Source organism: Paenibacillus sp. JQZ6Y-1, from assembly GCF_040719145.1.
Taxonomy (GTDB): domain Bacteria; phylum Bacillota; class Bacilli; order Paenibacillales; family Paenibacillaceae; genus Saccharibacillus; species Saccharibacillus kandeliae.
Genome location: NZ_JBFDUZ010000009.1, coordinates 1 through 57,379 on the forward strand (window position 1 = coordinate 1; position 57,379 = coordinate 57,379).

Annotated in this window: 52 protein-coding genes, 1 rRNA gene and 1 riboswitch; of the genes, 50 read left to right on the forward strand and 3 right to left on the reverse strand. The window is 47.8% G+C overall.

Annotated features, from left to right (window positions below; all coding sequences use genetic code 11):
- Positions 1-8 precede the first annotated feature (8 nt).
- Positions 9-125 (forward strand): 5S ribosomal RNA (rrf, locus tag ABXR35_RS23130).
- 342 nt (positions 126-467) lie between these two features.
- Here the strand turns inward: rrf and ABXR35_RS23135 are convergent.
- Positions 468-992, reverse strand: a complete 525-nt coding sequence (locus ABXR35_RS23135; protein ID WP_367064424.1) for a hypothetical protein — start codon at positions 990-992, stop codon at positions 468-470.
- A gap of 435 nt (positions 993-1,427) precedes the next feature.
- On the opposite strand from ABXR35_RS23135, the gene ABXR35_RS23140 reads away from it, so the two are divergent.
- The 9 genes from ABXR35_RS23140 (at position 1,428) to rsmI (ending at position 9,977) form a co-directional block, all read left to right on the forward strand.
- Entirely contained in the window at positions 1,428-3,512 is a 2,085-nt protein-coding gene (locus ABXR35_RS23140; RefSeq protein WP_367064425.1) for an aminotransferase class I/II-fold pyridoxal phosphate-dependent enzyme, read from the forward strand.
- A gap of 248 nt (positions 3,513-3,760) precedes the next feature.
- Positions 3,761-4,423 (forward strand): dTMP kinase, encoded by a 663-nt coding sequence (gene tmk, locus ABXR35_RS23145; RefSeq protein ID WP_367064426.1) that lies wholly within the window; start codon positions 3,761-3,763, stop codon positions 4,421-4,423.
- 303 nt (positions 4,424-4,726) lie between these two features.
- Positions 4,727-5,056 carry a cyclic di-AMP receptor DarA gene (gene darA / locus ABXR35_RS23150; protein WP_367064427.1) on the forward strand — a complete coding sequence of 110 codons (330 nt, stop codon included), beginning with the start codon at positions 4,727-4,729 and terminating at the stop codon, positions 5,054-5,056.
- 326 nt (positions 5,057-5,382) lie between these two features.
- Positions 5,383-5,826, forward strand: a complete 444-nt coding sequence (locus ABXR35_RS23155) for a YaaR family protein (RefSeq protein WP_367064428.1) — start codon at positions 5,383-5,385, stop codon at positions 5,824-5,826.
- A gap of 39 nt (positions 5,827-5,865) precedes the next feature.
- Positions 5,866-6,840 (forward strand): DNA polymerase III subunit delta', encoded by a 975-nt coding sequence (gene holB, locus ABXR35_RS23160; protein ID WP_367064429.1) that lies wholly within the window; start codon positions 5,866-5,868, stop codon positions 6,838-6,840.
- A gap of 178 nt (positions 6,841-7,018) precedes the next feature.
- Positions 7,019-7,819 (forward strand): PSP1 domain-containing protein, encoded by an 801-nt coding sequence (locus tag ABXR35_RS23165; protein WP_367064430.1) that lies wholly within the window; start codon positions 7,019-7,021, stop codon positions 7,817-7,819.
- 30 nt (positions 7,820-7,849) lie between these two features.
- A complete protein-coding gene (yabA, locus tag ABXR35_RS23170; RefSeq protein WP_367064431.1) occupies positions 7,850-8,233 on the forward strand; it encodes a DNA replication initiation control protein YabA in 384 nt (127 codons plus the stop codon).
- Between the two features lie 122 nt (positions 8,234-8,355).
- Positions 8,356-9,075: a tRNA1(Val) (adenine(37)-N6)-methyltransferase gene (locus ABXR35_RS23175; protein ID WP_367064475.1), complete on the forward strand. Its 720-nt coding sequence runs from the start codon at positions 8,356-8,358 to the stop codon at positions 9,073-9,075.
- A complete protein-coding gene (gene rsmI, locus ABXR35_RS23180) occupies positions 9,072-9,977 on the forward strand; it encodes a 16S rRNA (cytidine(1402)-2'-O)-methyltransferase (protein ID WP_367064432.1) in 906 nt (301 codons plus the stop codon). Before ABXR35_RS23175 ends, rsmI begins: the two co-directional genes overlap by 4 nt.
- A 372-nt stretch (positions 9,978-10,349) precedes the next feature.
- On the opposite strand, the gene ABXR35_RS23185 is transcribed toward rsmI, so the two are convergent.
- On the reverse strand, positions 10,350-10,604 hold the full coding sequence (locus tag ABXR35_RS23185) for an AbrB/MazE/SpoVT family DNA-binding domain-containing protein (RefSeq protein ID WP_017815545.1): 255 nt from the start codon (positions 10,602-10,604) through the stop codon (positions 10,350-10,352).
- A gap of 466 nt (positions 10,605-11,070) precedes the next feature.
- Between ABXR35_RS23185 and ABXR35_RS23190 the strand changes: the two genes are divergently transcribed.
- From ABXR35_RS23190 to ABXR35_RS23240, 11 genes are all read left to right on the forward strand, one after another.
- On the forward strand, positions 11,071-12,393 hold the full coding sequence (locus ABXR35_RS23190; RefSeq protein ID WP_367064433.1) for an HD domain-containing protein: 1,323 nt from the start codon (positions 11,071-11,073) through the stop codon (positions 12,391-12,393).
- Between the two features lie 137 nt (positions 12,394-12,530).
- Positions 12,531-13,298: a TatD family hydrolase gene (locus tag ABXR35_RS23195; protein ID WP_367064434.1), complete on the forward strand. Its 768-nt coding sequence runs from the start codon at positions 12,531-12,533 to the stop codon at positions 13,296-13,298.
- Positions 13,299-13,493: 195 nt separating this feature from the next.
- A riboswitch (cyclic di-AMP (ydaO/yuaA leader) is annotated at positions 13,494-13,728 on the forward strand.
- A gap of 314 nt (positions 13,729-14,042) precedes the next feature.
- Entirely contained in the window at positions 14,043-15,137 is a 1,095-nt protein-coding gene (locus tag ABXR35_RS23200) for a resuscitation-promoting factor (protein WP_367064435.1), read from the forward strand.
- A gap of 221 nt (positions 15,138-15,358) precedes the next feature.
- Positions 15,359-15,916, forward strand: a complete 558-nt coding sequence (rnmV, locus tag ABXR35_RS23205) for a ribonuclease M5 (protein ID WP_367064436.1) — start codon at positions 15,359-15,361, stop codon at positions 15,914-15,916.
- Positions 15,909-16,787, forward strand: a complete 879-nt coding sequence (rsmA, locus tag ABXR35_RS23210; protein ID WP_367064437.1) for a 16S rRNA (adenine(1518)-N(6)/adenine(1519)-N(6))-dimethyltransferase RsmA — start codon at positions 15,909-15,911, stop codon at positions 16,785-16,787. Before rnmV ends, rsmA begins: the two co-directional genes overlap by 8 nt.
- 106 nt (positions 16,788-16,893) lie before the next feature.
- The gene (gene veg, locus ABXR35_RS23215) at positions 16,894-17,169 is read left to right on the forward strand and encodes a biofilm formation stimulator Veg (protein WP_367064438.1); all 276 of its coding nucleotides are present in this window, start codon (positions 16,894-16,896) and stop codon (positions 17,167-17,169) included.
- A 221-nt stretch (positions 17,170-17,390) separates the two neighbouring features.
- Positions 17,391-18,245: a 4-(cytidine 5'-diphospho)-2-C-methyl-D-erythritol kinase gene (gene ispE / locus ABXR35_RS23220; RefSeq protein ID WP_367064439.1), complete on the forward strand. Its 855-nt coding sequence runs from the start codon at positions 17,391-17,393 to the stop codon at positions 18,243-18,245.
- A gap of 175 nt (positions 18,246-18,420) precedes the next feature.
- Positions 18,421-19,257, forward strand: coding sequence for a pur operon repressor (gene purR / locus ABXR35_RS23225; RefSeq protein WP_367064440.1), 837 nt, complete (start codon positions 18,421-18,423; stop codon positions 19,255-19,257).
- Positions 19,258-19,451: 194 nt separating this feature from the next.
- The gene (spoVG, locus tag ABXR35_RS23230; RefSeq protein ID WP_188778136.1) at positions 19,452-19,736 is read left to right on the forward strand and encodes a septation regulator SpoVG; all 285 of its coding nucleotides are present in this window, start codon (positions 19,452-19,454) and stop codon (positions 19,734-19,736) included.
- 197 nt (positions 19,737-19,933) lie between these two features.
- Positions 19,934-21,328 (forward strand): bifunctional UDP-N-acetylglucosamine diphosphorylase/glucosamine-1-phosphate N-acetyltransferase GlmU, encoded by a 1,395-nt coding sequence (glmU, locus tag ABXR35_RS23235; RefSeq protein WP_367064441.1) that lies wholly within the window; start codon positions 19,934-19,936, stop codon positions 21,326-21,328.
- Positions 21,329-21,505: 177 nt separating this feature from the next.
- Positions 21,506-22,459: a ribose-phosphate diphosphokinase gene (locus ABXR35_RS23240; protein ID WP_188778134.1), complete on the forward strand. Its 954-nt coding sequence runs from the start codon at positions 21,506-21,508 to the stop codon at positions 22,457-22,459.
- Positions 22,460-22,567: 108 nt separating this feature from the next.
- Here the strand turns inward: ABXR35_RS23240 and ABXR35_RS23245 are convergent, their stop codons facing one another.
- A complete protein-coding gene (locus ABXR35_RS23245) occupies positions 22,568-22,768 on the reverse strand; it encodes a hypothetical protein (protein ID WP_367064442.1) in 201 nt (66 codons plus the stop codon).
- 213 nt (positions 22,769-22,981) lie between these two features.
- Here ABXR35_RS23245 and pth point away from each other — a divergent pair, with 213 nt between their 5' ends.
- From pth to lysS, 29 genes are all read left to right on the forward strand, one after another.
- The gene (pth, locus tag ABXR35_RS23250; protein ID WP_367064443.1) at positions 22,982-23,542 is read left to right on the forward strand and encodes an aminoacyl-tRNA hydrolase; all 561 of its coding nucleotides are present in this window, start codon (positions 22,982-22,984) and stop codon (positions 23,540-23,542) included.
- 244 nt (positions 23,543-23,786) lie between these two features.
- Entirely contained in the window at positions 23,787-27,311 is a 3,525-nt protein-coding gene (gene mfd, locus ABXR35_RS23255; protein WP_367064444.1) for a transcription-repair coupling factor, read from the forward strand.
- Positions 27,298-28,440: a peptidylprolyl isomerase gene (locus ABXR35_RS23260; RefSeq protein WP_367064445.1), complete on the forward strand. Its 1,143-nt coding sequence runs from the start codon at positions 27,298-27,300 to the stop codon at positions 28,438-28,440. The genes mfd and ABXR35_RS23260 overlap by 14 nt, the downstream gene beginning before the upstream one ends.
- Before the next feature lie 115 nt (positions 28,441-28,555).
- A complete protein-coding gene (locus ABXR35_RS23265) occupies positions 28,556-30,202 on the forward strand; it encodes a putative polysaccharide biosynthesis protein (RefSeq protein ID WP_367064446.1) in 1,647 nt (548 codons plus the stop codon).
- An 85-nt stretch (positions 30,203-30,287) separates the two neighbouring features.
- Positions 30,288-31,766 carry a bifunctional methyltransferase/pyrophosphohydrolase YabN gene (yabN, locus tag ABXR35_RS23270; RefSeq protein ID WP_367064448.1) on the forward strand — a complete coding sequence of 493 codons (1,479 nt, stop codon included), beginning with the start codon at positions 30,288-30,290 and terminating at the stop codon, positions 31,764-31,766.
- 136 nt (positions 31,767-31,902) lie between these two features.
- Entirely contained in the window at positions 31,903-32,175 is a 273-nt protein-coding gene (locus ABXR35_RS23275) for an HU family DNA-binding protein (RefSeq protein WP_367064449.1), read from the forward strand.
- The gene (locus ABXR35_RS23280; RefSeq protein WP_367064450.1) at positions 32,175-32,450 is read left to right on the forward strand and encodes an RNA-binding S4 domain-containing protein; all 276 of its coding nucleotides are present in this window, start codon (positions 32,175-32,177) and stop codon (positions 32,448-32,450) included. The genes ABXR35_RS23275 and ABXR35_RS23280 overlap by 1 nt, the downstream gene beginning before the upstream one ends.
- 248 nt (positions 32,451-32,698) lie before the next feature.
- Positions 32,699-33,070: an FtsB family cell division protein gene (locus ABXR35_RS23285; protein ID WP_367064451.1), complete on the forward strand. Its 372-nt coding sequence runs from the start codon at positions 32,699-32,701 to the stop codon at positions 33,068-33,070.
- 136 nt (positions 33,071-33,206) lie between these two features.
- Positions 33,207-33,719, forward strand: coding sequence for a S1 domain-containing RNA-binding protein (locus tag ABXR35_RS23290; RefSeq protein ID WP_367064452.1), 513 nt, complete (start codon positions 33,207-33,209; stop codon positions 33,717-33,719).
- Between the two features lie 150 nt (positions 33,720-33,869).
- Entirely contained in the window at positions 33,870-34,811 is a 942-nt protein-coding gene (locus ABXR35_RS23295) for a protein kinase domain-containing protein (RefSeq protein ID WP_367064453.1), read from the forward strand.
- Between the two features lie 49 nt (positions 34,812-34,860).
- The gene (tilS, locus tag ABXR35_RS23300; protein ID WP_367064454.1) at positions 34,861-36,291 is read left to right on the forward strand and encodes a tRNA lysidine(34) synthetase TilS; all 1,431 of its coding nucleotides are present in this window, start codon (positions 34,861-34,863) and stop codon (positions 36,289-36,291) included.
- Between the two features lie 55 nt (positions 36,292-36,346).
- Positions 36,347-36,886 (forward strand): hypoxanthine phosphoribosyltransferase, encoded by a 540-nt coding sequence (gene hpt / locus ABXR35_RS23305; RefSeq protein WP_367064455.1) that lies wholly within the window; start codon positions 36,347-36,349, stop codon positions 36,884-36,886.
- A 167-nt stretch (positions 36,887-37,053) separates the two neighbouring features.
- Entirely contained in the window at positions 37,054-39,102 is a 2,049-nt protein-coding gene (gene ftsH, locus ABXR35_RS23310) for an ATP-dependent zinc metalloprotease FtsH (protein WP_367064456.1), read from the forward strand.
- Between the two features lie 474 nt (positions 39,103-39,576).
- Entirely contained in the window at positions 39,577-40,521 is a 945-nt protein-coding gene (gene nadA / locus ABXR35_RS23315; RefSeq protein ID WP_367064476.1) for a quinolinate synthase NadA, read from the forward strand.
- Positions 40,522-40,646: 125 nt separating this feature from the next.
- The gene (gene nadB, locus ABXR35_RS23320; RefSeq protein WP_367064457.1) at positions 40,647-42,449 is read left to right on the forward strand and encodes an L-aspartate oxidase; all 1,803 of its coding nucleotides are present in this window, start codon (positions 40,647-40,649) and stop codon (positions 42,447-42,449) included.
- Positions 42,442-43,305, forward strand: a complete 864-nt coding sequence (nadC, locus tag ABXR35_RS23325; protein ID WP_367064458.1) for a carboxylating nicotinate-nucleotide diphosphorylase — start codon at positions 42,442-42,444, stop codon at positions 43,303-43,305. Before nadB ends, nadC begins: the two co-directional genes overlap by 8 nt.
- Before the next feature lie 6 nt (positions 43,306-43,311).
- Complete coding sequence (locus ABXR35_RS23330; RefSeq protein WP_367064459.1) at positions 43,312-44,121, forward strand: type III pantothenate kinase; 810 nt, start codon at positions 43,312-43,314, stop codon at positions 44,119-44,121.
- Between the two features lie 210 nt (positions 44,122-44,331).
- Entirely contained in the window at positions 44,332-45,222 is an 891-nt protein-coding gene (gene hslO, locus ABXR35_RS23335) for an Hsp33 family molecular chaperone HslO (RefSeq protein ID WP_367064461.1), read from the forward strand.
- A gap of 15 nt (positions 45,223-45,237) precedes the next feature.
- Positions 45,238-46,161 carry a peptidylprolyl isomerase gene (locus ABXR35_RS23340; RefSeq protein ID WP_367064462.1) on the forward strand — a complete coding sequence of 308 codons (924 nt, stop codon included), beginning with the start codon at positions 45,238-45,240 and terminating at the stop codon, positions 46,159-46,161.
- 144 nt (positions 46,162-46,305) lie between these two features.
- Positions 46,306-47,244, forward strand: coding sequence for a cysteine synthase A (gene cysK, locus ABXR35_RS23345; protein WP_367064463.1), 939 nt, complete (start codon positions 46,306-46,308; stop codon positions 47,242-47,244).
- A 302-nt stretch (positions 47,245-47,546) separates the two neighbouring features.
- Positions 47,547-49,187: an anthranilate synthase component I family protein gene (locus tag ABXR35_RS23350; protein WP_436669410.1), complete on the forward strand. Its 1,641-nt coding sequence runs from the start codon at positions 47,547-47,549 to the stop codon at positions 49,185-49,187.
- Complete coding sequence (gene pabA / locus ABXR35_RS23355; RefSeq protein WP_367064466.1) at positions 49,184-49,771, forward strand: aminodeoxychorismate/anthranilate synthase component II; 588 nt, start codon at positions 49,184-49,186, stop codon at positions 49,769-49,771. The genes ABXR35_RS23350 and pabA overlap by 4 nt, the downstream gene beginning before the upstream one ends.
- Entirely contained in the window at positions 49,768-50,664 is an 897-nt protein-coding gene (pabC, locus tag ABXR35_RS23360; RefSeq protein ID WP_367064467.1) for an aminodeoxychorismate lyase, read from the forward strand. Before pabA ends, pabC begins: the two co-directional genes overlap by 4 nt.
- Entirely contained in the window at positions 50,661-51,500 is an 840-nt protein-coding gene (gene folP, locus ABXR35_RS23365) for a dihydropteroate synthase (protein WP_367064469.1), read from the forward strand. The genes pabC and folP overlap by 4 nt, the downstream gene beginning before the upstream one ends.
- Before the next feature lie 32 nt (positions 51,501-51,532).
- Complete coding sequence (folB, locus tag ABXR35_RS23370) at positions 51,533-51,895, forward strand: dihydroneopterin aldolase (protein WP_367064470.1); 363 nt, start codon at positions 51,533-51,535, stop codon at positions 51,893-51,895.
- A 10-nt stretch (positions 51,896-51,905) separates the two neighbouring features.
- Positions 51,906-52,439, forward strand: a complete 534-nt coding sequence (gene folK, locus ABXR35_RS23375; RefSeq protein WP_367064471.1) for a 2-amino-4-hydroxy-6-hydroxymethyldihydropteridine diphosphokinase — start codon at positions 51,906-51,908, stop codon at positions 52,437-52,439.
- Between the two features lie 122 nt (positions 52,440-52,561).
- Positions 52,562-53,608 carry a tRNA dihydrouridine synthase DusB gene (gene dusB, locus ABXR35_RS23380; protein WP_367064472.1) on the forward strand — a complete coding sequence of 349 codons (1,047 nt, stop codon included), beginning with the start codon at positions 52,562-52,564 and terminating at the stop codon, positions 53,606-53,608.
- Positions 53,609-53,901: 293 nt separating this feature from the next.
- Entirely contained in the window at positions 53,902-54,378 is a 477-nt protein-coding gene (greA, locus tag ABXR35_RS23385; RefSeq protein WP_367064473.1) for a transcription elongation factor GreA, read from the forward strand.
- Between the two features lie 240 nt (positions 54,379-54,618).
- Positions 54,619-56,157 carry a lysine--tRNA ligase gene (gene lysS / locus ABXR35_RS23390; protein ID WP_367064474.1) on the forward strand — a complete coding sequence of 513 codons (1,539 nt, stop codon included), beginning with the start codon at positions 54,619-54,621 and terminating at the stop codon, positions 56,155-56,157.
- Positions 56,158-57,379: the final 1,222 nt, after the last annotated feature.

Genomic DNA, 57,379 nt, shown 5'->3' on the forward strand with positions numbered 1-57,379 from the left:
CCTGCACGTTTGGTGATGATGGCGGAGGGGTTCCACACGTACCCATCCCGAACACGACCGTTAAGCCCTCCAGCGCCGATGGTACTTGGACCGCAGGGTCCTGGGAGAGTAGGACGTTGCCAAGCGAAACGTAAGACCAGAAAAGAGACGTTACCCACGAGGTAGCGTCTCTTTTTGTATGTTCTAGTCTCTTATGCTTATGTATATGCTCTAATATGTTTTGTTATACTGTGAATGTTTTCGTTGGTATATTTTTGCTTGTACTGTATTTTGTTTAGTGATGGTTTTTATAACATATATTTGGAGCTTTATTTTATATAAGAGTTCTAAAAAAACCAATTCAATACATGATATAGTCACTTTGGACTCGCTATGGTTGTTCATTTTCTCCCATAGCGTGGTAGTGGTTATATCCATGATTGAATTGGTTTCATTGAATTGTTTTTCATAGGTTCAGCTAATTAGGTTTAGCTAATATAGTATGAGACATCTTCACGGCTTAGTTTGAGCATACCGTCTTTACGTTGGCGCATTAAGCGCATCAGAATCAGCATACGTGGCAGGCATAGCCATAGGTGCCATACAACCAGTGAGATGGAGAAGGATACCGGCAGCCACATAAATAAGACAGCGGTAAAGCAAAATCCGATCCAAGTTGTATGTAGAAGTACACGACGGAAAGTAGAATAGCTCATATACTGATCTGGCAAATAACCGATCCACGGATATTGCAGCTGAAAGCGCCACTTTTTGCGTAGATGATTGACGGTCATGATCAGGACGGAGCGTGAAATAACAAATTGAATCCACAACACGAGTGGGAATGCTAGAAGCCAGAAACCGATACTTTCCCAAGAGAAATAAAAGACTTCCGCGATCAAAGCTAGGATGGGCAACAGTAGATAGGTCCAAAACCAAGTTTTGGTGATTGGCCATTTTTTGATGAGTTTGTATTGGTAAAAGGTTGCCTTTTCTTGTTGCTCTACTACCATATAGTTGCAATCCACCTTTCGATTCATATACATACAGTTAGGAATATGGTTTGTAGCGCACATGTAGACATATAAGGTAAAGGAACGGCTAGTTTAAAGGTAACTCATAGGGATGATGTATGATTTACGATTATGGATCGATAAGAAAACAGTATGCCTTATGTATATCGGTTAAAATAGAATAGGGTTAGAGAGCACTTTGGAACCAATTTACAAGCAGCTTAGCAGGCAAAAAGATATAGTAATATTTGCATAATTCTGCAAAAAGGATATATCAGTTGAGCAACTTGTAAAGAAGCAGATTGGATGCTTCTGTTATAATTATAATAAGGATAACTGGAAGTCTACAATAAATTTATGTGAATGATGGTAGAAATAAATATAAATATGGAAATGACAGGATGTTGGATGGAGGAAGAAGTGGAGGATGCAAGGGTGAAGGAACGATCAGAATCTAACAAGGATAGCTATATCGAGGATATGCAGAAGGATACTGGAGTGCGTGAAGATGTGAAGATAGAGGACCATTCCAATCCACATGTATCTAGGATCCGTGCGCCTTTGTATGAGCGTTTGGTGCAATATGCACAGTCTGGGCAGCGTAGTTATCATGTACCGGGACATAAAAATGGTGGTGCTTATTTTGCAGAGTCATTCGATCCCCAAAAGAAAGCAGTATCTGATTTGGGACATGATATACCTTTGAAGGCTGAATCTGGTTTTGAATGGGATACGGAGTTGTATTTGAATACAGAAACAAACGTGAATGTGGACGTGCATTTGAATACGACGTTGGATAATGATGCGGAATGGAATATGGAGTATTTGCGCAATGTATTTCAGATCGATGTGACGGAGATTGAAGGTACGGACGATCTGCATCATCCAGAAGGAGTCATTCGAGAAGGGCAGGAGCTGGCAGCGCGTTGTTTTGGAGCGGAAGAGACGCATTGGCTAGTTGGTGGAAGTACAGTCGGCAATTTGGCGATGTTATTGACGGTATGCACACATCCAGGTGAATTGGTGCTTGTGCAGCGTAATGTACACAAATCGGTTATTCATGGAATGATGATGGCGGGAGCCCAAGCGGTATTTTTGACACCGGAACTGGATATGCAAAGTGGACTGGCTGTTATTCCTTCGACCGAGAGTATTGAGCAGGCGCTACAGACATATCCGCAGGCGCGAGCTGTTTTGCTGACGTCGCCTAATTATTATGGTATGGGTAGGGATTTGACGGACATCGCTAAGCTTTGCCATGAATATCATATGCCTTTATTGATAGATGAGGCGCATGGTGCACATTACGGTCATCATCCGCGTTTTCCGCAAAGTGCGCTATCAGCTGGAGCAGATGCGGTGGTGCAGTCTACGCACAAAATGCTATCTGCAATGACGATGGGTGCGATGCTACATGTGCAAGGCAATCTGCTGAATCGGAATCTACTTAAACAACGTTTGACGATGCTTCAAAGTTCAAGCCCTTCGTATCCACTAATGGCTTCGCTGGATTTGAGTCGTTATGTGCTGGAAACGAAGGGTGCGGCTTTGTTTGAAAAAGGTTTGGCAGCGCGCGATGCACTGGTTGTTGGCGTGCAGCAGATTCATTTTGTGGTGCAGAATGAGGATGAGGCTTCTTTTACAATGGCTACTGTTGGAGAACATAGTCGTGTACAAGGTTCGGACGATGCAATGGATAGTGTACCTTCTGTGCAAGCGGCTGGAACGTCTGGAGAGACAAAGGATATTGATGCGCGTTTGGCTCGTTTTGGTGTATTGTATGAGACAAATAAGCGACGTATAAGCGAGGCAGTCCCTACAGTTGAGAAAGGTATGCAACAGCGTATGGATGTGAGCGGATGCGATTGGCAGATTGATCCGTTTAAAGTAGTGCTTTATGATCGCACAGGAATGTGGTCGGGCAGCGAATTGCAGGAGCGTTTACAGCAATATGGCTGTATACCGGAGATGAGCGATGAGCGGTATGTAGTGCTGGTATTTAGTTTGGGATCGCGAATGAAGGATGCAGATGTACTGCTAGACGCTCTAAGGGATCTGGCTGTGAATAATTCGGTCAATTTGACGGCTGCTTGGACTGCATATAATGAGGATGAAGTGGATTCGCAGGATCCTGTATCTGGTAGAACACAGCTTGTACAGGATAGAACAGAAGTGGAAAAGAATAAGATAACATCTACTGAAGAATCACATTTGCCGATGGTTTCTTTGAAGCATACAGGTCTACATGGAACAATTGATATTGAGCTGATTTCTGAGCCAGTTGCTTTTCATATGATTCCGGTGATGCCAGAGGATGTGGAGTCTATTGTACTGGAAGCAGCAGCGGGGCGAATATGTGCGGAGATGATTATTCCGTATCCACCGGGGATTCCGATTTTGTATCCGGGTGAACGTATTGGCGAATCTATGCACACTCGTCTGCTTGGGCTGCGTGATCATAATATCAAGATTCAGGGAGCGGAGGATGCTTCGCTTCGGTATATCAAGGTATATTGTTAATGGACGTGCACTATGGAAATTACACAAATGTTCCTCTTGTATAAGATCGAACAGTATGGACAATTATGACGGAACACGGAACACGGAACACGGAACACGGAACACGGAACACGGAACACGGAACACGGAACACGGAACACGGAACACGGAACACGGAACACGGAACACGGAACACGGAACACGGAACACGGAACACGCCGTGGTGTTACAATATAGATGAACATGTTAGGGAAAGCAGGAATCTAAATATGACAGCAAAAGGTTTATTTATCGCAATTGAAGGTATGGATGGAAGTGGCAAAACAAGTCAGCTGGAGCGGATCAAAGCGTATCTGTTGAGCCGAAATGTACCCTTTCTATCTACACGTGAACCGGGTGGAATACCAGTATCGGAGCAAATCCGCAATGTGATTTTGAATGTAGATAATACGATGAGTGGGCTGACGGAATGCTTGTTATATGCTAGCGCTCGTCGTGAGCATCTGATGCAAAAGGTGATTCCCGCGCTGGAAGCAGGTCAGCTCGTTATTTGCGACCGATATGTGATGTCATCACTAGCGTATCAGGGACATGGTCGTCAACTAGGAAAAGCGGTGCTCGATATTAATCGTATGGCGATTGCAGTGGATGGCAAGGAATATTGGGCAGATACGAATCTGTATATCAATGTACGTCCAGAGGTAGGCTTGCAGCGCATTATGGCGAAGACAACTGATCGCGAGATTAATCGGTTGGATCTAGAAGCGATTGATTTTCATCATCGGGTATATGAGGGCTACAAGCAGTTGGTGGAGGAGCACGCCGATCGGTTTACGCTTATTGATGGCGAACAGGACGAAGAATCGGTATTCTATGATATTCGTGAAGTGCTGGATCGCTTGATTGCAGAGCGCTTGCCAACATCCAATTGATCTAGATCCACATGTGTATCCTACTCGCAGTGAGTTAGCTGGCTAAAATAGGGTAATAGAGTATACTATTACTTTTCCAGTTCCCATGCGCGGGTTGCTGATACAAAGGCAATTGGTCGTCTTATACAGCATGACTCCCAGCATGATTCCATAGGTACAGACTAGAATGGAACGGGAAACAGGCAAAATAAAGGATATTGTCTACCTTATGTCAAATAAAGTATAGAGGCACAATCGAGAGTGATGTTTGGCATCAGCGTAACAGCTTGTTTAGTGAATTTTGCTTAAAAGGAGGCTATAACGATGAAACTGATTATAGCGATCGTGCAGGATAAGGATAGCAACCGTTTGTCCGGAGAATTGGTTAAAGCCAACTTCCGTGCAACCAAACTCGCCAGTACGGGCGGATTTTTGCGTGCGGGTAACACGACTTTTATGATCGGGGTGGATGACAGCCAGATCGAAGCAGTCATGGACGTGATCCGCAACAGTTGTAAAATTCGTGAGCAGCTGGTTACACCAGTTACGCCGATGAGTGGTACAACGGATTCGTATCTGCCATTGCCGGTAGAAGTTCAAGTAGGTGGCGCGACGGTATTCGTACTGCCAGTTGAGCGATTTGAGCATTTCTAAACACAATTGTCTAAAAAATTGCACATTCTTGCAATTTGATGCATCACAGCACACGTTTAATAGTATAATAGGTAAGAAGACTAGGATCGGTGACCATTAGTGGAGCCGGTCCGTCTTTATTATAGAAGCAAGATCGCTTATCGACGCAAAATGTATATTTTATGATCAACTGGATTGATTTTTTTCATTTTCCTATTCGCAAAACCTTCATTTTGAACGATACTGATTATATAGGCTTTTTTTATAAACGAATGGACGCGGACACAGTAATCATGTCTGATTCACTATAGATTCAATGTATTCGGCACACAGAAAGGAAGATTATAATGAAAATCAATCCGGGGTATCCTCCTTTAAAAAGCAATCCAGTTATTACGGAAACGCCAAATAAGGTTGTTCAGCAAAAGAACTTCTCTGATGTATTGCAAAATCACGGTACTCAGGCGACCAATGATGAGATTCAACGCCAGTTCAAAGCGATTCAGCTGCAAGGGGATCGTCTTGCCAAATCCATGACGCTGCGCGAATTGAAGGCTTATCAAATGCTGGTGAAGCGCTTTTTGGAAGATACGGTACGTCGCGGTGTGAAGATGAAGGAAACGCAAAGCTTTGATCGCCGCGGACGGAGTCGTAAATATAAGCTGCTGGATGAAGTGGATTCGGCATTACTTAGTATGGCTGAGGAGCTGCTGAGCAGCGAGGAAGGTCGTATTGAACTATTGCAACGCATGGGCGAGATTCGCGGCATGCTGGTCAATCTGCTGTACTGATCAACGGAAGAACAGTACAGATCGGAGTAAGGAGGCATTATGTCTTTTCAGGAAATTATCGGGCAGGACATGGCAAAACGGGTATTGCAAAATGGACTGCGACAGCAGAAGATTTCGCATGCGTATCTGTTTAACGGTCCAGCAGGCAGTGGTCAGCTCAAAATGGCACACAGCTTTGCCAGAGCGCTCGTATGTATACATCGAGGCGAGGAAGCTTGCGGAGAGTGCATTGAATGCCGCAAAATGGAACACGGCAATCATCCAGACTTTCTGCTGGTGGAGCCGGACGGCAATTCCATCAAGATCGATCAAATCCGCGAATTGCAGCGGATTTTTTCATACCGCTCGGAAGCGGGCAATCGCAAAATTTACATTATTCGAGATGCCGAAAAAATGACGGTACAGGCGGCAAACAGCCTGCTCAAATTTCTCGAGGAACCGCCTGCCCCAGCGGTAGCGATTCTGCTAACGGAGAATATTCAGTCCATTTTGCCGACGATTCGTTCACGTACACAGCCGGTGATGTTCACTGCGGTGGATTATCATCAGATGACTCAGATTCTGGCAGATGAAAATTATCCGCTGCCGCTTGTTCGCTGTGCAGTTCATCTGGCTTCGGACCCAGATGAATGCCGGGAAATGTTGAATGAGAATTGGTTTGCAGAAATTAGAAACGTAGTGTTACAATTAGGGAAGGAATCCGCCGGTAGAGGCAGTATGAGCCTGATTACCGCACAGCAAAAGCTGTTCAAGGGCGGACTTGGCGATCATCTGGAACAGGTATTTGATCTTTTCCATCTGTGGTTCAAGGATATGATCCATATACAGATCGGCAGAAATGAAAGTATCGTTTTTATAGATCAGTTAGAGTCTCTCTCCAAGGTGGCTCACACCCGCAGCATGCAGCATTGGATTTCCTGTATGGCGCTTGCTGCCGAATGCAAGAAAATGCTCCGCTCGAACGTTAATGGGCAGCTTTGCATGGAGCAGTTTCTCATAGGGGTAAGCAGCTAAGGTACAGAGGAACACTTCTTACAGGTAACGGACCGTGTATACATCATGCGGAAGCAACATCGGATGAAAGAGCAATGACTTTTTCGAAATACGCCATGTCCGTGATTAGCTAGAAGGGATTCTTCTTATCGTTTTTGCATCAGTAGGAACGGTATTGGCAAATGAGGAGGCTTATCTTTTGTATAACGTAGTAGGTGTCCGCTTCAAAAAGGCGGGTAAAATATATTATTTTGATCCGCTCGAATTTGCGATTAGCAATGAAGAGCATGTTATTGTTGAGACGGCAAGAGGGATTGAATACGGCAAGGTCGTTATTGGTCGCAAGCAGGTGCAGGAGGACGATGTTGTGCTTCCGCTCAAAAAGGTTATCCGAATCGCTGGGCAGGATGATGCTCAGGTCGTCGAGGAAAATCGGATTGCTGCCAAAAACGCATTTGCTACTTGTTTGAAAAAGATCAAGGAACATCAGCTCAAGATGAAACTGGTTGATGTGGAATATACATTTGATCGCAACAAGATCATTTTCTATTTTACTGCGGAAGGTCGTGTTGACTTCCGTGAACTGGTCAAGGATCTGGCAAGCATTTTCCGTACGCGGATTGAGCTGCGCCAAATTGGTGTGCGCGATGAAGCCAAGATGCTGGGCGGTATCGGTCCATGTGGACGCATTTTATGCTGTTCATCCTGGCTGGGCGATTTTGAGCCGGTATCAATCAAAATGGCTAAGGATCAGAGCCTGTCGCTGAATCCGACCAAAATCTCGGGTCTGTGCGGACGTCTGATGTGTTGTCTCAAGTTTGAGCATGATAATTATGAAAGTATGAAAGAAGAACTTCCGGCTGTCGGTAAATTTGTCGTAACCTCGCTCGGAGACGGTAAAGTGGTGGGCATTAATGCTAATTCCCGGACCGTGCACGTTCAGATCTTTGAAATTAGCAAGGTCAAGGAACTGCCGTTTGATGAGGTCGTTGTGAAGTAAACCGTCAAAGGCTGCTTTTGAGGTGGAAACTTGGAAAAGAAAAATCTTTTTGAGTATATTCATGAACTGGAGACACAAATGAACCATATGCACGGAGATATGGGCAGGCTCAAGCTGGCAGTGAAAGAACTGCTGGAAGAAAATCAGCGCCTGACGCTAGAGAACGAACAGCTGCGCCGTGTATTGAAAAAAGAGGTGCCGGTGGAGATCGAAGCAGCCGAACCTCAGATCGTCGAAGTGCTGGCAGATAGCAATCCTCATAATCATCCGCATCCCGAAGTGGTCGGTGAGGGGTACGATAATCTTGCCCGTCTGTATCATGAAGGATTCCATATCTGCAATGTATACTATGGCCATCTGCGTACCGAGGGCGACTGTCTGTTCTGTCTGTCCTTTTTGAACAAATCCGAATAATCCGAAACAAAGCCGCAGATGCACCTGGTCTGCGGCTTTATCGATGTGGAGAGGAAACCGGGAAAGTGGAACAAAACAACAAGCATGAGCAGCATCTGGAGCTGCTACAGCTGGGCGAGCGGATGGACGATCTGTTGACCCACAAGCTGCATATTATTCAAAGCCCTGATGTCTTTAGCTTCTCGATGGATGCGGTACTACTGGCACGCTTTGTAGCCGTTCCGCCGCGTGGCAAAGTGATGGACCTGTGTACTGGCAATGGCGTTATTCCCATCCTGCTCAGTACGCGCACCTCAGCGTCCATTGAAGGCGTAGAAATTCAGGAGCGACTAGCGCATATGGCAGAGCGCAGTGTACGGATCAACGAATTGCAGTCACAGATTACGATCCGCAATCAGGATCTGAAGGAACTGCCGCTACAGGGCGAGCATGGGACGTATGATGCCGTAACGGTGAATCCGCCGTATATGCCAATGAACGGCAACGAGGTGAAGCTGAATGTGCATCATGCCATGGCACGGCACGAGATCGGCTGTACGCTCGAGGACGTCGTACGCACCGCAGCTGGTCTACTCAAAAATGGTGGTAAGCTAGCGATGGTACATCGTCCTCATCGTCTGGTCGACATTGTGCTTATGATGCGTCAATATGGTGTGGAGCCGAAACGGATTCGATTTGTACATCCACGTCGGCATATGGAAGCCAATATGGTGCTGATCGAGGGAATGCGCGGTGGTAAGCCGGAGGCGCGTGTACTACCGCCATTGATCGTTTACAATGACCAGAATGAATATGTTCCAGAAATTATGGATATTTATTACGGGCAAAAGGAGTCCTTATGAGCATACAGGTACAAAAAAGCTTTGCTGCTGCATCGGAGCCGTCGCATGGAACAACGCCGGGTACTCTGTATCTGGTCGCAACCCCGATTGGCAATCTAGAGGATATGACGTACCGTGCAGTACGCACGTTGCAAGAATGCGATATAATCGCCGCTGAGGATACACGGCAAAGTCGCAAGCTGTTGAACCATTTTGAGATTACACCGCGCAAGCTGGTCAGTTATCATGAGCATAACAAGCATAATAGCGGACCAGAGCTGATTCGCTTGATCGCGGAAGGGCAAAATCTGGCGCTGATTAGCGATGCGGGCTTGCCTGCCATTTCCGATCCCGGTCAGGAACTGGTACAGCTGGCTGTGGAACAGGGGATTGCGATTGTGCCGATCCCCGGAGCGAATGCTGCGCTGTCTGCTCTGATCGCATCCGGGCTATCGACGAATCGATTTACCTTTATCGGCTTTCTGCCGCGTGACCATCGTGGACAAGCAGATATACTGCAAGGGGCGCGTGCGTCGGAAGGCACGCTGTTATTGTATGAATCTCCGCATCGGATTACCAAAACGCTGCAAGCGATTCTGGATCATGTTGGCAACCGCCGCATCGTACTAGCGCGCGAATTGACCAAACGGCATGAGGAATGGTTACGTGGTTCAGTAGAAGAAGCGTTGGAATGGCTGGAGGAGCATCCACCATTGGGCGAATACTGTATTGTGCTAGAAGGACAGCCGCAGGAGGAAGCGATTGCCGAGGCGAATGAGTGGTGGCAAGCATTGTCGATTGCGGAGCATGTTGCCCATTATGAGCAGACCGAGCAATTGTCACGTAAAGATGCAATGAAGCGTACAGCGAAGGATCGTCAATTGTCCAAACGCGATATTTATCAGGTGTTGCTGGACGAATAGAGAAAGGATCGTAGTCGCTAACAAGCTCTGTCCATGCACTGATTCATTGCGATTCGTAACATAGAATATACCAAAGATTGTTATCGCAAAGCGACCTATATATTATATAGAAGAAACTCGATGAAATATCTCCATTTCAAAAGCAAATGTGTAATTAAAAAGGAACCTGACCGGTGGTCAAGGTTCCTTTTTCCCATACAGTTGGAACTACTTATGGAAATGGGTATAATGTCAGTTAGAGGGTATCAAAAAGAAAGCAAAAAAAATACCTTTACCCGACAGATTATGCTATCGGATAAAGGTCCAAGGAGATATATAAAGGTTAGAATTAATAAAATATAATGAATCTGGCTTTATTATAACCTATTCTATTTATTTTGTCACAGGGACAGGAATTTCGGAGATACATTCGTTACAAACGATTTTGCCTTTGAAGTATGTTACGTTCTCAGCATTACCACAGAAGATACAAGCTGGCTCGTATTTTTTCAGCATGATGCGTTCGCCGTCAACATAAATTTCCAAAGCATCTTTCTCGCCAATACCCAGTGTGCGGCGCAGTTCGATTGGAATAACAACGCGTCCCAGTTCGTCTACTTTTCTTACAATACCTGTTGATTTCATCATGATCATTCAATCCTCTCAAATGTGTTTTAGTTTTTTATAAAATTCGTTAAATTCGCTTGTCGAATAGGCTTCGTATGGCTGTTCCCGTTAAACTAATGGAAGAAAAGAAAAGCGGTGATGCCTTTAGTTCATCGTGTTGATTATCGCCAGAGTTGTAATTATTGAACAAGCATTCATGTTTTAAAGTGTCATGTTTCGACAAATTTCTTTCTTTTATGATATTCATAATACCAACGTTTCCCAAATCAGTCAACATAGAAATTATAAAAAAAGCCTTTTTTAGCGTAAAATCGCAAATTTTTTTTAAAATAGTGCCGTTTTTTGCGATAATATAGACATATACAGCTTTTGTCGATTTGGAAATACATTCTGATCATATAACGACACTGTTCGACATTAGTGACATGATTCTATTTTATACGATTCAAAATACTGGAATCAAGTTTGGCTCAAGGAGGATTTTGGCATGAAAGCGATGGAGCCTTTGGAGGAAGAAAAGGTATTCAAAGACCCGGTACACAATTATATTCACGTTCAAGATCGGCTGATCTGGACATTGATCAATACACCTGAATTTCAGCGACTTCGTCGTATTCGACAACTCGGTACCTCATACCTAACGTTCCACGGTGCAGAGCATAGTCGTTTTTCTCATTCGCTCGGTGTGTACGAAATTACGCGCCGGATTATTTCGCAGTTTGAACGAAGTGGGTATGAGGATTGGCCGCGTGAGGAGAGAATGGTCGCTTTATGTGCAGCGCTACTGCATGATCTAGGGCATGGACCGTTTTCCCATTCTATAGAAGAAGCGTTTGAAATGAACCATGAGGAATGGACGTGTCGCATTCTATTAGAAGATACAGAAATTCATCGTGTGCTTGAAGATGCCGAGCCGGGCTTTTCGGAAAAGGTGGCTGCGGTCATTCGCAAGGATTACGAGAAAGCGGTCGTAGTGAATCTAGTATCCAGTCCGCTGGATGCCGACCGCATGGATTATTTGTTGCGGGATGCGTATTTTACTGGCGTAAATTATGGCACGATTGATATGGATCGGATCATTCGCGTATTGCGTCCCCATCAAGGACGGGTAGTGGTCAAGGAATCCGGTATGCACGCGATTGAAGATTATTTGATGTCACGTTATCAAATGTACTGGCAGGTATATTTCCATCCGGTTACACGCAGTTCCGATATTGTGCTGCGTCATATTTTCCATCGTGCCAAAGAATTGTTCCATGATGGATACGACTTCGCATTCTTACCGCATCCGCTGCCTTCCTTGTTTAGAGGAACACTCAATGTAAAGGAATACCTGCTGCTGGATGAGGCGCTTGTGCAGACGACCTTTATGCAATGGACGCTTGAAAAGGACGAAATTCTGGCGGATGTGTGTGCACGCTTTATGGATCGTCGGTTATATAAGTATGTAGAGACAGAATTGATTGATATGGACATCATTGATCAGATTCGTAATGAATTTGCTGAAGCGGGGCTGCATCCACAATACGATCTAGAGATCGATTTTCCGACAGATCTACCGTATGATGTATTCCGTCCGGGCGATCCGAAAAAGGAAAAGCAGATTTTGCTGCTGAATCGCCAAAATAAAGTACAGGAAATTTCCGAGGTGTCGGACATTGTGCGCTCGATTAGCGGTATTCATCGTGGACGATATCATCTGTATTTCCCACAGGAGAAGTTGGAAAGGGTAAAACACAAATTGTCCAAGCCGGTAGCGGATATTTTCGAGGATAAGCTCGGTCCGGCGCAAATGGAGTTTGAAATCTAAACAAGCAAATCATTAGAATAAACGATGCAGACAGGTGGTAAATCTGCTCTGCATCTGACTTTTCACAAGATGTCTAACTCATTTCTATTCTATAGAAGAAAAATAACGGAATTACGGCAGTAAAGGAGCGAATATGAATGTTATTTGATACTCATACCCATTTGGATTCAAAAGATTTTGATGAGGATCGCAAAGAAGTGATTCAAAACGCGTACGATTCCGGTGTGACACGAATGGTAAATGTTGGTTTTGACCGAGAGACGATCCCGACGACGATGAAGCTAGTAGAAGAGTATGATTTTATCTATGCAGCGGTAGGCTGGCATCCGGTAGAAGCGATCACGATGCAGCCGGGTGATCTGGAGTGGATTGCATCTTTATGCAGTCATGAAAAGGTCGTTGCCATTGGTGAAATTGGTCTGGATTATCATTGGGATAAATCACCCAAAGATGTGCAACACCGCGTCCTACGTGAACAAATTGGTCTTGCACGCGAGATTAACATGCCGATTGTGATCCATAACCGAGATGCGCATGAAGACATTGTTCGTATTCTGCGTGAGGAAAAAGCATCCGAAGTTGGCGGCATTATGCACTCCTTCTCTGGCAGCTGGGAAACCGCCAAAATGTGTCTCGATATGGGCTTCCATTTGTCATTTGGTGGACCAATTACTTTCAAAAATGCCAAGCAGCCAAAAGAGGTGCTAAAGCAGGTTCCAATGGACCGATTATTACTAGAAACAGACTCCCCTTATTTGACTCCACATCCATATCGTGGTAAAAGAAATAACTCAGGATATGTCACATTGGTAGCAGAGGCAGCTGCCGAGCTAAAAGGTGTTTCTCTGGAAGAAATTAGTGAAATTACAACGAAAAATGCACTGGCATTATTTGGTATACGATGAAATAGGGAGAAAAACCACCGAAAAACCGAGCTAGAACGATATATGAATGAATTTTAACCACTAAATGCTCAAATGTTACAAGTTTTTAACCACTTTTTCTGAAAAACGGAGTTGAGGTTTGCTTTACAGTGGGGTTGAGTTCGGGATATTATTTCATCAGTGATTTAATCTTGTTGTTTATGAACGAGATTCCATGATTCGGTCTCGCTGAGTTTCCTACATAGGAGAACGGGGGAACCAACAGCTGTCTTCATTCACTTGAAACCGGCAATACCGGAAGACAGATTGTATGATTCCTGATACAGGGTCTTTGGGGTGAATTGAAATTTACTTGCGCCATGAGCGGAGGACGTTTCACAGGGCAATCTATACAGGCAGTATGAATGTCCGAACCCGACAGCTAACCTCGTAAGCGATGCAGAGGCAACCTCTCATTTTCTAAAAGTTTCCAAGATGGTACAGTCGTCGGAAGCCCAGGAAGAGTTGCTCTTGCACTTTTCCCAAGGCTTTTTTGTTTTGTGCAAAAGGAAAAGGTAAGATGAGAAAACCCGGATTTTCACTGTTCGGGAACGGAAGCCGCTTGGACTGACCATGGCGCAGGCACATTGCACAACACGAAACGATTACCGAAATGCGCCGGTATTCGTAAACACGATAAACGCCTGTGGAAATTCTGATATAGTCGCGTCTTAACTCATTTAAGATACAGCAAGACGGCGAGACTATGTAAGGAGGACGGAAGAAGTGGGAATTGCTCCTTTCAAAGAAACCCATGGTTCACGCTCATCCAGCATGTCTTACGCGCTGCGTTGGAAGCAAAAAAATCTACGCTTTGCCTTATTCACTTCGCTGGCAGTTGTTATGGTAATCGCCATGGCACTCTGGCTTCTGTATATGCAGGCAGGCAAAAATATTTATGTGATCGTTGATGGCAAAGCTCAGAGCGTCGAAACACGCAAACTGAATCTTTCCGATCTGCTGGCGGAACAGAACATTACGGTTGCGCCGCAAGACAAAGTTTCCATGCCCATGAACGGAGCGATCCAAGATGGGGACAAAGTGTATGTGAACCACGCGGTCGCCGTGAATATTACGGCTGATGGCAAAACGAAACAAGTGTACACTACTGCCAAAACAGTAGGCAGTACACTCGACCAAGCTGGCGTTGACCTCGGCGAAGAGGACAAGTTGACACCAACGGTCGAAACAGCAGTACAACACGATATGGATATTAAACTGGTTAGAACGACTTCCTTTGTAGCCAAGCAGGTTGTCGAACTGCCTTATCAGGTTGTTAAAAAACAGGACAGCACATTGCTGGAAGGCAAAACGAAGCTAGTCCAAAGCGGACAAAAAGGCAAGGTTGTCCAATATGTTGAAAAAACATACGAAGATGGAGAATTTGTCTCCAAGCGCATGATCGATAAGAAAACGACTGCTGAGGTGCAAGATAAGGTTGTCGCTGTCGGAACGAAAAAGCAGCAACCAAAACTGCTCGCTGCCAGTTCGTCATCTCATTCGGATAAAGATTTCTCTTATGCCAAAGTATTGAACAATGTAACGCTGACTGCGTACTCCTCTCAGGAGCCAGGGCTTGGTACAACGACTGCTTCTGGAACACGAGTAACAGAAGGACGTACCATCGCTGTAGATACGAGTGTCATCCCGATGGGATGGTGGGTATACATCGAAGGTGTCGGCTATCGTCGTGCAGAAGATACAGGCAGCGCCATTAATGGCAATAAGATTGACGTATATATTGACAGCCTGAGTCAAGCAAGAGCATTCGGTCGCAAATCCGGTTATACCGTATATGTGATCGGTCCGGTAAAACCGTAAGACAGGTAGCGGAAGATGCACTTGCTGCGCTGATAGCGCTGAATTGTGATATAATAGTTATTAACCATGAGCGTGAATAGAACCAACAGAAGAAGGGGAATCTTCCCCTTCTTTTTGTTTGTTATTTTGTTATACTGAGGACAATATGCACAAGGCCGATCATACGGATGAGCAGGGCAGCATCCTGCCCCATACGGCCCAGAAGGGAAGCGTCAGATCAAGTGATCAAAGAGGTAATTGTTGTAGAAGGACGGGATGACACGGTAGCGATCAAGCGTGCAGTAGATGCGGACACGATTGAAACGGGCGGCTCTGCCATCGGTTCGCAGGTGATCCAACGCGTTAGACTGGCACAGGAGCGTCGTGGCGTTATTATTTTGACGGACCCTGATCATGCAGGGGAACGCATTCGTAAAATTGTCTCCCGCGAAGTACCGGGCTGCAAGCATGCGTTCATACCCGAAAGCGAAGCAACACGCAAAGGCGACATCGGTGTAGAAAATGCCTCACCGCAAGCGATTCGCGAAGCGCTGTCCCGTCTGCACAGCGAGATGCCGGAAGCGGAGACGCTGATCGACTGGGATGATCTGATCATGACTGGGCTGGTGATGCATCCCAAGGCGGCGGCACGTCGTATGATCATGGGCAATCTGCTCGGCATCGGTTACGGCAACGGCAAGCAGTTTCATAAACGGCTGCGCATATTTGGCATCAGCCGCGAAGAATTCGCGGCAGCACTTTCACAACTTGAAGCGGAGGAACAGCAATCCCATGACTGATAGACACGATATCGCCACGCCCGGACGGACGAAGGAGATTATTCATAAACACGGATTTTCGTTTAAAAAGAGCCTGGGTCAGAACTTTCTGATCGACGCCAACATTCTGAACAAGATTGTCGATGCAGCTGATCTGACACCAGAGCGCGGTGCGCTGGAGATCGGTCCTGGTATCGGCGCGCTGACCGAGCGTCTGGCACGTCAGGCAAGCCGTGTAACGGCGGTAGAGATCGACCAGCGTTTGATCCCTATTTTGCAGGATTCATTGCAGGAGTATAGCAATGTGCATGTACGTCACGGTGATGTGCTCAAGGTCGATCTACAGCAATTGTTCCGTGAGGACTTTGCCGAGGTGGACAAGGTGAGCGTGGTGGCAAATTTGCCGTATTACGTGACAACACCGATTCTGATGAAGCTGCTGGAGGAGAAGCTGCCACTGGATAACATTGTCGTGATGATCCAGAAGGAAGTGGCACAGCGCATGGCGGCGTCACCGGGCGGTAAGGATTACGGTAGCTTGAGTATTGCGGTTCAGTATTACTGTATTCCAGAAGTAGTCTGCATCGTACCGAAAACGGTCTTTATCCCGCAACCGAATGTAGAGTCTGCGGTTATCCGCTTGAAGCTGAGAGAGCAGCCAGCGGTACAGGTAGAGGACGAGCAGCATTTCTTCGATCTGGTACAGTCTAGCTTTGTCCAGCGTCGTAAAACCATTTCCAATAACCTGAAGACACGTTTTGGCGGTGATCGTGAGCAATTGGACGGTTTGCTGCATGAAGCGGGCATTGATCCGGCACGTCGTGGGGAAACGCTAAGCCTTGAAGAATACGCGCGGTTAAGCCATGTATTTTTACAAGCAGGTATTCGCTAAAAAAATCATTGACAAAATAAATTTTGTGTTGCATAATTTATTATTTGATTGACATTTCTTTTCCTTTTTGTTACAATAGGGAGTAGGAAAAGAGGTGGTTGTAGGCATGGCTAACAACGCGCTTACCGAAATCAAACGCAATCTTGATGCTCATGTAGGGCACAAAATCACATTGCGCGCTCACGGTGGTCGTAAGAAGACCATTGAACGTACAGGAATTTTGGAAGAAACCTACCCTTCTGTTTTTACCGTAAAGCTTGATGATGATCATCAAACTTTTGAACGAGTGTCTTACAGCTATGCAGACGTCCTCACGGATTCCGTAGAGATTATGGTCTGCGAGGATGATTCCCAAACAGACGTACAATATGTTGGGAATTAAATAACTGTTTTATGATAAGGCAGTCTTTATCTCCTGCGGGGGTAGAGACTGTTTTGCTTTGTGAATAGACTTTGCAATTCATTTTTTCTATAATTGGATTATTCATGGCTGTATACAGCCTTTAGGTCATCGCGCGGTTCCGAGCGGAGTTTGATGCCGATTACGGACGCGGGATGCGATAGAACATAGAACGGACGGAATGTTGAAGGTGGAGGAACCTCATGAAGCTATATGAAAAAGCGCCGGCAAAAATCAATCTGATGCTGGATGTACTGCATAAACGCCCGGACGGTTACCACGAGGTGGAGATGATCATGACGATGGTCGATCTTGCCGACCGGCTTACGATAACCGATATCCCCGGTGACGTGATCAAAATATCCAGTCAGGCTGGTTATATCCCCCTGGATGATAAAAACCTTGCGTATCAGGCAGCTAGCCGGATTAAGGAGCGCTACGGTATTCGCCAGGGCGTGCATATTCATATCGACAAAAAGATTCCGGTAGCGGCCGGTCTAGCAGGTGGCAGCAGCGATGCAGCGGCTACGCTGCGCGGGCTAGATCGACTCTGGAATCTGAATATCCCTCATGAGGAGATGATGGAGCTGGGCGCAGCGATCGGTTCGGATGTGCCTTTCTGTATCACGGGTGGTACAGCGCTGGCAACCGGACGTGGTGAGATTCTGACGCCGCTGGCAAGTCCACCGGATTGTTGGGTCATTCTGGCGAAGCCGCCGATCAATGTATCGACAGCAGGCATCTACGGACGTCTGAAGGCGGATAAGATTGAGAAGCATCCTTCGGCTTTCGCGATGCAGCAGGCGATTGAGCAGCAGTCGTTTGACGATATCTGCCGCGGGTTGGGTAATGTGCTGGAGGATGTGACGCTGTCGCATCACCCGGAGGTACAACAGCTCAAGCAGGCGATGATTCAGCTGGGCGCTGATGGCGTGCTCATGTCCGGTAGCGGTCCGACCGTATTCGGACTTGTCTCCAAAGAATCCAAAGTGGCACGCATTTATAACGGGTTACGCGGATTTTGCCATGAAGTGTATGCAGTGCGTATGTTAACCTGAGCAATCCAGGTCGCAATCTTTTTCAAAAAGCTCCGGCATGTTGTTGGGCTTCTTGAAAAAGATTGCGATTTTCTTTTACAAACACGTACAAAAATGTTATATTCACTTTAATTATTCGGGTTTGGGATGTTTAAAGGATATAAATGTAAATTTTCGTAGATGGTGAGGAGTTCAAGTGAAAAAACTAAAACGGAGCGCGCGTCTGGTCGAGCTGACCCAGTATCTGACTTCACGACCGCATACGCTCATTCCACTGACGACCTTTGCTGACCGTTACGGAGCGGCCAAATCATCGATCAGCGAAGATCTGACCATTATTAAAGAGGTATTCGAGGAAGAGGGCATCGGCGAATTGCAAACGCTGGCTGGTGCGGCTGGCGGTGTGAAATATATTCCGCGTCTTTCTTATGAAAAGGCATTATCGTTTATGGAGAATTTGTGTGCGCAGCTGGAGCAACCAGATCGTCTGCTACCGGGCAATTACATCTACATGTCGGATTTGCTGGGACAACCGGCGATCTTGAATGAGGTGGGCAAAATTTTTGCTTCCGTGTTCGCAGATACGCCGATTGATGTGATCATGACTGTAGAGACCAAAGGGATTCCACTCGCGCACGCGACAGGCACCCAGCTTAATCTGCCGGTCGTTCTCGTTCGCCGAGATCATCAGATGACGGAAGGCTCTGCGGTCAGCATCAACTATGTATCCGGCTCGCATAAGAGTCTGCATACGATGACACTGTCTCGCCGGGCACTCAAAGAGAAATCGCGCGTGCTGATTATTGATGATTTTATGAAGGCAGGCGGAACGATTCAGGGGATGGTCGATCTGCTGGATGAGTTCAATGCCACCGTTGCCGGTGTAGGCGTACTGCTGGAATCGGGTGCAGTGGATGTAGAGGACCGGTTATGGGCGGATTATGTATCGCTCGCCAAGTTGACCGATGTGGATGCTAAAAGTAAGAAAATCATGGTACAGCCGGGCAATTACTTTGAAAATGCAAAGAAATAACGGGTGTCACCTATAATTTAAATTTGTTGATTGAGAATCTCTATCAATGAGATTGCGTGCAATCGGCTGAAAACGGTAAAAAACGGCAATCCGTTAAAAAAATACACAATTAATTTTCAGAAAAAAGAAGGTATTTTGCTTCCATGTGTGGAAATACACAACCAAGTCTTTATGGAAAAAGGTGGTGAACACACATGGAAATAACGGATGTAAGACTCCGCCGGGTGAATTCCGAAGGCCGTATGAAAGCCATCGCATCCATCACAATCGACAGCGAATTTGTCGTTCACGACATTCGCGTGATTGACGGCAATAACGGAATGTTCGTTGCAATGCCGAGCAAACGGACACCGGATGGCGAGTTCCGCGATATCGCGCATCCTATTTCTTCAAGCACACGCGAGAAGATTCAGTCGGCCGTACTGGCTGAATACGAACGTGCCGGTCTGGAAGAAGAAGTTATCGAAGAAGGCGCATAAGCAAGTCCTTTATACTTATTGGGGTTTGAAAGAAAAGGGAGTCACGGGAGCTACAATCGTGGCTCCCTTTTCTTTTTGCCCGGAATAAGATATATTCAGTATGGAGTTTTTTTGCGGAAGTTAAAAAATGGTTAAATATGGTATAAGCTTCGGCTTACACCTATCATTCATAGATCCAATTTCGAGGGGGCATTATTTTGAAAAGGTTGGCAGTGGTACTGGCGGCAGGTAAAGGCAAGCGCATGAAATCGAAACTGTACAAGGTGCTTCATCCGGTATGCGGCAAGCCGATGGTTGGTCATGTGGTGGATACAGTAAAACAGATCAACTGCGAGCGCAGCGTCGTGATCGTTGGACATGGTGCGGAAACAGTTAAAGCTTACTTGGGCGAGCGTGCAGAATATGCGCTGCAAAGTGAGCAGCTGGGTACTGGGCATGCAGTTAGCCAAGCAGAGCCGCTGATCGGCAGCGAACAAGGCATCACTATCGTGATCTGCGGCGATACACCGCTCGTGACTCCAGAAACGCTGGAAAACCTGATTGCCCATCATGAAGCGGAAGGCGCAGCTGTGAGCATTTTGACTGCTTCCATGCCTGATCCAACCGGTTATGGACGCATCATTCGCGGCGAAGATGGCGGCGTACGGAAAATCGTGGAGCAAAAGGACGGCAACGCGGAAGAGTTGGCGGTACACGAGATCAACACAGGTACGTACTGCTTTGACAATGAGCTGCTGTTTGCTGCGCTCAAACATGTCGACAACAACAATGCACAGGGTGAATTTTACCTGACGGATTGCATTCCGATTTTGCGTGAGCAAGGCAAACGCATTGCCGCTTACGAAACGATGGATATTGCAGAATCCATCGGTGTAAACGATCGGGTAGCTCTGTCGGATGCTGAGCAATTCATGCGCGAACGTCTGGCGAAAAAGCATATGCTGAACGGCGTCACGATTATCGACAAGGCATCCACCTATATCGGTGCAGATGTAGAGATTGGCTCCGATACAATTCTATATCCGGGTACGATTCTCAAAGGCAATACCGTCATTGGCGAAGATTGCATCATCGGTCCGAATACAGAGATCGAGAATTCGTCGGTAGGTAGTGGTACAACCATCCGTCAATCGGTTGCCTCGGAAGTAAAAGTGGGCGACCGCGTTAATGTGGGTCCATTTGCATACTTGCGTCCGGGTACCGAGCTGGCTGACGAAGTGAAGGTTGGCGACTTTGTTGAATTGAAAAATGCTAAGATCGGTCATGGCTCCAAAGTGCCTCATCTGAGTTATGTAGGTGACGCAGAAGTCGGTTCCGGCGTTAATATTGGCTGCGGCGCGATTACTGCTAACTATGATGGCTATAACAAATTCAAAACGATCATCGAAGACGATGTGTTTATCGGCAGTAACTCCAACCTGATCGCACCGGTACGTGTAGGCAAAGGTGCTTATGTGGTCGCTGGTTCCACAATCACAAGCGATGTGGGCGAAAGCGATCTGGCAATTGCGCGTGCGCGTCAGGAAAATAAAGCCGGATATGCCGACAAAATCCGCGCCAAAGCGAAAGCAATCAAAGAACAAAACAAATAATTGCCCTTTTGCTAACAAAATGCCACTATTTCTTGTCGAATTATTATATACTATATAGTGCACAATGCTTGTTGAGTAAGATCCACGATATTTATATGAACTAGCGATTGCTGATATAGAGACAGAAGCTGAGCTGATGAGCATTCCAATGAACCACCACGGAGGGTTTTAACCATTATGACTTATTGTGATTCCAAATTAAAGATTTTCACTTGTAACTCTAATCCGAAGCTGGCGGGACAAATTGCCGATTATATCGGTATTCCGATGGGGGAATCCCATACAACTAGCTTTAGCGATGGCGAGATTCAAGTGAAGCTATCCGAGAGCGTGCGGGGCTGTCATGTATATGTAATTCAATCCACCTGTGCGCCGGTCAACGACAATCTGATGGAGCTGCTCGTTATGGTCGATGCACTGAAACGTGCATCTGCGAAAAGCATCAATGTCGTGATTCCATATTACGGTTATGCCCGTCAGGACCGTAAAGCGCGTTCCCGTGATCCAATCACGGCGAAGCTGGTGGCGAATCTGATCGAAAAAGCAGGGGCTCATCGCGTCATCGCTATGGACCTTCATGCTATGCAGATTCAAGGTTTCTTCGATATTCCAGTCGATCATCTGCTCGGCGTGCCTATTCTGGCACAGTATTTCCGTTCCAAGCAAATTGAGAATCCGGTTGTTGTCTCTCCAGACCACGGTGGTGTGGTTCGTGCGCGTAAACTGGCTGATCTGCTTAGCGCTCCGCTGGCAATCATCGACAAGCGCCGTCCAGAGCCGAACGTGAGTGAGGTCATGAACATCATCGGTAACATCGAAGGCAAAACGGCTATTTTGGTCGATGATATTATCGATACTGCCGGTACAATTGTTCTTGGTGCGAACGCTTTGATTGAAGGTGGCGTGAAGGAAGTATATGCGTGCTGTACGCACCCAGTACTGTCCGGCCCAGCCATGGACCGTCTGGAAAACTCTCCACTGAAGGAAGTCATCGTGACCGATACGATTCCGATTACACATCCGAACCCGACCAGCAAGCTAAAAGTGCTGTCGGTTGCTCCTCTGATGGGTGAAGCGATTATCCGCGTTCACGAAGAACTGTCCATCAGCAAGCTGTTTGAAATTGAATAAAAGATTCGCCGATAGATTCGCTATACGACCAACAACAGAAAAGGGTTACTTCCTCCATCGGAGGCAAGTAACCCTTATCGGCATATCTGCCATATTTTCACCTGTCCGTCAGTAGCCGGGTCTGGAAATAAACGTATGGCGCTGGCGGTGATACAGCACACGGTTGATCTCGATAAACTGGTGATCGTAGGCAGTGATCAGCCCAATGTCGACAGGAATGCCATGCCGGTACACCTGTACAGGCATCTCCTGCCGGAAATGATCGTAGAAATGACGATTTTTCAGCAGCTGCTGCCCGAAGGTATACATGCTGATGTCCTCCTTGTGCTGGAATACAGACCGGGATAGGCCGTTTATCGCCCGCGGCATATCTGCTTGCTTGAATGTAACCCAATTTTAGCAAAAAATAAACGCCACTGCACATGCAAATGACGTTGCATGGGTATGGCACGCATAGACAGTCAGAATTGTGGCTTGTCGCCGAAGTCCTGTATTATATGTGGAAATGAGGAACAGAACATCATGAAATGGATTGTTGGGCTAGGAAATCCGGGCTCTGAATACGCCAAAACGCGTCACAATGTCGGCTTTATGGCAGTGGATCGATTAGCGGAACGGCACGGAATCTCCATTAGCCAAAGTAAAAGCAAGTCGCTGATCGGCGAAGGTCATATTGGCGGCGTAAAAGTAATCTTGATGAAACCGATGACGTTTATGAATCTATCGGGTGAAGCGATTCGCGCCCACATGGATTATTATAAAATTCCGCTGGAGGATCTGATCGTCGTTTATGATGACATGGATACCGAAATCGGCAAAATTCGCTTGCGCTACAAAGGCAGTGCTGGCGGTCATAACGGTATCAAGTCGATTATCCAGCATACCGGCACGCAGGAGTTTGACCGTATCCGTATGGGCATCTCGCGCCCGGAGCCGGGTCTTGCAATTGTCGATTATGTATTGGCGAATTTCCCTAAAAAGGAAAAGGAACTGCTGGATCAAATGATCGAATCTACCTGTGATGCGATCGAATTTAGCACCAAACATACATTTGAACAGACAATGGCTAAGTTTAATGGGTAATGATATACTAAGAAGCAATACGGGCGCATAACGACGCCCTTTATAACTCCATAGGTACCGCCTTCCAAACCGATTGATCACAGGTAAAGAAGGCGGTTGTTTGTAGGCAAACCGGTCTTGTTCACGGTTTGTCGTTTTACCGTTGTGTCGTTTGTACAGAAAATTGTCAATCATTATGGTTGCTACGGTTTAAGTAGATTGAGCATAGAGATGATTTTGACCTGAGGATAAGTGAGGTGCCGCTTTGTTACACAATCTGATTGAAGCAATTGCCAAGGATCAAGACTTTGGCTCTGTAAAAGATGGTATTTTGTCGGGAATGAAGGAACAGCTGATTTCCGGTTTGTCGGGTTCCGCGCGGCATTTGCTGATTGCGGGTCTGTATCATGAAACAGAGCGACCGATGCTGGTCGTTACGCATAATATGTTCCATGCCCATAAGGTGGCTGAGGACTTGCAGGAAGCGCTTTCGCCTGAGCAGGTGCTGCTGTATCCAGCGAACGAGCTGGTAGCGGCAGAGAGTGCTATTTCTAGCCCGGAGACGCTGGCACAGCGCATTGATGTGCTTACACAGTGCGCAGCCGGTTTCCGTGGTGTTATTGTCGTGCCTTTTTCTGGGGTACGGCGTTACCTGCCTGCACGCGATGTGATGGCAAATGCCAAGATCGTGCTGGAAGATGGCGGCACGCTGGAGCTGGAATCATTTCTGAAGCGTATGATCGAGCTGGGCTACGAACGTGTAGAGCGCGTGGAATCGCGCGGTGAGATGAGTGTGCGCGGGGGGATTATCGACTTTTATCCGGTAACGACCAGTTTGGCGTATCGCGTGGAATTGTTCGATGAAGAGATTGATTCGATCCGTACCTTTGACCCGGATGATCAGCGTTCGATTGATAAAGTGAAGTCTGTCACGATCACGCCATGTCGCGAGATTATTGCCGATGGCGAACGGATGCGTCAGGCTGCCGATCAAGTGGCTGCACGTTTGGATATGCAGCTGGAGAAGATGAGCGATCGTCAGGCAAAAGCACGTCTGCGTGAAGAGATTGGGCGCGAGATTGAACTGTTGCGTCAGCATGTATATTTCCCAGAAATGTACAAATATATTGCCCTGCTGTATCCAGAGCAGATTACGCTATACGATTATCTAGCTGAAGATACGGTTGTGATTATGGAAGAACCAGCACGTCTCTTGGAAACGGCAAGACAGCTGGAGCGCGATGAGAGCGAATGGGATATGCATTTGCTGCAAAATGGCAAGAGTCTGCCGAATCTAGAGCTGGCACGCCATACAGACGATGTGATGTACCGCAGTGGCTTCCAGCATGTCTGGATGTCGGTATTCCTGCGTCAGGTTCCGCATGTGCAGCCTGGGAATATCGTCAATTTTGTTAGCCGTACGATGCAGGATTTCCACGGTCAAATGAATGTGCTCAAATCCGAAATGGAACGCTGGAAAAAGACAGGTATCCATGTCGTTATGGTGGCAAGCGGCGAAGAGCGGATGGAACGCGTACGCCGTGTGCTAGATGACTATGATATTGAGACGCCGATTATGGTGGACGGCAATCTGCAATCTGGTTTTGAACTGCCATCGATTCATTTGGCAGTCATCACCGAAGGCGAGATGTTCTCCAAAAAGCAGCGTAAAGTGCGCAAGGTTAGCAAAAATGTCGATAATGCCGAACGGATTCGTAGCTATACCGAGCTGAAGGTAGGCGACTATGTCGTACATCAGAATCACGGGATCGGTAAATATATGGGTATCGGTACACTGGAAGTTGCCGGTATTCACAAGGATTACATGCACATCATGTATGCCGGCGGTGACAAGCTGTCCGTGCCAATTGAGCAGATTGATCTGATCCAGAAGTATGTCGGCTCTGAGGAAAAGGAACCGAAAGTGTACAAGCTGGGCGGCAACGAATGGACACGCGTGAAGAGCAAGGTTCGTTCGTCTGTACAGGATATTGCGGATGATCTGATTAAGCTGTATGCAGAGCGTCAGGCGGCGACTGGATATGCGTTTGAACGCGATACAAATGAACAGAATGAATTTGAAAATATGTTCCCTTACGACGAGACACGCGACCAATTGCGCGCCATCGACGAGATCAAAGGCGATATGGAGAAAAACCGTCCGATGGATCGTCTGCTGTGTGGTGATGTCGGTTACGGCAAAACCGAGGTGGCGATTCGTGCCGCCTTCAAAGCAGCGATCGAAGGCAAGCAGGTAGCGATTCTGGTGCCGACTACGATTCTGGCACAGCAGCATTACGAGACCTTCCGCGAGCGCTTTGGCGAGTATCCGTTTAATATTGGCGTGCTGAGTCGTTTCCGTACACGTAAGGAGCAGAACGAGACGATCAAAGGGCTGAAGCAGGGTACGATTGATGTTGTCATCGGTACGCACCGTTTGTTGTCGCAGGATTTGATTTTCAAAGACCTCGGTTTGCTGATTGTCGATGAGGAGCAGCGCTTCGGTGTTTCCCATAAAGAAAAGCTCAAGCGTCTGAAAACGAATGTAGACGTGCTGACGCTGACAGCAACGCCGATTCCACGTACACTGCATATGTCGATGCTGGGAGTACGCGATCTGTCGGTTATCGAGACACCACCGGAAAATCGTTTCCCTGTCCAGACGTATGTGGTGGAGCATAGCCCAACTCTTGTGCGCGAAGCGGTGGAGCGCGAGCTGAATCGTGGCGGTCAGGTGTACTATCTGTACAACAAGGTACAGGGCATTCACGAAATGGCAGCTCATATCTCTGAACTGGTACCAGAAGCGCGTGTAGCAGTTGGTCACGGGCAGATGTCCGAGCAAGAGCTAGAGAAGACCATTCTCGACTTCTTGGATGGCGAGTTCGATGTATTGGTCAGCACAAGCATTATCGAGACCGGCGTCGATATTCCGAACGTGAATACGCTGATCGTGCATGATGCAGACAAAATGGGTCTATCCCAGCTGTATCAGCTGCGTGGACGGGTAGGACGCTCCAACCGGATCGCTTACGCCTACTTTACGTATCAGCGCGACAAAGTGCTGACTGAGGTAGCGGAGAAGCGTCTGCAATCGATCAAGGAATTTACCGAGCTGGGTTCCGGCTTTAAGATCGCGATGCGTGACTTGTCGATCCGTGGTGCAGGTAATCTGCTAGGTGCAGAGCAGTCCGGTTTTATCGCTTCGGTCGGATTTGATCTGTACTCGCAAATGCTGGCGGAAGAGATTCAGAAACGTAAAGTGACCATGCTGGGCGAGCAGGATCTCAAGGCGAACGACTGGAATACCAGCATCAATCTGTCGGTTGACGCGTATTTGCCTTCGGATTACATTTATGATAGTATCCAAAAAATAGAAATTTATAAAAAGGTAGCAGCGGTTTCTTCCTTCGATGATATTGCCGAATTGGAAGACGAATTGCTGGATCGCTTCGGGGAACTGCCGGAGGCGGTCATCCAGCTGATGCAGGTAGCGCGCCTGAAACTGTATGGCAAGCGTTACGGTATTGAGCAGATTGTCCGTCAAGGGGATAACGTGCAGCTGAAATTCCACGAGGGTCAGGAAAAGGCGTTCGAAATGCCGAAATTGTCCGATATTGGCAATCAGTTTGAAAGGCGTGTACAATTTAATCAGGGTTCCGCCATGGTCATCCAGGTCAAAGGCAAAGGCCTGACCGATCACGAGCTGCTGGAATTGCTGTGCAATTTCCTCGAAGCCATGATGGAATCATACAAATTAAAGGGGGAACTACAGAATGTGGCCAATTAAAAAAGCTGCTCGTAAAACAGCGGTATTCACAGCAGGAGCTGTACTGAGCATCAGTCTGTTAGCAGCTTGCAGCAACAACACAACGGCAACTACGGATAAAACAGAACAACAAAAGGATAACAGCCCGGTTGTTGCGCAATACGATGGCGGTACAATCACCGAGAACGAATTCAACAAAGAAGTTAGCATGATGAAATTTTTGACCCCACAATATGCACAAATGTTCGATCAAGACCAGTATAGAGACCTTCTGCTTCAGCAGGAAGTTGCTTATAAATCGTTGGCTGCTGGCGCAAGCCAGACTGCGCAACAAGCAGGTGCCAAGCAAGCAGATGAGCAATTGGCTCAACTGAAATCCAGCGTGGATGCAGAGCAACTGCAACAAATGCTGACAACTTCTAACCTGACAGAGCAGGATGTCAAAGATTATATGACGCGTGCACTGACAGCTTCAGAAGTAATGAAGGAAAAAGTAACAGATGCCGATGTACAAAAGTACTTTGACGAGCACAAAGAAGAATACACGACAGCGAATGTACGCCACGTGCTGATCGGTCTGCAAAGTGCAGACGGCAAAACAACACGTACCGATGCACAAGCGCTGAAACTGGCAAAAGAAGTGAAAGCGAAACTGGATGCTGGTGCAGACTTTGCCGAAATCGCTAAGAAATATTCCGATGATCCAGGTTCCAAAGACAAAGGTGGTCTGTATGAAGGCCAACCAGTCAGCAACTGGGTAGAGCAATTTAAAGAAGCAACATTGACTCAAAAAATCGGCGTGATCGGTGATCCAGTGAAAACTGACTATGGCTACCACATTATCAAAGTGGAATCCCGTACCGAAAAAGCATTTGCTGATCTGACAGACGAAGAGAAGGACACCATCAAGTCCCAGCTCGCTTCGCAAAACTTCAGCAAATATATGACCGATGATATTCCAAAAATGATTAAGAGCAAAAACCTGCCAAAAGTTGAAGGCGCAGCTGAAGGTACAGAAGCTGTACCGGGCGCTACCAGCGGAACAGGTGCTGACGCAACAGGCACACCGGGTACTGCTGGCGATGCCTCTACAGGCAGCAGCACAACTGACAATGGCGCAAATGCAACTGAAGGCACCAGCAGCAAGTAATACGCTGGGCGTAAGAGCAATATCACAAAATAGCGCGGGCTTCCGCGCTATTTTTGTGCAATAAGCAACTGGCAATCATGGAGAAGGATCTGCCGCCGGAGGAGGACCGATTTTTATGAAAGAAACAGCATCCCCATCATCTCGCCTGCTGCGCGGGGCATTCATTCTTGTACTTGCAGCCATTTTGTCCAAGCTGATTGGTACAATTCAAAAGATTCCGCTGCAAAATATTGGCGGCGATGGGGTATTTGGCATTTACAATGCGGTCTATCCTTTCTATACACTGGTGCTGCTGGTGGCGACAGCTGGTTTCCCGGCGGCAGTATCCAAATTTGTGGCAGAGGAAATGGCATCTGGGAGCGAAGCAGGAGCAAGGCGCGTGCTGCGTATCTCCTCACTGATGCTGATTGTGCTTGGTCTGCTGTTTGGCATATTAATGTATGTGGCGGCACCGCTGTTGGCGGCGTGGATCGACAATATGCACACCGAAGCGGCATTACGCAGTGCTGCGCTGGCGTTACCGTTCGTGCCGATTATGGCGGGATTACGCGGTTATTTTCAAGGGATGCACGATATGATGCCAACAGCGGTATCGCAGGTGGCAGAGCAAACGGTACGTGTCGCCGCAATGGTGGCGCTGCTGCTTTGGCTGCATCAATTGGGTGCTGCGGATGATTGGATTGCTGCTGGAGCGACCTTTGGCTCGGCTGCTGGCGGAGCGGCAGGGCTGCTGGTAATGCTAATCTACTGGTGGCTATATCGACGCCGCACACAAGCAGCTCCTATGCAGGTGCAGGTAGAGCCAGTAACAGCCGAGCGTCAGCCCGCGTGGCCACTACTCAAGGCGTTACTGCTGTATGCACTGCCGATTTGTCTAGGTTCCCTGTCGGCGCCGCTGATCAGCCTAGTGGATACCTTTACGATGCCGCGTCTACTCAAGGCGAGCGGGTGGAGCGAAGCAGAGGCGATGATTCAGTTCGGAGTATACAATCGTGGTATTCCGCTCGTGCAAATGATGTCCATGCTGGCAACATCGATGTCCGTACTATTTATCCCAGCGCTGGCGGATGCGCGTATACGCGACCGTCATGATCTGATTCGCTCGCAAACGCAGCAGACGGTTAATTGGTTCTGGCTGCTCGGTTTGGCTTCGTCGGCAGGCATTGCTGTTCTAGCGATGCCGGTGGATATTATGTTGTACGAAGACGCCGTAGGTAGCGATACGATCCGCTGGTTAGCTTTTACCGGTATCGGGGCAACCTTATCGATCGTCACGGCTGCATTATTGCAAGGCATGGGCTCTGTGCGAGCACCAGCCGTGCATTTGCTGTTGGCAACGGTAGTGAAAGCAGTGCTCAATATTATACTGGTTCCGTATTATGGGATTAACGGAGCAGCAGTAGCCGGTATTGTCGCTTATAGTTTGGCTGCGCTACTGAATATTATTTTACTGATTCGACTAACTCAATTCCCAATATCGTGGCGGGAGATGATCTGGAAGCCCCTGCTGGTGACGGTTGTCATGTGTCTAGGCGTGGGCGTCTGGCAATGGCTGATGGATACACTGTTGCCTGCGCTGGGTATGCACGAACGTCTGGAAGCGCTAATCGTCACACTGGGTGGTATTGCTATCGGAGGCATTCTGTTCCTGATCGGTCTATTCCGCACACAGCTTATGACCGAACAGCAAGCCGCAGCGCTGCCGAAAATAGGTAGTCGTCTCGTGCCTTGGCTAAATAAGTTAAAAATTATCAAAAAGTAATGGAGATAGGTATCCGATTCATTTCTTTAGTAGAAGAAGCCCCATCTCAATAGTCTAGTAAATATTCCATATAGGAGGGATGAACATGAGCGCTGTTATTACAATTGTCGGTCTTGGCTCCGGTGATGAGAATCAGCTGACTGTCGGTATTTTCAAAAAGCTACAGTCCGCTAAGCGGCTGTATGTACGTACAAAGGATCATCCGGCGCTGGAAGCGATCACCGCCGAGTTTGTAACCTTTGACGATGTATATGAAGCAAAAGAATCGTTCCCCGAAGTGTATGCTGAGATTGCAGAGCGTCTACTGCAAGTTGCTACTTCTGATGAGGATGAAGAGATTGTGTATGCGGTACCTGGTCATCCAATGGTTGCGGAGAAAACGGTACAATTGCTGCGCGAAAAGGGAAAAGAGCAGAACATTCACGTTCAAGTATTGGGCGGAGAAAGCTTCTTGGATGCAGCATTTACACGGCTTGGCTTTGACCCGATTGAAGGCTTCCAGCTGTTGGATGCTGCCGGGCTGAACGCTGAGCTGCTGCAACCGCAGCTGCATACCGTTATCGGGCAGGTGTACGACACCTTTACCGCGTCGGATGTGAAGCTGAGCCTAATGGAGCTGTATCCAGATGATTATGAAGTCATCGTGGCGCATTACCTCAGTGTGGACGGTCAGGAGCAGATTCATCGCATACCACTGCACGAGCTGGATCATGTGCAGGACTATGGCAATTTGTCGCTGATCTATGTGCCACGTACCGAGGACGAGCAGGTGCGTAACCGTACGTTTGCCCGTTTGCATGAGATTGTGCAGATTTTGCGCAGTCCGGGCGGCTGTCCATGGGATCGCGAGCAGACGCATCAATCCCTGCGTCAGAACTTTATCGAGGAAACGTACGAAGTACTGGAAACGATTGACGATGATGACCCAGATCATATGCAGGAGGAGCTGGGTGATGTGCTGCTGCAAATTATGCTGCATGCCCAGATCGAAGAAGAAACAGGTACATTTAATGTGTATGATGTGATCGAAGGGCTAAATCGTAAGCTGATCTTCCGTCATCCCCACGTATTTGGCGACAGACAGGCAGAAGATGCGCAGGCAGCCCTACAAAACTGGGATGCCATGAAAGCCGAGGAGAAGCGTCTCAAGGGTCAAGAGAAGGCGGCATCCATTCTGGATGGCATTCCGCGTGACCTGCCTGCGCTGCTCACCTCCTACAAACTACAGAAAAAAGCTGCCAAAGTCGGCTTTAATTGGGAGGATGTTGAGGGAGCACTGGGCAAGCTAGATGAGGAGCTTGCCGAGCTAAAAGAAGCGATTCGAGACGGTCAAACGCCGGAGGAACAACAGCTCGAACTGGGCGATTTACTGTTCTGTGCAGTGAATATATCACGCTTTATCAAGGCAGACCCGGAACAAGCGCTCGCACTTGTAAACCGCAAATTCAAGTACCGTTTTGGGTACATTGAACAGGCGCTACAGGCGCAAGGACGGGCATTAGAGGATGCTGATTTGGCTGAAATGGACCGCCTATGGGACGAAGCCAAATCCCAGAATAAGTAAATTATTTCGCAGGAATTTGGGCTTGAGCCAAGAATGTACTATACTTAGGGAGCGGCTGTGTGTTAACATGCTGTTCATGGGACAGCACAAGGTTGACCCAGTTGAATTTTTTTGAAAATTTGGGAGGCTTTTAATAATGAACAAAACAGACCTGATCAACAACATTTCGAACAATAGCGGTTTGACTAAAAGAGACGTAGAAGTTGTACTGAACGGATTTCTGGATGAAATCACTGGCGCACTGTCCAAAGGCGACAAAGTACAACTGATCGGCTTCGGAACTTTCGAAACTCGTAAACGCGCTGCCCGTACCGGACGCAACCCGCAAACTGGCGCTGAAATCAATATCCCTGAGTCCAACGTTCCTGCATTCAAAGCAGGTAACAAACTCAAAGAAGCGGTTAACTAATGCGTCTGGACAAATTCCTGAAAGTTTCAAGACTGATCAAGCGCCGCACCGTGGCAAAAGATGTGTCTGAGCAGGGACGAGTCCTGTTAAATGGGCGCGAGGCAAAGCCAAGCGCCACGGTTAAAGTCGGCGATGAAATTACCGTGCAATTCGGTCAAAAGCTCGTTACGGTTCGTGTCGAGCGTCTGGCGGAATCCACGCGTAAGGATGAAGCGGCTACGATGTACACGCTGCTCAAGGAAGAAGCGGTGCAACGGAACAACGATCTGTTCTAGTATGCCTGCTTATTCCTCATCATTTGGACTGCAAAAGGCTGTTTTTGTGTCATTTTCGACACGAAAGCAGCCTTTTACCATTTTCTTTGATGACAAAGTGTTACATTTGCTTATTTTGTGGTAATGTAACCTATAGGCAATAGTTATGTTAATTAAAGTGCAGTCGACCCTTACGCATTTGCATCATCTCCAAGCCGATGGAACGGAATGGAGTCCAAACACGAAACACTGTTCAAGGAGGAACCCTGATGATACCAAAACCAGTCCCGGTACATAATGGTCGCCAGCAACAATTGAGAAAACAGAATGCTTCTTCCCCGACACCTAATAACGGCGCACGCAGACGGTTACGGATTTGGATGGTCGTGATGGTGCTTTTCCTCGGTTGGGCTGTCTATACATTTATCAATCAATCCATACAGCTATCCGCCAAAAAGCAGCAGCTCGTAGAGCAGCAGCAAAAGCAAACGGAAGCACAAGCGGCTCTGACTCAATCCGAAACAGAGCTGAAGCGTCTGCAGGACCCGGAATACATCGGTCAGGTCGCTCGTAAGCAGTACGGAATGTACTTGCCGGGAGAAAAGCCGATCTGGGCGACGGAAGCGCAGGAAAATAAGTAAATATTGACGCGAAATAAGCCGTAAGACGCGGGTTTCTCGGTTGACCTTCATAGGGGCTTCCGGTATAATTTAATCACCGCATGTAGCAATCCATTAGGATTTTACTGTACATTTTAAGGGAGGATCATTTTACTCTATGGCAATTGAAGTGGGCACTAAGTTAGAAGGCAAAGTGACAGGTATTACGCACTTTGGAGCATTTGTAGATCTGTCTGGAGGTGTCACTGGTCTTGTTCACATCTCGGAAATTGCCGACAATTACGTTAAGGATGTTAACGACCACCTCAAACTGGGCGATGTCGTTACCGTTAAAGTAATCAATGTCGACAAGGATGGAAAGATTGGACTTTCGATTAAACAAGCCGTAGACAAACCGGCAGAAGCAGCACCATCTTCTCGACCTCCATCTTCCCGACCTCCGCGTCCGGAATCCCGTGGTGGTGGCAGAGATGGCGGAGATCGTCCTAGTGGCGGTGGCGGCGGTTTCAATCGCGATCGTGGCGGACGCTCGTTTAACAAGCCTTCTTCTCCTAAAGCTTCATTCGATGATAAATTGACTCGCTTCCTCAAAGATAGCGAAGAGCGTATTTCATCATTGAAAAAAAATACGGAATCCAAGCGTGGAGGCCGTGGTGCCAAGCGAAGCTAATCCTCACCTGGCATACAGTATGATAAATAACGACCGTAGACGTTTCGCCGTCTACGGTTTTTTGCTTATGATACAGGATTACACGCAAATAATGTAACTAGATATGGTACACTGGGACAATACCCAACCTGATGGGAAGGAGAGACTCGGTTGTCGACATTGGAACATTCTGAATTGCCGGCAGGCACAACGATAACAGGCAGAACGAGGGGCCAGCAATACGTCGTTCAGCGCACATTGGGCAAAGGCACCAACGGTATCGTGTATCTGGTGAGCAATGCACAGGGGCAGCAGTACGCGCTCAAGATGGCAACTGTAAATCATAATCTGCAGCCGGAGATCAAGCTCCTGTTTTCCTTACATAAGCATTGGAAGTTGACCGGCAGAAATGATTCCAACCGTTACCTGTACGATGTCGACGACTATGAGGAGACGGGGGAAAGTATTCCTTTCTATGTGATGAAATACGTCAAAGGGCAGCCGCTCAGTCTCTACCTACGCGCACGCGGTGCAGACCGAATCGGTAGCGCTGGACTAGGTGTGCTGGAGATTCTGTCCGAGCTGCACGAGTCGGGCTGGGTGTTCGGTGATCTCAAGGCAGAGCATGTGATCATGTCCGATGAAGGAGAAGTCGATCTAATTGATTATGGCGGAGCGCGTCCACAGGGGCAGAGTATCCACCAGTTTACCGAATGGTATGATCGTCAATATTGGAAGGCTGGCGATCGGGTTGGCGATTATGCCTACGATTTATTTGCCTTTGCGGTGATCTGTCTCAAGCTGTTCAATGAGCCGGGCTTGCAGCGGATCATCTCGACCCAACTGCCGCAGATGCGTAGCGAAGCCGATCTGGTGCAGCTGATCGACCAGACACCCGGACTGCGTCTATATCAGGGCTGGCTGAAAAAGGCGGTCAAGGGCGAGTTTCGCAGCACACGCGAAGCATATTATAGCTGGCGAGCGATCACTCGCTCCAGCTCGCCTGGAAGTCGCAGCAGTAATGATCTGATGACGGCTAGATTACGCAGTGCTTTTATCTGGTCGCTGATTGGACTAGGCATTGTGCTGCTGGCGATTTATTTTCGGGGCTAAGCGGCTCAGCATGGATGATAGGCAAGGGGACACAGAGGAGAGAAGCAGCATGGATACACCACACTGGAACAGCATATTGAAGCAGACGAAGGAATTGGTTCAGGAGGGCATACTGCCTGTACCATGCACCATCGTCGTGGCGGTATCCGGTGGACCAGATTCGGTTGCCCTGCTGCATACCCTGCATAGTCTGTCACCGCGATATGGCTGGCGTCTGGTGTGCGCTCATATGAATCACGGCTTTCGACCGCAGGAATCGGCGGCAGAAGCGATTTTCGTGGAGCAGCTGGCGATAGAGCTGGATATTCCTTTTGAGCTGGAGACGGTCGATGCGCCTGCTCATATGCAGCAGACTGGGCTAGGCGCACAGGAAGCGGCACGCGACTTACGGTATCAGTTTCTCTATCAGATCGCTTCCAAGCATCACGCGTCAGCGATTGCGCTTGCCCATCATATGGACGATCAGGCGGAGACGGTATTGATGCGGATATTGCGCGGTACTGGACCGGAGGGGCTGGGCGGAATGAAAATGCGCAGAACCGAAAAAAATGTGGAACTTATCCGACCGTTCTTACGTATATACAAGGCAGACCTCATTGGCGCATGCCAAGAATGCGGTTTTGGCTATATCACAGACAGCAGCAATGACCAGCGCAAGTACACGCGCAACGCCATCCGGCTGGACGTGCTGCCTTTTCTGGAACCATTTAACAATCAACTGGTACCGGCATTATCCAGACTGGCGGAGATCGCAGGTACGGAAAATGAATATATTGTTCAGCAGACCGAGACGTTGTATAACGAATTGGTTAAAGAGAAAGAAGGATCATTTTCATTTTCCGCAGCTTCCTTTGCCACGGTGCATGTCGCTTTACAACGGAGGTTGATTAAACTAATATTAAATTATCTGTCATCGGCTAACGGGACCTTTGATTTCGCCAAAATCGAAATCATTCGTCGTCAGATTGAACAAAGCGATCTCGCAAGCTGGAATTTGGATGTCGGAAGCCGTATCATCTGTATACGGGAATATGACAATATCCGATTTAGGCAGATATCCGAGCAGGAAGAACATTCGTTTTGCCTTCCTGTACAGCATGAAGATGCTGTTATACGTATACCCGGCACTTCCGCTCATATGGAGGTGGTCGTACGAGAGGGATGTCATGATCATTTCGACTCTGTACACGTATCTTCGGACGAGGCGTTTTTCGATGCGGATCTACTGGATTTTCCGCTTTATTTGCGTTCCCGCCGTCCCGGTGATGTAATTGCCTTGATCGGTGGCGGAACAAAAAAAGTAAAAAATCTTTTTATCGATGCCAAGATACCATTATCTCAGCGCGATCGTATGCCTCTGCTAGCAGACGCGAGTGGACGCATCATATGGATACCTGGGCTACGGCGTGCACGTGAAGCGCTGCTGGGACCTCATACCGATCGCTGTCTTTATATGAAAATCGTAAAGTCTGAAGATTAATGTTTGATTTCCATCGATTTAGCTTGATAAGTATAATGTAGGAGGTTCATCCAAGTTGCACAACGATATTAAAGAAGTGCTCATCAGTGAAGAGGAAATTCAACAGAAGATTTTGGAGCTGGGTGCTACACTCAGCGAGGATTACAAGGAGCGCAATCCGCTTGTTATTTGTGTCCTAAAAGGTGCATTCGTATTCATGGCCGATCTGGTCAAACGGATCGAAGTTCCGCTTGAAATCGATTTTATGGCGGTATCCAGCTATGGTGCTTCCACCAAATCGTCCGGTGTCGTAAAGATCGTCAAAGATCTGGATGTTTCCGTGGAAGACCGGGATGTACTCATTGTTGAGGATATTATTGATAGTGGTCTCACGCTCAGCTATCTCATCGAGATTCTTCGCGGCCGTAACGCCAAGAGTGTGCGTGTCGTAACCCTTTTCGATAAACCGTCCGGTCGTACCGTCAATCTGGAAGCTGATTATACCGGTTTCAATATTCCGGATGCTTTCATTGTAGGTTATGGTCTGGACTATGCCGAGCATTACCGGAATCTCCCCTACATCGGGATTTTAAAACCGGAAGTTTATTCGAGCTAATTACCTTGCCTGCGAATACCTGGTATTCGGATGGGCGTCAACAGACATCGGGGTTGCTGGTGATTTTGCATAACCCTGACAATATCTGTTATTGTGCTCTGGCATCTATTGAGAACGCCAGACAGGCTATGGTAAAATAATTTAAGTGTCTTGAGAGGAGGTAGGGGATGAATCGGTTCATCCGGAATTCTGGTTTCTATTTAATACTTTTCTTAGTCGTGGTGGGCATCGTCCGTTACGTAAGTGACGGAAGCGAAACTACCGATAATCCAAGATATGACCAGCTCAAAGCAGCACTTGCCGCCGGTAATGTGGCATCGGTGACGATTCAATTCGACAACTATGCTTACCTGGTAACCGGGGAATACAAAACGCAACCTGCTGATGCAAAATCCAAGCAGTTTACAAGCTATATCCCTGCCACCGATACAGCGGTGAACGAGATTAACTCCGCTATTGACGGTTCAGGGACGCAGGTGACTGTGAAGCCGATGGAAGGCGACAGTATTTGGTTGTCCTTTATCACTTCCATGATCCCGCTCGTGATTATGTTTATCCTCTTCTTCTTCCTGTTCAATCAGGCGCAGGGTGGCGGCGGCAAAGTGATGAACTTTGGTAAGAGCCGTGCACGTCTGTATAACGAAGAAAAGAAAAAGATTACATTCGAGGACGTGGCTGGTGCAGACGAGGAGAAACAAGAACTCGTCGAGGTCGTGGACTTCCTCAAAGATCCGCGTAAATTTAACACGGTCGGAGCGCGCATTCCAAAAGGCGTTCTGCTCGTCGGTCCTCCGGGTACCGGTAAAACCCTCCTTGCCCGTGCAGTAGCCGGGGAAGCGGGTGTGCCGTTCTTTAGCATCTCCGGTTCTGACTTCGTCGAAATGTTCGTCGGTGTCGGTGCATCCCGTGTACGTGACTTGTTTGAAAATGCCAAGAAAAATGCACCTTGTATTATCTTTATCGACGAGATTGACGCCGTAGGTCGTCAACGTGGCGCCGGTCTTGGCGGCGGACACGATGAGCGTGAGCAAACGCTCAACCAATTGCTCGTTGAGATGGATGGATTTGGCGCCAACGAAGGTATTATCATCGTGGCTGCAACCAACCGTCCAGATATTCTGGACCCTGCATTGCTGCGTCCAGGTCGTTTTGACCGTCAAATTACAGTTGACCGTCCTGATGTTAAGGGTCGTGAAGCGGTGCTCAAAGTTCACGCTCGCAATAAGCCGTTGACGAAGGACGTCAAACTCGATATTATCGCGAAGCGTACAACAGGCTTTACTGGAGCCGATCTGGAAAACCTGCTGAACGAAGCGGCATTGCTGGCTGCACGCCGTAATCGCCGTGACATCTCGATGACTGAGGTGGATGAAGCGATTGACCGTGTTATTGTAGGTACGGAGAAACGCAGCCGTGTTATCAGCGACCGCGAGAAACGTATTGTTGCTTACCATGAAGCGGGTCACACCGTTGTCGGCTACTTCTTGGAACATGCCGATATGGTACACAAAGTAACGATCGTACCGCGTGGACGCGCTGGCGGCTACGTAATCATGATGCCGAAGGAAGACCGTACACTCGTTACTAAACAGGAGCTGCTGGATAAAGTTACTGGTCTCCTTGGCGGACGCGTGGCGGAAGAACTGTACATTGGTGAAATTGGTACTGGTGCTTACAGTGACTTCCAACAGGCAACAAGCATCGTGCGCAGCATGATCGTGGAGTACGGTATGAGTGAGAAGCTTGGACCGATGCAATTCGGCAATTCGCAAGGTCAAGTATTCTTAGGTCGCGACTTCGGTCACGAGCAGAATTACAGTGATGCGATTGCTTATGAGATTGATCAGGAGATGAACCGTTTTATTACGGAATCGTACGAGCGTTGCCGCGAATTGCTGCAAAAGCATTCTCGCGAAATGCACCTGATCGCTCAAACGCTGCTTGAAGTGGAAACACTGGACTTCGAACAGATCAAACATCTGATTGAAAATGGCTCGCTGGAAGGTTTCGGCGAAGGCACATCCGGTGGCAACAATGATGGTACACCGACAGAAACCGGTGAACCAACCTTCGACAGCATCGGCGATTCCAAAGTTCGTCTGGAGAAAGATGATACACCTTCTTCCGCTCCGGAAGCAGGCGGTAACATCCCGAATAATCCAAATGACGATTCTGGCGATAACCGTGGTCCGGGTGGCGGCACACCGACGATCTAATCCATCGTACGTAACCGTATCTGAACCAATCCACATGTAACATCAAAAATAGCAACATCCCATAGGAATAGCAAAAGCCCGAAGATCCTAGATCTTCGGGCTTTTTGTTTGTAGCGAAAAGCCAGATATAGCAAAAGTTCAAGATTTTGAGATTGACAACCATACGCTTCATTGTGTACAGTATTGGGGAAGTTGATCACAATTTGGACACATTCTGCAGTGGAGTACGCAATTTTTTTCACAATGTCATCTACAGATTCGCAGACTTTTTCATTCAGATGGAATGGATTAGATGTTAGATGAAGCTAACAACGAATATTCGCGTTATAGCTAGAAATAGCATCATTCGTTGGAAAGCAGAATATACGAACTCCAATCTATGTATTCAACTTCAGGGAGTAGTAGACGACTTAGATTGTGAAAATTATTTCAAAAAATGTGAAAAAAATTTCAAACTACTAGGGAGATGACATGATGGAAGCATTGGCACTGGAAAAGAAAGCGGAACGCGATGCGGAGCTGCGGGAACGTTTGATTCAGCTAAAAAAGGAACGCAATGCGATTATTCTTGCTCATTATTATCAGCGCGACGAGATTCAGGAAGTTGCTGATTTTCGCGGTGATTCGTTTTTGCTCGCTCAAAAGGCAGCCCAGACGGATGCCGATACGATTGTATTTTGCGGTGTTCATTTCATGGGAGAGAGCGCTAAGATTCTCGCGCCTAACAAAACGGTCATCATCCCTGACGAGCGTGCTGGCTGCCCGATGGCAGATATGGTCAATGTAGATGGATTGCGCAAATTAAAAGCCCAGCATCCCAACGCTAAGGTTGTCACGTACATCAACTCCTCTGCAGATGTAAAAGCAGAAACAGATATTTGCTGCACCTCTGCTAATGCCGTCAAAGTGATCCAATCGGTCGATTCCGACGAGATCATCTGGGTGCCGGATAAGAATCTTGGTCATTACGTCCAGCAGCATACCGACAAGAAGATGATTATCTGGGAAGGATATTGCAATACCCACGATATGCTGACCGTGAAGGATGTCTTTGAAATGAAAGCCAAATATCCGAACGCACAGTTTGTCGTGCATCCTGAATGCCGTCCTGAAGTGGTAGCATTGGGTGATTTTGTCGGCAGTACAACCGCGATTATCAAATATTGCCGCGAATCGAACGTACAGGAATTTATCGTTGGCACCGAAGACGGTACTGGCTATCAACTGCGCAAGGACAGCCCCGACAAGCAGTTTCATTTTGCCAGTAAATATCTCGTCTGTCCGAATATGAAGGTCAACAATCTGAAAAAGCTAGTAAACTGCCTCGAAACGATGAAGCCACAAATTTATGTGCCGCCTGCTGTTGCGGATCGTGCACGCGTATCGTTGGAGCGGATGCTGGAAGTCTCGTCTTCGTAATGTATACCTTATCTTTATCTTGTTGATTGGTGAATATACTCTATTGGTCATACAGGTGCAAATGACTGCGCGAATATGCAGACAGATGCCATGATGGCAGAATGGAAAGGCAGGCGAACACAGAGATGCAGCAATCAAGATTTACTGTATCTACAAGTCATGATCGCGAGGATACCGTCTATACCGATGTGCTCGTTATCGGCACAGGCATTGCTGGTTTGTTTACAGCTCTGGCAGCAAGTGAACACAAGAACGTGCTATTAATCACAAAGGATGTACTGCTGGAAAGCAATACGCGTTATGCGCAAGGTGGCATTGCTGCGGTGATGGCGCAGGACGATTCGCCTCATTTTCACCGTGAGGATACTCTGTTGGCAGGTGCAGGATTGTGTGAACAGCATGCGGTAAATGTACTGGTGCAGGAAGGACCAGAGCGAGTACAGGAGCTGATTATGCTAGGGACGGCATTTGATACGTTGGATGGCAAGCTGGAGCTGACACGCGAAGGAGCGCACAGTCACCGCCGTATTCTGCATGCCAATGGCGATTCGACAGGACATGAGATTGTACGGGCGCTCTCAAGACAGGTACAGGAGAACGAAAGAATCGAGGTATGGGAGCGACACAGCACGGTAGAGCTACTGATACAGGATGAGCAATGTATCGGAGCCGTGATTCGTCAGCCAGATGGTCATGTGCTGCAAGTACTGTCGCAGGCGACTGTCCTGTGTACGGGTGGCAGCGGGCAACTGTATGAGCATACAACCAATCCAGAGGTGGCAACTGCGGATGGCATTGCGATTGCTTACCGGGCAGGTGCACAGCTGCGGGATATGGAGTTTATTCAGTTTCATCCGACTGCGCTTTGTTATCCGGGTGCACCGCGTTTTCTAATCTCAGAGGCGGTACGTGGGGAAGGCGCTATATTGCGCAACCGGAATGGTGAAGCCTTTATGCCGAATTATCATCCGCTGGGTGATCTGGCACCGCGCGATATTGTATCGCGGGCGATTGTGAGCGAGATGGAGCGTGATGGCAGTACGTTTGTGTATCTGGATATTACGCATGAATCGGAGCAGCAGCTACAACATCGCTTTCCGACCATTTACGAAACTTGTCTGCGGTATGGGCTGAATCTGGCAGAGGATTGGATTCCCGTTTCTCCGGCAGCGCATTATATGATGGGCGGAATTCGTACGGATGATAACGGTGAGAGCAGCATTGCGCGCTTGTTTGCCTGCGGTGAGGTTTCGTCTACTGGCATTCATGGAGCGAATCGACTGGCGAGCAATTCGCTATCTGAGGCTGTCGTGTATGGTCGCCGAATTGCGCAGCGGATTATGCAATTGCCGCTACGAAATATGACAGATAACGAGTCGTTATATTCTGACCCTTTAAATGTAAATAAATTCACAATCTCAAACGCATTTTCTAGATTATCTGCAGTATCCTTATCATCTACATGTTCCCAATCATCAACACTATTAACATCATCAGAACTATCCGTATCAGCCATACAGTCGGTGTTTGCGGGATCATCATCAGCAACCCTTTCCTCTGCGCCGTCATCTGTCATGCAATCGCAATTGCTGGATTTGCGTCTTGCGCTGCGACGTTGCATGACGATGTATGCAGGGATTCGTCGTACAGCAGACGGACTGCAACAAGGGTTAGATCAGTTACAGCATATCCAGCGTCAGTATGATGCACTTCCGGGCTATACTGTTGCGATGGATCGCGAGCATGACGAGCTGGGCAATATGCTGCTGGTTGGACGATTGATTATGCTGGCGGCGCTTCAGCGAGAGGAGAGCCGTGGTGGGCATTATCGGGATGATTTTCCAGAGCGGGATGATATAAATTGGCATAAGCATACGATTCAGCATCGACAATACGGACTGAGTGAGGAGAAGATTAGTCATGTTTAACGGATATCAGGAGCAGCTGGATACATGGATCAGACATTGGCTACAGGAGGATGTGGGCGCAGGGGATGTGACCACATCTGTAACCGTACCACAAGGGCATACGAGCCGAGCAGTTATTCATGCGAAGCAGGATGGTATTCTGGCAGGACTACCGGTAGCGGAGCGCGTATTTGCCATTGTTGATCCCGAGCTGCATGTTCACGCCGTGGCAACCGAGGGGCAATCGCTGCAAAAAGGTGATATTATAGCAGAAGTGGAAGGCAGTACCCATTCTCTGCTAACGGGCGAGCGCTTGGCGCTGAATTTGCTGCAACGAATGTCTGGTATAGCGACGGGAACAGCGGAGTATGTTCAGCGCATACACGGCTTGCCGGTACGGCTGGTAGATACGCGCAAGACAACACCCGGTCATCGGATGCTGGAAAAGTATGCTGTCCGAGTCGGTGGCGGAGCGAATCATCGCTTTGGACTGTACGATGCAGTGATGATCAAGGATAATCATATCAAGGCTGCTGGTGGCATTACGCCAGCTGTACAATCTGCACGTGCCGCCATTCCGCATACGATGACCATCGAAGTGGAAACGGAGTCCATATCCCAAGTGAAGGAAGCGCTGGATAGCGGCGCTGATATTATTATGCTGGACAATATGGACATTCCGCTCATGCACGAAGCGGTACAGCTGATTCGCAGCCGCAGTCCGCATGTGAAGATTGAGGCATCCGGTAATGTCTCGCTGGATACCATTCGAGCATTGGCAGAAACGGGTATGGATATTATATCGGTCGGGCGACTAACCTATTCGTTTCACAATCTGGATATTAGCCTTGACCTTGGAGCCAAAAAGAAGGAGTGACCCTCATTGATACTGGTGATTGATATTGGGAATACGAATATCGTATTCGGCATTTATAAAGGAGAGACCTTGCTGCATCATTTTCGTATCCATACCAATCGCCAGGCGACACCGGACGAATATGGCGTGACGGTTCATCAGCTGTTTCAGATGTCCGGCATTGCCACGCAGGCACTGGAAGGCATTATCATATCATCAGTGGTGCCGCCGATTATGCATACGCTGGAAGAGATGTGTGAAAAGTATTTGCATCATACGCCTATGATTGTAGGTCCGGGTATTCGCACCGGATTGAATTTGCGTTATGAGAATCCACGTGAGGTAGGAGCCGACCGGATTGCTAATGCGGTTGCGGCGATTGCCATTTATGGTAGCCCCGTGATTGTCGTCGATTTTGGCACAGCAACGACGTTTGATTGCATTGACAGTCAGGCGAATTATTTGGGCGGGGCGATTGTACCGGGGATTGGTATTTCTACCGAAGCGCTGTATCAGCGTGCCTCCAAGCTGCCGAATATCGAGCTAGAGAAGCCGCGTAAGGTGATTGGACGCAATACGATTCATGCCATGCAGTCCGGTATTATTTTCGGATATGCTGGTCAGGTCGATGGCATTGTGAAACGCATTCGCGAGGAGTTAGGCGAGCATGCGCGCGTCGTAGCGACTGGCGGACAGGCAGAGCTGATTGCGAGTGAAACGGATACTATTGACGAGGTGAATCTTCTGCTGACGTTGGAAGGTTTGCGTTTGATCTATGAGCGGAATCGCCTATCTGGAAAAGCCAATGCTCGCACAGATGGATCATCCTTTTCCTAATTGAATACGTTCAAAGCCGACAGGCAGCACAAAACTTTTGACGTGTACGCAACGTCACTTTAAAATATAAAGTGCTGAACCTGTGCGGCTTTTTTTGCAGCCGTCTTGTAATGACGTTACAATAATAGGGTAATGTGCCATACAATCATCCATACATCCTTAATGAACAACAGGATCAAGCGACGCATAATTGAGAGGAGTTTTATATAGATGGAACAACAACACAAATCGGATCGTCTGATCCGTGGTATCGCTCTAGGTGGTAAGATTCGTGCTTTTGCTATTCGCTCGACGGAGCTGGTTGAGGAGCTGCGCCGTAGACATGACACGTGGCCAACCGCTACCGCTGCACTGGGACGTACACTGAGTACTGCTGCTATGATGGGTGCAATGCTCAAAGGCGAGGAGAAATTAACGCTTCAAGTCAAAGGGAACGGACCGCTCGGACAGATTGTAACTGATGCCAATGCCAAAGGTGAGGTTCGCGGCTACGTGGACAATCCGCATGTTCATCTGCCAAGCAATGCGATGGGCAAACTTGATGTGGCAGGCGCAGTAGGTACCGAAGGCTTTGTTTATGTAATTAAAGATCTCGGTCTCAAAGAACCGTATCGTGGTAGCGTGCCGATCGTATCGGGCGAGCTGGGCGAAGATTTTACGTATTATTTTGCTACATCAGAGCAGACTCCATCTGCGGTCGGCGTAGGTGTACTGGTGAATACCGACAACTCCGTTATTGTAGCAGGCGGATTCATTATTCAATTGCTGCCGGGTCTGAACGATGCCGAGATTGATTCTATCGAAAAGGCATTGTCCACTTTGCCACCAGTAACGACATTGCTGGAGCAAGGACTAGAGCTGGAAGACATGCTGCGCAAGATTTTGCCGGACGTGGAAATTATGGATCAGATGGACATCGTGTTCAACTGCGCTTGCTCGCGTGAACGGGTTGAGCAGACACTGGTTAGTTTGGGCGAATACGAATTGACACAACTGATCGAGGAAGACGGTCAAGCGGAAGTGGTTTGCCATTTCTGTAACGAGAAGTATCAGTTCAATCGTGAGGATCTGGAACAGATTCTGGCTGAAGCCAAAAGCTAAAGGAAGACAAGACATATGACGAAGGGCAGATCACCAATATGGACAGCCGTCATGGTCTTGATCATAGTCATCATTATGCTGCTCGGAGCCTTTTGGGTCATCCGGGCAGTTCAGCATTCTGGCGGTGACGGCGCAGCAGTAGCAGTCGTGGATAATCAAGAGATCAGCGAGGACCAGTGGGTTGCAGAGCTGAAGAAGCGTTACGGTCAGGAGATTCTGACCCAGATGATGAATCGGAAAGCGGTGCAGTTGGAAGCACAAGCGCTACACATCGAGGTAAGTCAGCAGGAGATCGATGATAGCTTGCAGGAGCAGATTAGCGGCTACGAGTCGCCCGCTGCCTTTTACAAGGAGATGAGCAGTCAGTTCGGATTGAGTCAGCAGGACTTGCAGGACGAGGCGCTGTATCAGATTCAATTGGAAAAGATTGCGACAGCTAGCATCGACGTGACTGATGAGCAGATCGACAGCTATTTGCAGCAGCATGACCAGCAGAATAGCCAGCAGCGTCAGTATGAGCTGGCATGGATCAAAACAGAGACCGAAGAGCAGGCAAACGAAGCCGTGCAGCGGATTGAACATGGCGAGGACTTTGGTGATGTTGCCGGACAGCTATCCACCGATTCCTTTTCCGCTTCCAATGGCGGCGAATTGGGCTGGATCGACGACGATGACCCGTTTCAACCCGCAGCGATGATGAAGGTCGTTGCAACGATGAACAAAGGGGATATCGTAGGTCCGATCAAGCTGGAGGATGGCGGATATGCCGTTGTGCATATGCTGGATATTCGGTTGCCACAAACGTCCAAGCTGGAGGTCAGCCGCGAAACGGCTCGCCGCAAAATTGCACTGGAACGTGCTCGTCCGTTGACCGAAATCGAGCAGCAGTTACGTAAAAAGTACAATGCCTATATTTTATCCGCGAATCCGCAGGAATAAGGAACATAACATTGACAATGATGTTTCATATTGGTACTATTAAGTCATATTAATACCTACCAATTTACTCGGATTAGCGTAGTTTACACATACAGGGTGCAATACCCACTGCTACGTTCCATTATTTGAAGGAGGGCAACAGGCATGGCAAAAGTCGTAAATAACGTGACAGAATTGATCGGAGGAACTCCACTCGTTCGTTTGAACCGTTTAGTTCCAGAAGATAGCGCAGAAATCTATCTGAAGCTGGAATACCAGAATCCGGGTTCCAGTGTAAAAGACCGCATTGCAATCAGCATTGTGGATGAAGCGGAAAAACAAGGACTGCTGAAACCGGGTGGTACGATCGTTGAAGCAACCAGCGGTAATACCGGTATCGGTCTGGCAATGGTCGCAGCAGCCAAAGGCTACAAATGCGTGATCGTTATGCCAGAAACGATGAGCTTGGAGCGTCGCAACCTGCTGCGTGCCTACGGTGCTGAACTGGTGCTGACTCCGGGATCGGAAGGTATGAACGGTGCGGTCAAAAAAGCAGAAAGTATTCTGAAAGAAAACCCAGAATATTTTATGGCTGAGCAATTCAAAAATAAAGCCAATGTCAAAATCCACCGCGAAACAACAGGTCCAGAGATCGTGGAAGCGATTGAATCGATCGGTGGTTCGCTGGATGCGTTTATCGCAGGTATCGGTACAGGTGGTACGATTACAGGTGCAGGTGAAGTACTCAAAGAGCGCTACCCTGACATGAAAATCTACGCCGTAGAACCAGCCGCTTCGCCCATTTTGGCAGGTGGACAGCCCGGCCCTCACAAAATTCAAGGGATCGGTGCCAACTTCATTCCAGAAATTCTCAACCGTGATATTTACGACGAGATCATCCACATTGAGAATGAAGAAGCATTTGAAACGGCGCGTCGTGTAGCCAAAGAAGAGGGCGTACTGTCCGGTATTTCTTCCGGTGCTGTCGTACATGCCGCGCTGAAAGTAGCCAAAGAACTGGGCAAAGGCAAGCGCATCGTCGTGATTATCCCAAGTAACGGCGAACGCTACCTGAGTACACCGCTGTACAACTTTGAATCGTAATTCCTTTTCCTACATGTGACCGCATATCAGAATGGAGCCGTAGGTTCCTCTGAGAAGGGTGTATAGAGAGCCTCTGCTATTCGGTGTCTGTTGACCCGGAGCGGAGGCTTTTCCTATAATGTAGAGCATTTTCCTTTGGCATATTTCATAGTTCATACAAAGCACTAACTGGAGCTATATCGCTGGCGTAGCGCATAGTATGCAGACTTCATCTGTTCTTTACTCGCCTTGCCCTTCTCAAGTCCGCTGCGCTTTAGTATACTAACGACTAACTACAGATGATCAGCTTGGAGGAACTACGTTTGACCAGAGGATGTATATCGTTACAGCAGTGGCAGGCATGGAGCGAAGAAGGCTACAACCAGCTACCTTATATTTTGCGTGTACCACTGTCGGGACAGCTATTGCCGGAGAGCTGGGAAGTGCTATGGAGTGAGCAGTTTCCGCATTCCGTCTTGCTGGAAAATGGCAAAAGCGGACGTTACAGCTATATTGGCGTGCAGCCGGTAGAATACCTGAGCGGCGATCTAACGGCAGGTCATTCGTCTTACCAGCCATCACCGGATCATGGTACTGACGAAGGTAGCGAATATATAGGCAAACCACTAGATGTATTGCGGCAATGGATGTCTCGTTATCGCGCACCACGGATCAAGAACATGCCCCCTTTTATCGGCGGGATTGCTGGATTTCTCAGCTACGATGTAGCACGCTCACTGGAACGCTTGCCCCATCGATTATCCAATGAGCTGGGTGTACCGGAATATGTATGGCTTCGCTTTGATCAATTATGGGTGGTGGATCATCAGGAGCGTCTGTTATATTGCTGTGTGCATACACCTATGGTAACAAACGAAGACACTCATGCTGCCCAAAACGCGACTCATATTGCCACCGACACCTCAGATACGTTATCCGATCTGGAACAGGCATATACACATGCGACCCATGCTGCTGCCCAGATGGCGGAGCAGTGGCAACAATGGCTGGATCAGGCGGCAGCTCGACAAGACGTTTTGGCTCGGCAGACCTTTTTGCAGCAGCATTCACCAGCCACCGCCGACTCGCGCACGGATGCGTATGGATTTACGACAGGCTTTCAACAACCAGAGTTTGAGCAGGCGGTTCGTTCGGTACAGCACTATATTCGCCAAGGCGATGTATTTCAGGTGAATCTGTCCCTACGCAGTCAGCGTACTATCGCCAGCACACCGGAAAGTATCTATGAATGGTTGCGTCTTACCAATCCTTCGCCCTATATGGGATTGCTGCGTCTGCCTGGTTTCCAGCTAGTATCAGCTTCGCCTGAACTGCTGGTATCTGTTATTGCTGGTTCTGTGTCTGCCCGTCCGATCGCTGGCACACGCCGCCGTGGAACTACAGAACAAGAAGACCTTGCTATGGAACGCGAATTGCTGCATACCGAAAAGGAGCGCGCCGAGCATATTATGCTGGTCGATTTGCAGCGTAATGATCTAGGGCGCATTGCCCGTTATGGCACGGTACGTGTACCGGAGCTGATGACGATTGAGCGGTATTCTCATGTGATGCACCTCGTCTCTGGGGTAACCGCAGAACTGGCAGACGACAAGGATGTCTATGATGTGATTGCAGCCACGTTTCCGGGTGGTACAATTACAGGTGCGCCGAAGATTCGTACGATGGAGATCATCGAGGAATTGGAGCAGACTCGGCGCGGAGCGTACACCGGCTCAATGGGCTGGATTGACTATAATGGTAATATGGAATTAAATATTATTATCCGAACATTAACCGTCCAAGATCAAATCGCTTATATGCAGGCAGGAGCCGGAATCGTCATTGATTCGGTCCCTTACCGCGAATATCGTGAATGTTTTAATAAATCAAGAGCGCTGGCACGAGCGGTCATGCTGAGTGAACAGTATGATCAAGCCAAGCAGCAAAGGGAGGATTTATCATGATACTTGTAATTGATAACTATGATTCCTTTACGTACAATCTGGTGCAATACCTAGGCGAGCTTGGCGAGGAAGTAGTCGTTCGCCGTAACGATGAGATCGATATGGAAGGCATTCGCGCACTGGCACCGGATCATATTCTGCTGTCGCCGGGACCATGTACGCCGAACGAAGCAGGCGTGACGATTGATGTGATCCAGACCTTCAAAGGCGAGATTCCGATCTTCGGCGTTTGTCTAGGTCATCAGGCGATTGGTCAGGCGTTTGGCGGCAATGTTATTCGCGCGGAGCGTCTCATGCACGGCAAGACATCACCGATTCTGCACGAATCCCATTCCGTATTTGAAAATCTACCATCCCCATTCACTGCCACCCGCTATCATTCCTTGATCGTGGAGCGTGAAAGTCTGCCGGATTGCTTGGAAATTACTGCTGAGACAGCGGAAGGCGAGATCATGGGTCTGCGTCACAAGGAATATCAGGTGGAGGGCGTACAATTCCATCCAGAGTCCATTGTTACAGATCACGGTCATACCATTCTGCGTAACTTCCTGAGCCGCAAAGTGGACAAGCCTGCCAGCGTATGAATAACGTCAGTTTAAATGGTGTGATTACACCAATCGAGCAAGCCGTGGTTTCCGTCATGGATCACGGCTTCTTGTATGGAATGGGACTATTCGAGACGTTCCGTACGTATAACGGACGTCCTTTTTTATTGGAAAAGCATAGCCAGCGCCTGCAAGCAGGCTGCCAGTCACTTGGCATACAATGGAACGAGACAACAGAACACATCAACCAGCAGATTACTGCATTGATGCAAGCCAATGAGTTGTCCGAAGCGTATATCCGCTATACTGTCTCCGCAGGCGAAGATATTCTCGGTCTACCATCTGGTCCTTATGAGCAGCCCACCATCGTCATCTACGCCAAGCCGCTGCCGTCCATCTTGCAAGGAAGCATAGAGCAGCGATTATCCGGCAAAAGCAAATCACTGCGCCGTCTGCACACCGTCCGCAACACACCGGAAGGCGACATTCGTCTCAAATCGTTGCATTACATGAACAGCATTCTCGGCAAACGCGAGCTGGCGCTGTATCATGATCAGCCATCCACCTCGGTCGAGGGGTTGATGCTGACCGCAGAAGGGCATATGGCAGAGGGCATCGTCAGCAATTTGTTTTTCCTACAGGATGACTGTCTGTATACTCCATCCGTCGATACGGGCATTTTGCCCGGGATCACGCGCAGCTTTGTGATCGAGCTAGCAGAGCAGTTAGATTTGCCTGTGGAAAAGGGGCTGTACAACTGGCAGCAGTTACAGCAAGCCGATGAGATTTTTATGACCAATTCGATTCAAGAGCTGGTGCCGATCACCCGACTGTTGGACGATGGTCACGAGATCACCGTATCCAACGGACAGCCGGGGCGATGGACGACGGCTTTCTATGAAGCTTATGAAAAGGAGGCTTGCCAATCGTGAAGCAGCCTGTACGATATACCCGCCATTATGATTTCGGCGTAGCCAATCTTACATTGGATCACACGACGAAGATCATGGGCATCTTGAATATTACGCCTGATTCCTTTTCCGATGGCGGTAGTTATACCTCTGTCGATACCGCACTACGGCATGCGACGCAGATGGCGGAAGAAGGGGCGCATATCATTGATATTGGCGGCGAATCGACCCGCCCCGGTCATGATCCGGTCTCTGCTCAGGAGGAGCTAGATCGCGTACTGCCTGTAATTGCCGCTCTCCATCGTGAATTACCGCAGCTTGTCCTCTCCATCGACACATACAAAGCCGAAGTCGCTCGCCAAGCACTGCAAGCTGGTGCTCATATCGTCAATGACGTCTGGGGCGGCATGGCGGATGAGCAGATGTTTGCTGTCGTGGCGGAATCCGGTTGCCCATACATTCTGATGCACAACCGATACGATCTGGACTATATCGATATCGCGGATGACATTTGCCACGATCTACAGCAGCGTATTGAGCTGGCACTACAAGCAGGCATTACTGCCAATCAGATTATTCTTGATCCCGGTATCGGTTTTGCCAAACATGCAGAGCATAATTTGGAACTGATGCGTCGTCTGGATGAGCTGCATGTGCTGAATTATCCAATACTGCTCGGTACATCCCGCAAACGATTTATCCGCTCCGTACTAGATGCGCCTGCAGACGATGTAGTCGAAGGCACAACAGCGACCACTGCCTTCGGCATTGCTCAAGGCTGCCAGATCGTTCGCGTACATGATGTACGTCCGAATGTGAAAATGGCAATGATGTGTGATGCTATGCTACAAGCCTAATGAATCCTACTATCCCCGAGGAGCTGAGCGTTATGGATAAAATGATATTGACCCGTATGGAATATTACGGCTACCACGGCGTATTTGAAGAAGAACGCAAGCTCGGTCAGCGCTTCTATGTCGATCTGGAGCTGGAGCTTGATCTATCCCGTGCTGGTCAAACCGACGATTTGGAGACAACGATCAATTACGCTGAGATTCATGAAAAAGTAAAACACGTTGTCGAAACCAAATCCTTCAAACTGATCGAAGCCCTTGCGGAATGTATTGCATCCACTTTGCTGGATGCTTATACTGGTGTACATGCACTGACCGTTGGAGTCACCAAGCCGCACCCGCCTTTTGATATTCATTTTCAGGGCGTGACTGTACAGCTGCGGCGTACACGAAAGTGAGCGTATGCAAGTGAGTAACTCGTTATCTTCCTCTGATCACTCAGAGGCTTATATTGCTTTGGGCGCCAATCTAGGCGAACGTGAGCAGACCTTGCACGAAGCCATTCAAATGCTGCACCAGCAGAGTGCGATTGACGTGCTGCGCTGCTCGGGTATTTATGAAACTGCGCCAGTCGGCTATATCGATCAGCCTGCGTTTTACAATATGGTGATTGCTGTTCGCACCACACTACAGCCCGAACAGCTGTTAGATGTAATGCTGGATATTGAGAACACACTTGGTCGTGTACGTGATATCCGCTGGGGTCCGCGTACGGTAGATTTGGACTTGCTGTGGATGAACGGCATAGCTATGGATACCGAACGACTGCAATTGCCGCATCCACGGATGTACGAGCGTGCCTTTGTGCTGGTGCCGCTGAAGGAGATTGTACAGCCACAGCATACGCCGCAATTAGCACAAGACGTTACCTCTGCGCTGCATCAGATTCAGGATCAGCAGCAGGACATTCAATACGTGCATGCGTATAAACCTGTCCTTTAGTTCAAATTTGTAATATATAATGTAGAAGAAGAAAAGTGCATATTGACGTAGCAAGCGATGCTTTTGTCGTTTCCATATCGTGTCGTCCCGTTTAGCGCAAGGAAAAAGGAGTGGATCATCCGATGTTAACAATCGGTGATATTCAATTAAAAAATCGCGTTGTGCTTGCCCCAATGGCAGGTGTCTGCAATCCGGCGTTTCGTCTGATCGCCAAGGAGTTTGGCACTGGTCTTGTTTGTGCCGAAATGGTGAGCGACAAAGCGATTCTGCATGGCAACAAACGCACCCATGAAATGCTGTTCGTCGACGAGCGTGAGAAGCCGATGAGCTTGCAAATTTTCGGCGGCGACCGTCATTCGCTCGTCGAAGCTGCCAAAGTAGTCGATCAGGACAGCAACGCCGACATTATCGACATCAACATGGGCTGCCCTGCCCCCAAAATCAATAAAATTGATGCTGGCGCACGCTGGCTGCTAGACCCGAACAAAATCAACGAAATGGTTGCCGCTGTCGTTGCCAACGTAAGCAAGCCAGTCACGGTCAAAATGCGCATCGGCTGGGATCACGATCATATTTACGTCATCGACAATGCCAAGGCAGTCGAAGCCGCAGGCGGCAAAGCGATCAGCCTGCATGCTCGTACTCGCCAGCAACTGTATACCGGTCAGGCAGACTGGTCTTATATCAAGCAGGCAAAAGAAGCCGTCTCCATCCCTGTCATCGGCAACGGCGATGTGATGACACCCGAAGATGCCAAGCGCATGCTTGATACGACTGGCTGCGATGGTGTGATGATCGGTCGCGGTGCACTGGGCAACCCGTGGATGCTATACCGCACCGTCGAATATCTCAAAACCGGTGAACTGCTGCCTGACCCAACAGCGGAGGAAAAGGTACGTATCGCCATCCTGCATATGGATCGTCTGATTCACCTCAAAGGTGAGATGGTAGCGATGAGAGAGATGCGTAAGCACCTATCTTGGTATTTAAAAGGGCTAAAAGGCTCCGCCAAAATCAAGGATTCCATTATGGAAGAAACGAAGCGTGATGAAATGGTGCGCATCCTGCATAACTTCTTGGAAAATCAGCCTAGTCTGGCAGGCTCTGCCGCCGACTTTGATGCGGTTCCATTTGTACAGGTACAATGCGCGACGCCTGCTTCGGTCTAACTACCGATCATTATATATTGGCATCATCAATAGCGGACTTTGTCATACGACGAAGTCCGCTTTTCTCATCTCTTGCACATGGATATGCAAATACATGAAATGACGCGCATAATTTGCTGTAATAAAGGCAGTTTTTTGTCGGTTTTTAGGTTCTTCCGGTGTGACCTGCCTTTTTGTTGACATTTCATTTTCATTCCAATATACTTTTGCAGTATAAATTTGCCTGAGTTAATGGTTGGATTTGATATAGCGAGTTTTTGAAAATTATTCACATGACAGGAGAATTGGTTAAGATGAGCGATAAAGAAGTCATTTTGACACAGGACGGTCTCAAGAAGCTGGAAGATGAACTCGAAAACCTCAAATCGGTCAAACGCCGCGAGGTAGCGGAGCGGATCAAAATCGCCATCGGATACGGAGATATCAGTGAGAACTCCGAATATGAAGATGCGAAGAACGAGCAGGCATTTATCGAAGGACGCATCATTACACTGGAGAAAATGCTGCGTAACGCACGCATTATCAACAGTGATGAGATTGATACAGATGCGGTAAGCATTGGTGCAACCGTTATCGTACAAGATATGGAATTTGGTGATACGATGGAATATGCCATTGTAGGTAGTGCCGAATCCGATCCTTCTCAAAACAAAATCTCCAACGAAAGCCCAGTGGGCAAAGCCATTCTTGGCAAAAAGCAGGGAACCGTTGTAGACGTTAACGTACCTGCTGGCGTTATTCAGTACAAAATTTTGGAAATCAAAAAATAATAATGGTGCTACACACCATGATCCATTCGTAAAAAGCTTCCCCCAGGGGAGCTTTTTTCTTGAAATTTGACTGAAATTCATGAAAATATCCCGTTTTACGGATTTCAGTTTCAGGTCAAATCAAGTAAACTATAACTATGTGCGTATAGGACCGATAACGATGATCATCATTATCGGTATTGTAAAAGCTGCGTCGTATCTTATTGTAAAGCTATTTATTGAAGGAGTTGAATTTCAGCGATGTCTGATGAAACATTGAATCCCGGTCAAAACGAAGAGACCGTTATGAGCGAAAGCGAACTGAACGAAATGCTACAGGTGCGCCGTGCGAAGCTGGACGAGCTGCGCGGACTGGGTATTGACCCGTTCGGTAAAAAATATGTGCGTACGACCAATGCGGCAGAAGTGGTACACACCTACGATACACTGACCAAAGAAGAGCTAGAAGAAAAAGCGGTAACCGTAAGCCTGGCAGGTCGCATCATGACCAAACGTGGCATGGGTAAAGCTAGCTTTGCACATATTCAAGACTTGAGCGGACGTATCCAAATCTATGTGCGCAAAGATACTGTATCTGAAGCGCAATACGAAGCATTCAGCATTCTCGATCTGGGCGACATCGTTGGTGTCAAAGGTACCGTATTCAAAACCAAAACCGGCGAAATGTCGATCAAAGTGAAAGAGCTGGAAGTACTGACTAAGTCCCTGCTACCGTTGCCGGACAAATACCACGGCATCAAAGACGTCGAGCTGCGTTATCGTCAGCGTTACGTCGATCTGATCGTGAACCCAGAAGTACAGCATACCTTTATCACCCGCTCCCGCATCATCCAATCGATGCGCCGTTATCTGGACTCGCTCGGTTATCTGGAAGTGGAAACGCCAACCCTGCACAGCATCGCTGGCGGCGCGGCAGCCAAACCGTTTATCACTCACCACAATGCACTCGATATGCAGCTGTACATGCGTATCGCCATCGAGCTGCATCTGAAACGCCTGATCGTTGGCGGTCTGGAAAAAGTATACGAGATCGGACGCGTATATCGTAACGAAGGTATTTCCACTCGTCACAACCCAGAATTCACCATGATCGAGTTGTACGAAGCATATGCTGACTACAAAGACATCATGAGCCTGACTGAAAACTTGGTTGCGCATATCGCACAAGAAGTACTGGGCAGCACCGTGATTAACTATCAAGGTCAAGAAGTCGATCTGACTCCACAATGGCGTCGTGTATCTATGGTTGATGCTGTCAAAGAAGTCAAAGGTGTAGACTTCGGCGTACACATGAGCAACGAAGAAGCACATGCACTTGCCAAAGAACACGGTGTCAAAGTTGAGCCTCATATGACATTCGGTCATATTCTGAATGCCTTCTTTGAAGAGTTTGTAGAAGAAACACTGATCCAGCCGACATTCATTACTGGACATCCGGTAGAGATTTCCCCGCTGGCGAAGAAAAACGAAGAAGACCCACGCTTTACCGATCGCTTCGAGCTGTTTATCGTTGCGCGTGAACACGCAAACGCATTTACCGAGCTGAACGATCCAATCGACCAGCGCCAACGCTTCGAATCCCAGCTGGAAGAAAAAGCACAAGGTAACGACGAAGCTCACGAAATGGATGAAGACTTCCTGCGTGCACTGGAATACGGCATGCCACCAACAGGCGGACTTGGTATCGGCGTCGATCGCCTGATCATGCTGCTGACCAATGCCCCATCCATCCGCGACGTGCTGTTGTTCCCACACATGCGTAACCAGTCCGGCGAATAAGCCAGCCTATCTATCATGTGCAAGGCATAGCACGCTACATCGTATATTGCGTTGGCGACTGTTCATCAAACAGTTTTAGCTAAACGCTAAAACAGCTATCCTATAAACAGGAAAGCATACCATCAACAAAGTCTCTAAACGCGGTATACCAATACAATATGCCGCATACGAATACCACAAATCTCCAAACATAAAGAGGACATGACCCCACTCGGCGTTCATGTCCTCTTTGTGTTTTATACTCTATCTTTATCAATCAAGATTATGCCTGAGTAATCCTACTTACATATATAGATCAATACTCATCCAATCCAACCTTCACCATATCATCCCTGCAGAAATATAAATAAACCCAATCTTACAAAATTCAATATACTAAACGCAGAAGCAGAAGCAGAAGCAGAAGCAGAAGCAGAAGCAGAAGCAGAAGCAGAAGCAGAAGCAGAAGCAGAAGCAGAAGCAGAAGCAGAAGCAGAACACTAATACATTAGAGAGATCCAAAATGAAATTAGAACACCACGGCAACCTCACCACATTACACAATCATTAAGCCAACATCACCTCAATGCCAATGTCTTTAGAGACGGTATATGATCGCAAGCTACTAAAAGCATACCTTATAGACTCCAATACCATTTCCTGTTAGTAACCCATTCAACCAACACAACCAGCACCTAGGCATGAAGCATATGTAGATAGGCGATACTCCAATTGTTTATGTAATGCCATAGATCAATAATAGGGATACAGACTCCTTGTAAAGACTAGCTACATACTCATCTTGCTCTAGCTCTAGATAAGACAGATAAAACCGGGTACTGCAGATATCTCAACTTGATTCACAAAACACAAATCTTTAACATGCTAACATCATACTTACCTCATCAATGGGATTAGATTTCAATCTGATTTAACCTAGTGAAATATAAGCTGATTAAAATTACCTTTCACCCCATAAATAAAATTTATAAAAAAGCTTGTTTACTTTCAGAATATGTGGTATTCTATAAATCTAGCGCGTACGAGTTCGCTTGTCGCTGCTGGTTATCACCTGAATATGAGATTATACATCATAACAGCGCCGATAAACGGACTGAAAAACAACTTCAAAAAAAGTTGTTGACAGCTAGCTGAGAAGGTGATAAGATATAAGAGTTGCTGCGAGAGACACTGAGTGGCAACGAAAGAGCTTGATCTTTGAAAACTGAACAACGAGTGAGTG

Bases quoted from the DNA above. Each gene is read 5' to 3' on its own strand.
- ABXR35_RS23135 (WP_367064424.1), bottom strand. From the start codon at position 992: ATGGTAGTAGAGCAACAAGAAAAGGCAACCTTTTACCAATACAAACTC.
- tmk (WP_367064426.1), top strand. From the start codon at position 3,761: ATGACAGCAAAAGGTTTATTTATCGCAATTGAAGGTATGGATGGAAGT.
- darA (WP_367064427.1), top strand. From the start codon at position 4,727: ATGAAACTGATTATAGCGATCGTGCAGGATAAGGATAGCAACCGTTTG.
- ABXR35_RS23155 (WP_367064428.1), top strand. From the start codon at position 5,383: ATGAAAATCAATCCGGGGTATCCTCCTTTAAAAAGCAATCCAGTTATT.
- holB (WP_367064429.1), top strand. From the start codon at position 5,866: ATGTCTTTTCAGGAAATTATCGGGCAGGACATGGCAAAACGGGTATTG.
- ABXR35_RS23175 (WP_367064475.1), top strand. From the start codon at position 8,356: ATGGACGATCTGTTGACCCACAAGCTGCATATTATTCAAAGCCCTGAT.
- rsmI (WP_367064432.1), top strand. From the start codon at position 9,072: ATGAGCATACAGGTACAAAAAAGCTTTGCTGCTGCATCGGAGCCGTCG.
- ABXR35_RS23185 (WP_017815545.1), bottom strand. From the start codon at position 10,604: ATGATGAAATCAACAGGTATTGTAAGAAAAGTAGACGAACTGGGACGC.
- ABXR35_RS23190 (WP_367064433.1), top strand. From the start codon at position 11,071: ATGAAAGCGATGGAGCCTTTGGAGGAAGAAAAGGTATTCAAAGACCCG.
- ABXR35_RS23195 (WP_367064434.1), top strand. From the start codon at position 12,531: ATGTTATTTGATACTCATACCCATTTGGATTCAAAAGATTTTGATGAG.
- rsmA (WP_367064437.1), top strand. From the start codon at position 15,909: ATGACTGATAGACACGATATCGCCACGCCCGGACGGACGAAGGAGATT.
- veg (WP_367064438.1), top strand. From the start codon at position 16,894: ATGGCTAACAACGCGCTTACCGAAATCAAACGCAATCTTGATGCTCAT.
- ispE (WP_367064439.1), top strand. From the start codon at position 17,391: ATGAAGCTATATGAAAAAGCGCCGGCAAAAATCAATCTGATGCTGGAT.
- spoVG (WP_188778136.1), top strand. From the start codon at position 19,452: ATGGAAATAACGGATGTAAGACTCCGCCGGGTGAATTCCGAAGGCCGT.
- ABXR35_RS23240 (WP_188778134.1), top strand. From the start codon at position 21,506: ATGACTTATTGTGATTCCAAATTAAAGATTTTCACTTGTAACTCTAAT.
- ABXR35_RS23245 (WP_367064442.1), bottom strand. From the start codon at position 22,768: ATGTATACCTTCGGGCAGCAGCTGCTGAAAAATCGTCATTTCTACGAT.
- pth (WP_367064443.1), top strand. From the start codon at position 22,982: ATGAAATGGATTGTTGGGCTAGGAAATCCGGGCTCTGAATACGCCAAA.
- ABXR35_RS23260 (WP_367064445.1), top strand. From the start codon at position 27,298: ATGTGGCCAATTAAAAAAGCTGCTCGTAAAACAGCGGTATTCACAGCA.
- ABXR35_RS23265 (WP_367064446.1), top strand. From the start codon at position 28,556: ATGAAAGAAACAGCATCCCCATCATCTCGCCTGCTGCGCGGGGCATTC.
- yabN (WP_367064448.1), top strand. From the start codon at position 30,288: ATGAGCGCTGTTATTACAATTGTCGGTCTTGGCTCCGGTGATGAGAAT.
- ABXR35_RS23275 (WP_367064449.1), top strand. From the start codon at position 31,903: ATGAACAAAACAGACCTGATCAACAACATTTCGAACAATAGCGGTTTG.
- ABXR35_RS23280 (WP_367064450.1), top strand. From the start codon at position 32,175: ATGCGTCTGGACAAATTCCTGAAAGTTTCAAGACTGATCAAGCGCCGC.
- ABXR35_RS23285 (WP_367064451.1), top strand. From the start codon at position 32,699: ATGATACCAAAACCAGTCCCGGTACATAATGGTCGCCAGCAACAATTG.
- ABXR35_RS23290 (WP_367064452.1), top strand. From the start codon at position 33,207: ATGGCAATTGAAGTGGGCACTAAGTTAGAAGGCAAAGTGACAGGTATT.
- tilS (WP_367064454.1), top strand. From the start codon at position 34,861: ATGGATACACCACACTGGAACAGCATATTGAAGCAGACGAAGGAATTG.
- ftsH (WP_367064456.1), top strand. From the start codon at position 37,054: ATGAATCGGTTCATCCGGAATTCTGGTTTCTATTTAATACTTTTCTTA.
- nadA (WP_367064476.1), top strand. From the start codon at position 39,577: ATGGAAGCATTGGCACTGGAAAAGAAAGCGGAACGCGATGCGGAGCTG.
- nadB (WP_367064457.1), top strand. From the start codon at position 40,647: ATGCAGCAATCAAGATTTACTGTATCTACAAGTCATGATCGCGAGGAT.
- nadC (WP_367064458.1), top strand. From the start codon at position 42,442: ATGTTTAACGGATATCAGGAGCAGCTGGATACATGGATCAGACATTGG.
- hslO (WP_367064461.1), top strand. From the start codon at position 44,332: ATGGAACAACAACACAAATCGGATCGTCTGATCCGTGGTATCGCTCTA.
- ABXR35_RS23340 (WP_367064462.1), top strand. From the start codon at position 45,238: ATGACGAAGGGCAGATCACCAATATGGACAGCCGTCATGGTCTTGATC.
- cysK (WP_367064463.1), top strand. From the start codon at position 46,306: ATGGCAAAAGTCGTAAATAACGTGACAGAATTGATCGGAGGAACTCCA.
- pabA (WP_367064466.1), top strand. From the start codon at position 49,184: ATGATACTTGTAATTGATAACTATGATTCCTTTACGTACAATCTGGTG.
- pabC (WP_367064467.1), top strand. From the start codon at position 49,768: ATGAATAACGTCAGTTTAAATGGTGTGATTACACCAATCGAGCAAGCC.
- folB (WP_367064470.1), top strand. From the start codon at position 51,533: ATGGATAAAATGATATTGACCCGTATGGAATATTACGGCTACCACGGC.
- dusB (WP_367064472.1), top strand. From the start codon at position 52,562: ATGTTAACAATCGGTGATATTCAATTAAAAAATCGCGTTGTGCTTGCC.
- greA (WP_367064473.1), top strand. From the start codon at position 53,902: ATGAGCGATAAAGAAGTCATTTTGACACAGGACGGTCTCAAGAAGCTG.
- lysS (WP_367064474.1), top strand. From the start codon at position 54,619: ATGTCTGATGAAACATTGAATCCCGGTCAAAACGAAGAGACCGTTATG.